Here is a 55,008-nt window from a genome sequence, read left to right as displayed (position 1 = left end):
GTGCAGGGCATCGAATCGACCCGATTCACCAGCCGCGACGTGGTGCGTCATCCGCTGGTGGCGCGCATCGTCGATGCCTACGAACAGGCCTGCGCCGATGAGCAATAAGCGGGGCGCGCCCAAGCAGGCCGCTGAGCCAGGAGCCGCGTCGCTCGCCCTTGCCGTGCACTACGCCGCCCCCGAGCCGCGCCTGCCGCGCTGGCGCCTGCGCCGCTGGGCCGGCTACGCTCTGCAAACCGCGGCGGCCGACGGCCTGACCGATTTCGCGCGCGTCGAGCTCAGCCTGCGCCTGGTTGGCCTGGCCGAAGGCCGAAGGCTCAACCGCGATTTCCGCGGGCGCGACTACGCCACCAACGTGCTCACTTTCGAATACGGCGTCGACCCCGAAGGCGCTGCGCGCGGCGACGTCGTCATCTGCGCCCCGATACTGGCGCGCGAAGCGCGCGAGCAGCGCAAGCCGTTCCTGCACCACGCCGCCCACCTGACCATTCACGGCGTGCTGCACGCGCTGGGTTACGACCACCTGAACAAACACGACGCGCAGCGCATGGAAGGCCTCGAAATCCAGGCCCTGGCACGCATCGGCATCGCCGACCCCTACATCACCGCGTAAACGCGGACACAGGCCGGTAACCGCATTCGGTTATGCTGTCGGCTCCGAAACTTGTCCATCCGGACGATGTCAGACCCATACCCTGCTGCCGACGCGAACGCGCGTCCCGCCAAAGCCTCCGGCAAGTCCCTGATCGATCGCGTGCTGTCCCTCGTGCGCCGCGAGCCCGAAGATCGCGAAGGCATCAAATCTTTCCTCGAAGCGGCCCACGAGCGCAAGCTGCTCGATGCGGAAGCCTACAGCATGATCAAGGGTGCCCTGGCGGTGTCCGAGCGCACCGTGGCCGACATCATGGTGCCGCGCCCACGTATGGACCTGCTCGATGTCGCGCAGTCCCTGCCGCAGCTGCTGGCTACCATCATCGAGACCGGCCACTCGCGCTTTCCCGTCTACGAAGACGACCGCGACAACATTCTAGGCATCCTGCTGGCCAAGGAGTTGCTGCGCTGCATGCTCGAGCCCGACCTGGACATACGCGCGCTGCTGCGCCCGGCCATGTTCATCCCCGAGTCCAAGCGCCTGAACGTGCTGCTGCATGATTTCCAGCAGGGCAGCATCCACCAGGCCATCGTCATCGACGAGCACGGCGGCATCTCGGGCTTGGTCACCATGGAAGACGTGCTCGAGGAAATCGTCGGCGACATCGAAGACGAATTCGACGAGGACGATGAAGAGTCCATCTTCCCCGAGGGCGAGAACCAGTGGCGCCTGATGGCCTCGACGCAGATCGACCATTTCAACGAGGTTTTTCGCACCAGGCTGCCCGACGACGATTACGACAGCGTCGGCGGCTGGCTGGGCGGCCAGCTCGGCCGCATCCCCAAGCGCGGCGACAGCGCCACCTACGGCGACCTGCGCCTCGAGGTCATCCGGGCCGACGCGCGCCGCGCGCTATGGCTGCGCGCACGCCGCTTGCCGCCGACCCGCTCCGCCCCAGCCGATAACGCCATCGCATGAACACCGCGTCGCGCCGGGGCATCGGCCTGAGTCTGCTGCTGACGCTTGCGGCTGCGGCGCAGGCGCTGACCTTCGCCCCCGGGCCCTTGCCCGACGGCGCGCTGGCCCTGGTACAGGTGCTGACGTTGGCCGTGCTCGCCCGAGCCACTCTGCGCAGCGCCGGCCCGCGCCAGGCCCTGCTGCGCGGCTGGTGGTACGCCACCGTTTACTTCAGCATCGGCTTGTACTGGCTGTACGTCAGCATGCACGACTACGGCGACCTGTCCGCGCCGCTGGCTGCCGGCGGCGTGCTGATACTGTCGGCCTTTCTCGCGCTCTTTCCCGGAGCAGCTTGCGCGCTGGCGCGCAGGCTGCTCGCCGACCCGACACAGGCGCCTTGGCGCGCCATGCTGATCTGGGCCGCCGCCTGGACCCTCTTCGAATGGCTGCGGGCCACTGTGCTCACTGGCTTTCCGTGGCTGAATATCGGCTATGCCCAGGTCGACAGCCCCATTGCGGGCTGGGCGCCGATACTGGGCGTGCACGGCATGGCCTTCGTCGCCGCCGCCGCGGCGGCGGCCCTGGCCGGACTCTGGCCCTCCCGCGGGTCGGGCCGGCCCACGCGCGGCGCCCTCATCGCCCTGGCCCTGGCCTTGGTCCTGGCGCTGCTGGGCTGGCCGCTGCGCCACATTGCCTGGTCGCAGCCGGTAGGCCGCCCCCTGAATGCGCGGCTGGTCCAGGGCAACGTCCCCCAGTCGGACAAATTCAATCCCGCCCTGATACGGCAGGGGCTGCAGCGGCATTTCGAGCTGGCCGGACTGCCGCCCGCCCACGGCGAACCCGCGCCGGATGTGATCATCCTGCCCGAAACCGTGCTGCCGGTCTTCCAGGACCAGCTCCCGCCGCAAGTCTGGAACGGCTGGCGGGACGTGGCGGCGCGCCAGCATGCCGCCATCATCATGGGCGTGCCGCTGCACACCATCGAAGCCTCGGGCCGCGCGCGCTACACCAACAGCGCCATCGGCCTGAACGCCGATACGCCGCTCGATGCCCTGCTGCGTGGCCGCACCGAGCAGCGCTACGACAAGCGCCACCTGGTGCCCTGGGGCGAATACGTGCCGCCGGGCTTTCACTGGTTCATCCGGATGCTGAATATTCCGCTGGGCGATTTCGACCGCGGAGCGGAGCGCCAGAAGCCCTTTGCGATCGCCGGCCAGGAACTGGCCTTGAACATCTGCTACGAAGACCTGTTCGGCCCCGCGCTGCTGCCCGCCCTGCAGCCCATGGACGGCGAGCCGGGCGCCACCGTGCTCGTGAACATCAGCAACTTGGGCTGGTTCGGCGATACCTGGGCCCTGCGCCAGCACTTGCAGATAGGCCGCGTGCGCACGCTAGAGACGGCGCGGCCCATGATCACCGCCACCAACACCGGCATCACCGCGGCCATCGACGCGCACGGCCGCGTGGTTTCGAGGCTGGCGCCGCACACGATCGGCGTGCTGGCCGTCACCGTGCAGGGCATGCGAGGCCTGACACCCTACGCACGGCTCGGCGACCTGCCGATCGTACTTATCGTCGCCGCGATTCTGCTCGCCGCCGCGGCATGCGCGTGGCGGCGGCAACGCTCAGCCCCTTGACGGCCGCGTTTGCAGCGCCTGCGCGTGGGGCGCCGCGAGGCGCGGCGTTCCGGTCGAAACCAGGTCGGCCCACCTGGCTTGCACGCCAAAAAAAACTCGTGCATAATCTCGTTTCTTCGCCAACGGCAAAAACCGAAACGAAGCCGCGGGGTCGAAAAATCCGGCGCGCAACGTAGGCACCGGGGGTATAGCTCAGCTGGGAGAGCGCTTGCATGGCATGCAAGAGGTCAGCGGTTCGATCCCGCTTACCTCCACCAGTCGAAAGCGAAGAGCGTAGTAAAGTGCTGGTACGTCCGTGTCCCTATCGTCTAGAGGCCTAGGACATCACCCTTTCACGGTGAGTACCGGGGTTCGAATCCCCGTGGGGACGCCAATCGATATCGCCAATTTCGATTGATCTGCCAGCATCCACTGCATAGTGACGCAATACCGCTGCGGAGCGGTAGTTCAGTTGGTTAGAATACCGGCCTGTCACGCCGGGGGTCGCGGGTTCGAGTCCCGTCCGCTCCGCCAAAAGCTTTGCTGCACTACCCAAGCTTAAGCCCCGAGAAATCGGGGCTTTTTGCTTTTCTGCGTCGGAATAACGCCCGTGCGCGGAGGCGATGGCATTACCCCGCGCAAGAGCCATTCTACCTGGGGAGTGTGCTAAATCTGTGCTGACCTTACAGCACCCTGCCCTTCATCAGGCCCGGCTCCCTCTAACCCGCCACGCCGCCCGAGCGATCACGGCCACAGCCGCCCACACCGCCGTGCCTTGCGCGAAGTCGATCAGGTACGCATCGAACTCGGCGTAATCCCGGCTGTTGGGCATGTAGAAGGCGGCGGACACGATCATGCCGAATAGTAGGCAAACACGCATACAGCCTCCTTGAGGTTAGGAGGCGGACGGTATCATCACGGGTTGAAGCAGGGCTTTCGCTTCGTCTGATAATGCACGCGCAGGCCAGAGAATAGGCTTTAGGCTGCTAGCACCCGCCTGAGGGTCGGACTTACGTGATGGATGAAGGTGGAACCGTCCAGCGTTCTTACGGCCTTTACGTGCCCATAAATCTCCAGGAAATAAATTGCATGGTCCACCAATGAATGGGGTTGGCCGGTTGCTGCTGCGATTTCGGCTGCTTGAGTAAGGCCGTTGTTCACAATGCGTAGACTCACCTGAGCCACTAGGTCTTGCTCTGCACTCCCGAGCACCATAGACACGCCATGGTGCTCAATGCGGGCGTGGTACGGCCCTGGCCCTAAGTGCCTCAGCAACTCGATATAGCCTTGATGCGCGAGGACTTCCAAACTGTCTGACACCAGAGGCTCGTCCAGTTCGTATTCGGCTGCGGCGGCCAAAATCGCTGACGGCGAAACGTATTCCCTTCCTTGAGTTAGAAATGTGTCGAACAGCACCTTCAGCACAAAGCGGTCGGCAGTAGTAAGACCTCCAATATCGGGCAGCGCAGCGCTTTTGACGTAGCTCGGGGTCGCACCGATGGGAGGCTTTGTGGTGTGTCCAAAAACCGCATCTACAACTCTACTGAGACAGCCGCTGAAGTCGCTCACGTCCTTCACGGACTCCCATACAAGCGATCGGAGGGCTTGCGGGACTTCGCAGCCGTCCAAGACGATAGGGATGATCTTGGTCCCTTTCTCGATACGCTTAACGACGGCGGCATTGAGTTCCTCTCGGACCCAGGGCTTCGCCACGCTGGCATTAGAGAGAATGATCAGAACTGCCGAAGCATCTTTCAGTCCCTCTTCAAAGATTTTATCGACCAGACTATCGCCAGGAAGCATCTCCCATCTGTCCACCCATGCGTCTATCCCTCGCTCCAGAAGCGCAGTAGCGAAGGGAATAACGAAGCGCTGTTTGTCTTCGCTAGCGTGGCTGACAAAGACTTTAGGTGCGGCAGAAGTGGTTTGCATGATCGCCTTGCCCCTTACTCATCTGTGGCTGTCACAAGCAGCTTCCACGTGTGCGGCTTCCTCTCGCAGTTTGCGCATGGTGGAAGGGTCTCGCACTCCCGATTGATCACATCCTCATAGCCACATGCTTGGCACTTGTAGATTCCAGGACTGGACGGCCTCGTCCCCGGTTTCCGCTCAACCTTATATTTGTCCGGCTTATCAGTTTTGCGGACTGCCTTTTCATTCTCATAGAACGCCATAAAACCTCCTAAAGAGCGGGCACAAGCAAGAGGGCATCTCTCGCTCCTTTATGCGGGTAATCGGGCTTTAAGGACAGTTCTAGCTCAATACCCATGGGGGTTATTGTGTTCCTGTAGAAAATGATTCGCACCCTTTTCTTCATCACAATATATGGGCCTGTTGGCGAAAGGACACACAATAGAAGGTATATGAAGCCCTATATTGCGATAAGGGGCGGACCAAATTTTGATGTAGTCATCCGTGGGGTTCGCCCCCGCGCCGCGCCCTGGCTTTCCCCCGTGGCGGCCCTCCCGAGAACGCGGCAGCGTCGGGGAGAGGGCAGCCTGCCCGATCACCATCCCAGCAACATGCACACCAGCGCCTTGACGTGCTGATAGGCGTCCTGCGCTACGCACTGGCCCAGCCATCCGAGCACTACCCACACTGCTGCCTCTACCTTGCCCACGGCCATCTCCCGTTAAGTTGACAGGCGGATTGTCCCGGCATGCGGTGGGCGGTTCCTCTTGTGGGTTCTGCGCCTCATCGTGCTTGTGTGGCCCCCGCTGTCCGAATTACGGGCCACGATACGAGCGGCAGAGCGAGATGCGCGTACAGGCTCATTAAGGTATACCTGTGTGATCCATGCAACGGATGGCGCGTAGCTGGCTCAACAGGGTTGACTGTATGTGAGCCATGCGGCATTATTGATCCACATACCCTATTGATCCATGAGGACTAGCATGAGCCAGCAACCCCGCAAGCTGTACTACGGTCGCATCAGCACCACGGACGGACAGAGCAGCGCAAGCCAGCACGAGGATGCCAAGGCGCATGGCGTAGGCCCCAAGGACGTGTTCATAGACGAAGGCGTGTCGGGCTATCACGTCGCGCAGCTGGATCGTCCGCAATGGGCCAAGGTCGAGCATGACCTACGACACGGCGGGACGTTGATCGTCCGCTGGCTGGATCGGATCAGCCGGAACTACGACGAGCTGCATACGACCATGCAGCGCCTCATGAAGGCAGGGGTACGGGTCGAATGCACCCTGAACGGCATGGTTTTCGATGGTGCTGCGACTGACGCCATAGCCAAGGCCACGCGGGACGCCGTGCTGGCGTTCATGGCCGCTCAGGGTGAGGCCGACTACCTCAATCGGCGCGAAATGCAGGCCCGTGGGATCGCTCTTGCTAAGGAGCGAGGGGGATACATCGGGCGGGAGCGTGAGCATTCCTATGAGGACATTCGCAACTGGCGGGCTGAACACAAGGCATCAATTAGCCAGACCGCTGAACATTTTGGTATCGGGGCCGCTACGGTTAAGCGGGCGATGGTCGGGGGGGCAATCGTCCGGCACGAGGACATGTTCCTAGACTTTATCCAGAAGCACGGGGTAGGGAAAAATGACCACGTGGCGTCTTCCCCTAAGTCCTACGTGAGTTACTTGCGCGCCGTAGCGCGGCTGTTGGGTCAGGACATCACGCCAGCACTGCTGTGTGCCGTGGCTGATGTAGACCGCATCGCTTCCCAACTAGAAGGACAGCGAGAAGCTAAAACCATCAGTAACTACAAGTCAGCCATGAACCAATACGCGGAGATGGTTAAAGAGTACGGCCTGTCAGCATGACAGCGACCCGCCATCAACGGCCTGTCTGGAGTGATCCGGGCGGGCCTTTTGTTTTCTGTCGCCTAGACGACATACCCCACGGGCAATTACGTCCTGCTAATTGACACAACACGCGCCGCCCTTGGCTCGTGCCGTCGCACCTTCAAGGAGGCATGCCCAGCCACGGGGCCGAAGGCTGACCAAGCACCAGCGCACGCTATCCCGCAATGATCCGGCCTACGGCGAAGCCCTGCGCCAGCGTGTAGCCGATCCTGCCCGCTGGGATGCCTTCATGGCTGGCGAGTCCTGGTACATCGGCAAGGTCTGTCAGCGATGCAGCAGCCAGCGCAGGCGTGTCCGTTGCTGCGGCTGCTATGACTGCCTGCTGTCCCGTGGCGTCAAAGCCTGGGGCTTGATGCAGCAGGGGATCATGCCACCGGCCCAGCGTTCCCGCGACAGCTACCTGGATCGCCTGGAGCGTGCAAAGCGTGAGAAGTCCGGCGAGTACACCGAGTTCATCTCCGGCGCGTTCACAGCGCGTTCCTACCCCACTGGGCGGCTATCCCTGGCCTGCCCTACCCACCACATCAACAACCCCGATCTAGCCAGCCTGGACAGCTCTACGGTCTTCGCCTTGGCGGAGAGATTCCCGGACGTTCAGGAGGTATTGCGCTGGGCCGGGTGGATTGATTGAAGGCAGTCTATGACCGCCGCAACCTAACAAGGAGACACATGCCGAGCAAATACGAAATGGAATACATCGCGCCCTGCAACGGGACGACATCCATCACATCCGCTTGCTACCAATGCCAGCAAGAACGCCCTGCGCGAGTTCGGGCCGCTTTCCTCTCGAAAGAGATGCACGACGCAGTAGAGGCTGCCAGCCGAGAGGCCCCAGCCCACACACGCAGCGGCCCGGCTATCGCAATCCCATAGAAGGCCCGCCCCATCGGGTGAGCCGCTTTAACAACAATCAAGGAGAACACACATGCAAGACTCAAACGAACTGCACGGCGTCCGCGCCGCTGGAATGCTGACAGACGGGCAAGTGGCCCAAGCTGATTACCACCTGCGGGGTGCTGTTGCCCGCGCTGCCAGTGTCGGCGCACACGGCGCTACGCGCACGGTTGCTACATCGTTCGCCATCGTGGACGAGAACGCGCCGCCCTCGCAGCGATACAACCGCGTGACCATCAACCACGCTCATGCCCAGGTGCAGGACACGGCAAGCACGCGCCGTACTGCTGCAAGTCGAGGAGGACGAAGGCTAGAGGTAGCGCCATCACTAGCCGGGCGGGCGTATCCGTCCCGGCGTACCTCCATGACATCAACGCGGCAACTTGCCGCCCTACAAGCCACATACACGCCACGCATCCATGAAGACTCACGAACATTGCACCGCCCGCAGCAAATCCTCCAACTCGACCACGCACCCCGCCATTACCGTCTACATCAGTGAGAGCCGATGGGACACGGCGGGCGGAGTAAACGGGCCGCTGCCCTGCGTAGTCGGCCTTGTTAACGAGGGGTTCCGCATCGTCGTCGCTGAAGTGCTGACCTTTGCGGCTGGCACGCCCGCGCAGTGCCGCACGTATCGCTTTACCTGCTGCCCGCCCACCGCACGGCGGTATCTGTGGGTACGGCGGCTTCAGTGCCTCGCAGAGCGCCTATGCTGCGGGTCTATGGAAGTAGACGAGGAGAACAGGGAGGTAGGCCAGATCGGCGGCATGCTGGAGATTGCGTAGCGCGTACTGGCCTGATATATAAACCGCTCAACTCTCGCGGAGGAAATACAAAAATGAAGAAGTCATTGCTTTGTGGCTTGTTGCTGCTTGCCGGTTGTACCTCTATCAACGTCAAACCCCTTGCCCTTGATACCGGCGCAGCGCCTAAGCATGTCTGCATCCAATACAACCCGGCTGTTGCCGTTAACGACTTCCTCAGCGTGGTAACGGCGGGCTTCGAGCGGCATGGCATAAAGGCCGACGTGTACAAGGACAACACGCCGCCAGACTGCCAATACACCATGACTTACACCGCGACCCGCAACTGGGACATCGTTCCCTACATGAACCACGCCGAGCTGCACATCTTCAAGGATGGGAAGCAAGTAGCCGAGGCCGAGTACACACACCACGGCGGGTTTGCGCTGACCAAGTACGCCAGCAACGAGGAAAAGATGACCCCAGTGATTGACGAGCTGCTGGCGGGGATCAAGTAGACGGCCACTCGCCCGCTGATTCTCGTGCTTCAGGCCGCACCTTCGGGTGCGGTTTCAGCTTTTATGCCTGATCGTTTGAGCCAGTGATGCCAGTGGGTACGAGAGCCGCCGTAGTCGTCGCCAGGCACGCCCGATTCGTGACCCGTGATTGCGCTGTACCGTTCTATGTCCGGTACTGCACTGGAATAATATGGGCTGAGCGCATATAACCGCTGCAACTCGTACACCGAGGTAAAAATGAGAATATGGGTAATCGCTCTGCCGCTGCTTCTAAGTGCATGCGTAACAGGCCAAGTCGTACCAGTGGGGAAAGATAGCTACTCGCTGAGTGCCAGTCGCTGCGGCATCTGTGAGCCAGTGCAGGGATATGTCATCGAACACGCCAGCGCGTACTGCGAATCCATCAACAAACATTTGGTGATCCGCTCCATCAACGCGGATAGCAGGCAGCCCATGTTCCCTGGCAGCGCCACAATCTTCTTTTCGTGTTTGAACGCCGATGATCCGCAGTACCAAGCCCCGCAGATGCGCAAAGACAATGGCGTGACCACCATCCAAGTTCAATGAGTGGAATTGCCATGAACCTGCGGCCAAGCTGATCGACCGCTGGCAATGGATCGGAGCGACAGTTTGCCGCCCGAAGAAGACCGCCACCTAACCCAGCTTGTCCACCAAGCTGCCCACGTCGAGGTGCGTGTACCTGTTGAGCATCGCCAGGGACTTGTGCCCTGTGATCCGGGACACCTCAATCACGTTAAGCCCGCGCTCAAACAGGCGGCTCGTGGCCTCGTGGCGCAGGTCATGGAATCGCAGATCAGGAAAACCCAGGCGGCGGCATGCCCGTAAGAACGCCTGAGTAAGGCACCGCCCCGTGATCTTGAACAGCGGGCCACTATGCCCCTCCGGCAGGGCCTCTATCCACTCGGACAGCAGAGCGTGCGCCCGTGTCGATAGCGGTATGGTCCGAGGCTCCCCGTTCTTGGTCTTAGGCAGCAGAACGGTACGCTTGTCCAGGCGCACATGATGCGGCTGTATCCCCAGCATCTCCCCTCGTCGCATCGCGGTTTCAACAGCCAGCGGGACTATTACCTTCAGCTCGACCGAGGCCGTGTCCTCGATAATGGCCTGGACCTCATGCTCCGGGACACGCCGCTGGCGTCCTTCCGGCAGCTTAGGCCGTCGCGTGCTGGGGATGCCCCTGGGCAGCACAAGGCCCCACTCCTCGACTGCGATCACGTAAGCCCGGTGCAAAAGGTTCAACTCATGCACAACCGTCTGCGGGGCGCGTACGCGGCATCTGGCAAGCTGATACTCCCGGAGGTGGGTAGGCGTAAGGTTGGCCGCGCCGTAGCCTCCTAGCGCCCTCTTGAGCGTCCCAGCCCGCTGTCCGTCATCCGACCCGGACGCCTTGTGTGCGGCCTCCTCCTTCACGTAGCGGTCTAGCAGTTGTGCCACCGTCATATCCTGGGTAGCTTTGTCCGGGGCCGCGAACAACCCCCGGTGCATGTCGGCCTCGACCTGGACGCCCCAGGCGACTGCCTCGGCCCGGCTCGGAAACGACTGGGTTTGTGTGGGGAAGCCTTTACGGCGGACTTGGCACTTCCAGGATGTGCCCTGCTTGCTTACCGTTGCCATACGATTCCTCGAAGAATCGCCACCGCAGTGTGCTAAAAATGGGCTATCCAGGGGTGCAGTTGGTTGGAGGAGCGCGGCCTGCAAGGCTGTGCGACGATTGGAAGCCGCGCCTGTCACGCCGGGGGTCGCGGGTTCGAGTCCCGTCCGCTCCGCCAAAGCTTTGCTGCATCACCAAGCTCAAGCCCCGAGAAATCGGGGCTTTTTGCTTTTGTGCGCCGCGCTGATGCAGCGTATGAACGCGACGGCATTCCCTGTGCGAAGAGGAAACTAGACCACAACGGTCACGTTGGGCCACTGCTCGGCATACCGCTTGGCGTGTATCCGACGGTGGTATTGATCAAGACGGGCGCGCGTCGGATTATGGCGAACGGTCATTGAAAACAGATCGTCCAGCCCCCAGGGCGCCACGATGTCGAGCCAGCCGTTGGCCTCAAGCCGGACAGCCACGCAGCTTGCATATTCCGGCCAGGTGGCGATTGCCTCCTCGACGCTCGACAAAGGCGCAACGGCGAAACCGAAATGGCGTTCGTACCAAAGATGCACGCCCGCCTGATTGACGACCTCCCAAGGCGCATCGGGTTCGATCCGCCGCAGCCTGGCAAGGTACGCGGACTGGGAAGCGACGGAGAGATCGGTTCCGTCGAAATAGGCAACGTCGACATCACCACGCATCGTCCATTGTGAACGGCCATGCAGCGCATCCCAAACCAGGGAGCGCACCGCTCCGGCACCCACGCAACCCTGCGGCAAGGCGGCTGCGCGCAAGGCACGCAGAATCGCCATGAAAGACGCGTTGGCCGCCAGGATGCGGCGCAAATCCCGAGAATGGTCCGTCGGCATCTATGAGAATGGTTTTTTGAATTTGATCCACGACGAGTGTATACAACACGGACAGCCGCGGAGAATGCATGCCTTCGAAATCCACGTCCAACGGTCTGGCATTCCGGCCCGCAGACCCGCGCGATTGCGCCCATCTCGTTCTTTTCGCGGACATGGCCACACGCCGATTGACCTCGTACCTGTGGGGGAAAATGGCCGCGCCCGGTCAATCGGCGTTCGAGGTCGGACGCAACGTCATCCGCAACGACCAGACCCACTTCACCCATTTGCGCAATTGGCGCGTTGCCGAGGACGGCGACAAAATGGTCGGTGCCGTAAACGGCTATATCATTCCGCAACCATCCTGCTTTGCGGTAACGGCTGACCAAGCCCTTGCGCCATTGAATGAATTGAAGGCCATGGCCGCCGGAACCTGGTACATTTCGGCGATTGCCGTCTACCCAGAACATCAGGGCAATGGCCACGGGAAGTCATTGCTGGCGCACGCGCAGCGTCTCGCGCAGGCAGCGGGCAGCAAGCATCTGACACTCATGGTCGGCAGTTTCAACACGCAGGCCCATGATCTCTATCGGAAAACCGGATTCAGGGAATGGGACAGGCGGGCCTTCACCGCATTTCCCGGTTCGGATGAACCCGGGCAATGGATCCTGATGGTCAAGGATTTGGCATAGGGACCGCCCGGGCGGCTGGACAGTCCCGCCGGCTCCGGCCAGGGTCTCGCGCATCGCTTCAGACTCAATTAAATTATTTATAGAAATATACTTATTACTATTTATAATTTAAGATCATCCCGATTGCCCCGCCGTTGCAGGCGCTTCCTTGCAAACGATCCCCGGCGCGGCCATGCCGCTGGCCGCACCATGGCAGCCACAGGATTGGATCTACGATCTACACACGCGCCTGAATGCGCCCGGCAGGTAAACCCCTCGTTCATTCCAGGAGCTAGATCATGAACTCGAGACTGCGCCGCGGCTCAAGCCTCATTGCATTGACTGCAGGGCTGCTTGCCGCCGCGCTGAACCTGGCGCGCGCCCTGCCGGCTCACGCCGACGGCCTGCCTCCCATCTTAAATACCCTCAAATCGCAGGGCGTATCCGTGATTGCCCCCCTGCCTGCGCCGCCCAATATGTCGGGCTGGGCAGCCCGGGTGGGTGGCCGCCCAGTGGCGCTGTACGTCACGCAGGACGGCAAATACGTCGTCGCTGGCACGCTTTTGGACCAGGACGGCCGCGACCTGACCCACCATGCCCTGTTGACCGCGACCGACGGCGCAATCTCGCCTACGTTCTGGCAAGCGCTGGACCACGCCAACTGGATCGCCGATGGCAAGGCACAGGCACCGCGCATCGTCTATGTGTTCACCGACCCCAACTGCCCGTATTGCTCCAAGTTCTGGGCTGACGCCCGGCCTTGGGTCCAGGCGGGCAAAGTCCAGCTTCGACACGTCATCGTCGGCATCCTGACCCCTTCCAGCCCTGGCAAGGCGGCCACCATACTGAACGCCGCCGATCCAGCCCAGGCCCTGCGCGACTACGAAGCACGTCAGACCGCGCATGTCGACCAGGAAATGGCGCAAGGCCATCCGCGCGCGCTCGAAGACCCCGGGCTAAAGCCGCTCGACCCCATTCCCGCCCCCATCAAAGCCAAGCTCAATGCCAACCTCGTGCTGATGCAGGCGTTGTCGATGCAAGCCACGCCGGGGTTCGTGTGGCGTGACGCCAAGGGACTCGTGCACGCACGCACCGGCATGCCTGCGAGCCTGATGCAGGACGTCATGGGCCCGAAACCGGACTCGGCGGACGCGGCGGCGACAAAAGACTAGACATCGCCGTGGGTGCAGCCAACGCCGACGCGCGTTCGGATGCCGATACCGTGAAAGATTTTTGGCAGATGAATGGAATAAATCTTCACCCTGCGCTGTTCACTCCAATGAACCCACCCAACGGAGGCCATATGGTTCGCAAACTCACTCTTTCTATTCTGGGCGCCGCCGCCCTGACGATCGCCGGCCATGCGCTGGCCGCTCCCGGCATGACCAGCCATGGCGTGCTGGTCGGCGCCAAGGGCATGACCCTCTACACCTTCGACAAGGACACCGCCAACAGCGACAAGAGCGTCTGCAACGGCAAATGCGCCGTCGCCTGGCCGCCTTTCATGGCGCCGGCCGGCGCCAAGGCCGAGGGCCCCTGGTCCGTGGTCACCCGCGACGACGGCAGCAAGCAATGGGCCTACAAAGGCAGGCCCGTGTATTACTGGGTCAAGGATAAAGCCGCCGGCGACAAGACCGGCGACGGCGTGGCGGGTGTCTGGCACATCATAAAACCCTAAAGCTGCAATGCCGTCCGCCGAGGGCGTGGAGCAGATTCTCGCCCACATCCCGGCGCTGCGCCGCTATGCCCGCCTGCTGGCGGGCGACGCGGCCGGCGCCGACGACCTCGTGCAGGACACGCTGGAGCGCGCCTGCGTCAAATGGTCGCTTTGGAAGCCGGGTAGTGCGCTGCGCGCCTGGCTGATGACCCTGATGCACAACCTCTACCTGAACCGCGTGCGCAGCCAGGGCCGCGACGACAATCACGATATCCTGGACGAAGCCTCGTCGCCGTACTACGAGCCGCTGGCCCTGGCTCCCGACCTGATGGACCTGGAGCGCGCGCTGGCGCGGCTCTCGCCCACGCTGCGCACCGTGCTGCTTCTGGTGAGCGTGGAGGAGTACACCTACGCCGAAGCCGCGCAGATCCTGCAGATCCCCATCGGCACGGTGATGTCCCGGCTGCACCGGGCCCGCGAGGCGCTGCGATTATCCCTGAGCGGCGCGGCCGATGCCGCCACGCCGCCCTCCCTGCATCTTGTGAAACGATGAACGAGACCGATGCCCCGATCAGCGATGACGCGCTGCACGCCTTCGTCGACGGCCAGCTCGATGCCGCACAAGTCGCTGCCGTGCTGCGACACCTGCAGCGGCACCCGGACGCCGCGGTGCGCGTAGCGCATTGGCACGCCCAGCGCATGGCGCTGCGCCGCCTGCATCGCGCCGCCGAGCCGGGCGCCACGCCCGCCGCGCTCACGCAGATCGTCACACAGCGGCGCCGGTCCCACGGGAACCCCTGGGCCCAGGCCGCCGCCGCGGTGCTGCTGCTCGCGACAGGCGCGGCCGGCATGCAGGGCTGGCGGCAGGCCGCGCGTGCGCCGGCCGCTCTGGCCGCCTCGGCGCCGCAGTTCGTGCAGGATGCGACGATCGCGTATGCGGTCTATGCCCCCGAGGTACGTCACCCGGTGGAAGTGCCGGCGCAGCAAGAGACCCATCTGGTCCAATGGCTCAGCCACCGCCTGGGCCGGCCGCTGGCCGCGCCCGATCTGCAAGGCCAGGGCTTTCATCTGCTGGGCGGCCGGCTCCTGCCGGGGGAACCGGCCAAAGGCGAACTGACCGCTGCCGACGACGCAACCCTGCAGGGCAACCCTGCTGCGCGCGCGCAGTTCATGTACGAAGACGCGCACGGCCGCCGCGTCACGCTCTACGTGGCAGTCTTCCCGCCCGATATCGCGCCGCGCGAGACTGCATTCCGTTCGGTCAAGTCCGCCGGCGGCACGGCCTTCTACTGGGTCGACCACGGCTACGGCTACGCCCTGAACGGCGACCTGCCGGCGGTGCAGCTGCAGCAGCTGGCCAGCACGGTGTACGACCAGCTGTTCCCGCGTTAGGGTGCCTCACGCAATGACGGCAGCAAACGCGCCTGAGTCGCCCTGGAAAGATTTGGAATAGATTCCGGTCAATACACTCACGTTCACATACAACCCTTTTCCAGGGCAAGGCTTACTCTGGCCTCAGGGAATATTCCCGACTTCGGAGACCCCGAAAACATGAACAAGAAAACCCTCCCCCTGCTAGCCTCGGCGCTCGCCCTGGCAGGTGCCCTGTCCGGTTGTATTGTTGCTACCGAGCCCGTCGCGGTGGTGCCTGCCGGCGTCACCTATGTCACACCCGTCGGCATGGCGCCGGGTGCCGGCTATTCCTGGCGTTACTACCCCCAACGCGGATGGGGATGGTGGCATCCGCGCCACGGCTGGCACGGCGGCTGGCACCGCCGCTAGGCATAACACCTAGGCCGCTTGAGAGTCCGCACGCAAGCGGCGTCGGTACCATAGCGTCCAGAGCATCAGGACGCCGTAGATCGCGTAGCTGACGAAAGGCGACACGACCAGAACGCGCTCGACGCTCAAGTGCCATACGAGCCAAAAGCGCAGCAGCATTTCCAATGTAAGCCCTGCTCCCCATGCGGCCGTCATCAGACGCAGGCTTTGGCGCAGGGCGGGACGCTCGGCCCAAGCCGCCTCGAGGCGCGCGATGCCGTCCTGCGTCTGGCGGGCCACGGTGGCGCGCGCCAGGTAGAAGATCAGCGGGCGAGGCAATGCCAGCGACAGCAGGAACGCCACGCCGAATAGGCCGGATGCGAACGATTCGCGGATCAGCAGCGCGCGCGTGCCGCCGCCCAGCATCATCGCGACAATCGACAGCACAATGCCGGCCAGCACGAACAAGCTCAGGAAATCGAGGCGACGCAGACGGATGAATTCGACAATGGACCAGGCGATGGGCGGGACTGCGGACGCGTAAAGCGCGCCAGTCTCACCATAGTGCGGCTGCGCCCAGCGATAGACGAGCCACGGCAACAGAAAGTTGACAGCGAGTTCGGCGAGAGTCCCGGGTTTGATTTTCATGAGAGATGAATATCCGTTCTCCGGGATTTTCGCCGGTTTCTCCGTACGGGTTCAAGCTGTGCGGAGAAACAGGCGAAGACAGGTCGGCCCCACGGCCGACCCGAGTTCAGTCGGCCGAGATGTGGGCGGCGGCGGCCACCTTCTTCCATTTGACCAGTTCGGTCTTGACCAGATGCTCGAGCTTCTGGGGCGTACCGCCGCTGGCCGTAGTGCCTTGCGCGCTGAACTGGCGCGCCACCTCGGGATCGTTCAAGGCATCGTTCAGCACCTTGTTCAGGCGGGCAACGACGGCAGCAGGCGTATTCGCGGGCGCGAAGAGGCCATACCATTCCTCCACGGAGACGTCGATGCCCAACTCCTTGAGCGTAGGCAATTGACTGAACAACGGCGAACGCTTGTCGCTCAGAACCGCCAGGCCCTTCACGCTGCCCGACCGAACCTGAGGCGCCCCGGTGAACATGCTGGGAAACATGACCTGCGTGGTGCCGGCGATCGTGTCGATCATGGCCGGTCCGGCTCCCTTGTAGGGCACGCCTTCCATCTTCGCTCCTGTCGACAGCTTGAACAGCTCTCCTGCCATTTGCGGTGCAGTGCCGGTACCTGCCGACGCATAGTTCAGATGCACGCCGGGCTTCTTCGAATAGGCGATAAGGTCCGCGACGGATTTGACCGGCACCTTGTCATTGACCACCATGAGCACCGGCGACGTGGCGACCTCGCCTATGGGTGCAAAATCCGTGACCGGGTTGTAGGGCACCTTGCGTATCGCAGGGTTGATGGCATGCGTGCCGATATAGCCGAACAGAATCGTGTAGCCGTCGGGCTTGGAGCGCGCCACATAGCCGCAGGCGATCGCGCCGTTGGCGCCGGGCTTGTTTTCCACCACGATGCTCTGACCCAGTTCCTGGCCCATTTTCTTGGCCAGGATCCGCGACATCGCATCGTTGCCGCCGCCCGGGGCGGTGGGCACGATGATGGTCAGGGGCCGATCGGGAAACGCCGCATGCGCGGTCCCCATAGCCATACCCGCCACACACGCCGATGCCAGCACTGCGGTCCATTTGAATTTCATCTCCTGCTCCTTTTTTTGGGGTTTCATAAAAATCAGGACGGTATGTATACCGTTCCTTGCATGATCTTTCTCGCGGTACGCACGACGCCGGCCCTGGATATGCGCGGCAGCCCGCCGGGCGTGTCGATTTCGATCGATATATCAAGACGGCCCGCGGGATGAAGCACCGATACACAGCCGTGGGAAAAGGGCGTGCCGTCGCCTAGCGCGCTCGACACGGTACCGGGCAGAACGAAGCTGGCCGCCACGCCGATCGCGCCCGTCACCGCGTGCGCCCGATGGCAGTTGTGCGGCGTGAAGTAACGCGAACGCACGGCCAGCCCGCCGCCTGCCGGACTGACCAGCACCGGCTTGGGCACGACGCTGTCTGCGACATCCCCCAGGCCCATGCGCCTGCCGGCCTCCAGGCGCAGCATCTCCAGGCGGCGCAGCAACGCCGCGTTGCCGTCCAGTTCCGGGGGACTCTCTGCTCCGGTCAGCCCCAGCGATGCGGCATTCACAATCATCAGCGGCATGGCCGAATCCAGACAGGTGGCTTCGATGCCGTCGATGATGTCGATGCGAGATCCGGTAGGAAAAAGCTTGCCGGTCAGGCTGCCCTGCGCTCCCTGGAAGTTGAGTATCACTGGCGCCGCGGCGCCCGGTACGCCGTCTATGCGGGTGTCGCCGTCGTACGTGACCTTGCCTTGCGGCGTTTGCACCAGCGCCTCGATCACCGAACCGGTATTGACATTGAAGATCTTGACGACGGTTTCGTCGCCGCGCGCCTGCACGAACCCGTGCTCCAGCGCGAACGGCCCCACGGCAGCGAGCATGTTGCCGCAATTGGGCCGGGTGTCCACCCGCTCGCGATCGACCGAGACCTGCGCGAAGAGGTAGTCCACATCGCAGTCGGGGCGGCTCGAGGGCGAGACGATCGCCACTTTGCTGCTCAGGGAGTTTCCTCCGCCCAAGCCGTTTATCTGCAGCTCATGGGGAGACCCCATAATCGCGACGAGCAGACGATCGCGCTCGGCGGGGTCGGACGGCAGCGCATCGGCGCAAAAGAACGGCCCGCGCGAGGTCCCTCCGCGCATCAGCATGCAAGGTATTTCATTTTTCATGCGGCCATGATGCAATTGGCCGAAAAATAAGTGAATTGCAACTTTCTCAAGGACTATTGCATGTCACGCATCAATTTCGATTTGCAGGAACTGCAGGCCTTCGTCGCGGTGGCCGATCGGCTTTCTTTCCGCGCGGCGGCCGAAGACCTGCATATATCGCCGCCGGCGTTGAGCCGTCGCATCGAGAAACTGGAATCCATTCTGGGCGTGAAACTGCTTGAACGCAGCACCCGCCACGTGGCCCTGACCCATGTCGGGCGCAGTTTTCTTGACCACTCCCGAACCGCGCTCGACGAACTGGAAGGCGCCATGCTCGGAATCGCCGATATGGCATCCCATCGCCGAGGCACGATCACCGTCGCGTGCGTACCTTCCGCGGCCTATTACTTCCTGCCCACGGTCATTGCGCGCTTTAGCAGGCACTATCCTCATATCCGGGTGCACATTCTGGATGAAAGCGCGAACACCGTACTCAACGCCGTGACGGGTAGACAGGCGGATTTCGGCATCAACTTCATCGGCACCCAGGACCCCGACCTGGACTTCGAGCCCATATTCTCCGAACGTTTCGTGCTGGCGGTGCGCTCCGATCACCGACTGGCGGCGCGGCGCAAGGTGCGCTGGGAAGAACTATGCGACGAATGCTTTATGACCGTGGGCAAATCCAGCGGCAATCGCGTGCTCATCGATTCGGCCCTGGCGAAGATCGAGCGGCGACCGGCCGGGTTCTTCGAGGTCGCTCACATCTCCTCATTGCTCGGCATGGTCGAGGCCGGCCTCGGCGTGGCCGCCGTGCCCAGGCTGGCGCTGCCGCGCAAGAAGCACTCGACGCTGCGCGCCATACCCTTGGTGGACCCCGAAGTCTCGCGCACTTTGGGGCTGCTCAGCCGCAAGAACCATCCTTTGTCGCCCACCGCGAAAGTCTTCTACGACTTGATCAAGAAAGAGCCTGATCGCATCTGACATGCGGCGCGGACCTGCGCAGACCGCACACAGCATGCCGCACCCGCCCAGCTGGATTTACAAAAAAACACATAAATCCGCATGCCGCGGCCTCATGCAAAATCGCGGCACGATACAGACCCAAGACACTAAAAGGCATTCTTTATCTGCCAAATAAGGGAAAACGACCGACATAAAGCCCCAACGAGCGCCATTGCGCATTGCATCGGGCATCCTTACGATCGCGGCAACTGAGTCCTGGCAAGCCGCAAACCGGCCCGGCCCATGGACCCGACACCTTCTTCTGGAACCGCTTCGCATGTCCCTGCCCCACGTCAGCCCCGGTTTTTTCTACCTGATTTGCAGCGTGTGCTGCAGCGTGATCGTCTCCGTACTGCTGAAATTCATGCGCGGTGCCGGCGTGGATCTGCGCCAGGCGATCTTTAGCAACTACATCGTGGCCGCCGTACTGTGCTGGCTCATCTACGTGCCTTCGCCCGTGCGCGAACTCGAGCACATCCATGCCTGGCCGCTAATGCTGACGCTGGCCGTGCTGCTGCCCGCCGTGTTCATCGCACTGGGCCAGTCAGTGCGGTATGCCGGCATCGTGCGCAGCGAGGTGGCACAGAGGCTTTCGCTCTTCATCCCGCTGCTGGCGGCCTTCGCGCTCTTTGGCCAAGCGCTGACGCAGCGCCGAGGTCTGGCCATACTGGCCGCCTGTGCCGCGCTGGGCTGCCTGCTCAACCGACCGGGCACTTCCGGCAAGGGCGAGGGCGGCGCGGGCCAGGGCTGGGTGTGGCCGCTCTCGGTGTGGGTGGGCTACGGCGTGATCGACATACTCTTTAAGCGCCTATCGCAGACAGGCACCGCCTTCACCGCCGGGCTGCTGGGCATCTTCGTGCTGGCGGCGGTACTGATGCTGCTTTACCTACTTTTCGCCCGCGCGCAGTGGCAAATGCGAACCCTCGCCATGGGACTGACGCTGGGTGCAATGAACTTCGCAAACATCTACACGTACATCAAGGCGCACCAGAGCCTGCCGCACAACCCGGCACTGGTGTTCGCGTCCATGAACCTGGGCGTCATTGCCCTGGGCACGCTGATCGGCGCCATGGCCTTTCGCGAACCGCTTAGCCGCCTGAACCTGCTGGGGCTGATTCTGGCGCTGGCAGCGATCGCGGCGATGATGCCCTCGATATAGCCCCGGCCATTCCGATGCCCGCCCGCCGGGCCGGTCCCTTCCTGCTTTTCGGCTTCGCACCATGAACCACACCGCATCTGGCCAGGCCGGCGCCTGGCAGGTCAAGGACCTGCTCGCCCTCTACGAACTGCCTTTGCCCGAGCTGCTGTATCAGGCACGGACGGTGCATCGCGAACACTTCCCCGACGACACCATCCAGCTCTCCACGCTGCTGTCGATCAAGACCGGCGGCTGCCCCGAAGACTGCGCCTATTGTCCGCAGTCGGCGCGATACGAGACGGGTGTCCAGGCCGAAAGCCTGATGCCCCTGGACCAGGTGCTGGCCGCTGCCCGGGCCGCCAAGGATAAGGGCGCACAGCGCTTTTGCATGGGCGCGGCCTGGCGCAGTCCCAAACCGCACCACCTGGACGCGGTGGCCGAAATGGTGGCGGGAGTCAAGGCCCTGGGCCTGGAAACCTGCGTCACGCTGGGCATGCTGCGCGAGGGCCAGGCCGAGCAACTGCGATCGGCCGGCCTGGACTACTACAACCACAACCTGGACACCTCGCCCGAGTTCTACGGCAACGTCATCTCCACCCGCACCTACCAGGACCGGCTCGACACCCTGGAGCGGGTGCGCCAGGCCGGCATCTCGGTCTGCTGCGGCGGCATCGTCGGCATGGGCGAATCGCGCCGGCAGCGCGCCGGCCTGATCGCCCAGCTGGCCAATCTGGATCCCTATCCGGAATCGGTGCCCATCAACAACCTGGTGCGGGTCCAGGGAACGCCACTGGCGCAGGCCCAGGCGCTGGATCCGTTCGAGTTCATCCGCACCCTCGCGGTGGCGCGCATTGCCATGCCGCGCGCCATGGTGCGCCTGTCCGCCGGCCGCGAAACGCTGAGCGACTCCGAACAGGCGCTGTGCTTCATGGCTGGCGCCAACTCGATTTTCTACGGTGAGGCGCTGCTTACGACCGCCAATCCGCAGGCCCAGGCCGACCAGCGGCTGCTGGCGCGCCTGGGCCTGCGTGCGCAGACGTACAACGTCTAGGGCTGAGGCTCGGCAATGTTTGCTGTGGGCGTTTCAGACCCGGCGCCAGGCCCGATTCTGCGCGCGGCGATCACTGCCAACAAGGCCGCACAGCCCGACACGAACACGTAATAGCTGGCCGGTTCGGTATGCGCCATGAGGGCGCCGGCCACCAACGGGCCCACGCAGGCTCCGACGCCATAGGCCATATACAGGACGGCGCTCACGCCCACCCGGCGTTCGGGATCGATGCGATCGTTGGCCAGCGCCACGCCCAGGGGATAAAGGCTGGACTGCAGCGGCCCCTGCACGCAGGCGATCAGTATCAACAGCCAGAACGGCGGCACGAACCAGCCCCACAACAACACGGGCAGCACGGCCAGCAGCATGGCATTGCAACGAACCAGCCGTTCACGGCCAAACCGGTCCGACAGCCAGCCCATGGGCCATTGCGACAGCAGCGAGCAGCCGACCGCCACCGACATGAAAACAGCCGCCTGGGCGGGCGTACACCCTTGCTTGACGGCGTAGACCGCCGCCAGTCCGTAGAAAGAGCCCTGCTCCAGCCCCGAAACAACCAGGACGAAAAGCGCCGACGGCACGCGCTTGAAGTAATAGGGCAGGTCCAGCGGCGCCGGCCGGGGCGTGGAGGGATGCCCGGCATTGACCACCGCAAGCGGCACCAGGGATAGCGCGCACAACATGGCCGCGATGATCAGAGGCTGCTCGTCGAGCCGGGTATAACGCGTCAGCGTCAGTTGGCCCAACATGGTGCCCAGGCTGGACACCACCATGTACGCCGCGAACACGCGGCCGCGCTGCTGGTTGGTGGCCTTCTCGTTGAACCAGCTTTCGATGACCACCAGCGCCGTCACGATCATGATGCCGAAGGCGATGCGCAGGCCCAGCCACAAGGGCAGCCAGCTGGACAGATCCAGCGCCAGCACCAGGCAGGTGCCCACGGCCGCGCAGACCGCGAAGGCACGAATGTGCCCCACCCGGCTGATCAGCCTGTGACCCATGCGCCCGCCCAGCACCACGCCCAGGTAATAGCCCGCCATCAGCGCGCCGATCCAGGTTTCGCTGACCGACTGCTGGGCCAGAAACAGGCCTATGTACATGGCCAGCATTCCGGTGCTCGCGAGCAACATCAGGCTGGTCAGATAAAGCGGGGTGAAGACGGCGAGGGTGGCGAACATGATACCGGTCTGGCGCACGCGGCAATGGAAGTAATGGATAGGCCCGGCTGCAAAAGCAAACCGCCCGCGCGGCCTATGCTACGCGGGCGGCATTGCTGCGCAAGTCAAACAAGATCAAGCCTGCGACAGCAGCGTGTCCGCGTCGCTGACCTCGAACTTGCCGGCGGCTTCGACGTTGAGGGTCTTGACCACGCCGTTCTCGACCAGGGCCGAATAGCGCTGCGAGCGCACGCCCATGCCGCGTTCTGTCAGGTCCATGTCCAGGCCCAGCGCGCGGGTCCAGACGGCGCCGCCATCGGCCATCATGCGCACCTTGCCTGCGGTCTTCTGATCACGTCCCCAGGCCCCCATGACGAAGGCGTCGTTGACGGACACGCACCAGATCTCGTCCACACCCTTGGCGCGCAGCGCCTCGGCCTTGGCGACGTAGCCGGGCAGGTGCTTGGCCGAACAGGTGGGCGTAAAGGCGCCGGGAACGGCGAAGATGGCGATCTTCTTGCCCTTGACCAAGTCGGCCACCTGGAACGCATTGGGACCGACGGCGCAGGCGCCCGCTTCGGTGTCGAAAAATTCGGTCAGGGTGCCGTTGGGCAGGCTGTCGCCGACGTTGATGGTCATGCTTTTCTCCAATGTGAAATCACCAGGCAGCCAATGCTGCGCCAATGCGTCATCATAGATCGGCGCGGACGGGGCTGCATAACCGGATTCAATTCAATCCGTGACTGGCGAACCAGTCCATGGCGCGCCGCCACGCCAGTTCGGCGTCGGCTTTGTTGTAGCTGGGGCGATAGTCGGCATGAAAGCCGTGACCGGCATCGGGGTAGACATCGATGCGGCAGGCCTTGTCCATGGCCGTGCCCTCGGCCAGCGATTCGCGCATCTTGTCGATGTCGTTCATGGAAATGCCGGCGTCCTTGCCACCATAGGCGCCCAGCACCGGCACCTGCACCTTATTTACCTGGCTGAGCACTGAGGCGGGCTGCAGCGCGGTGGGCGCACCGCCCAGAGGCCCGTAGAAAACGGCGGCGGCCTTCAGCTTCGGGTTGTGCATGGCATACAGCCACGCCTGGCGCCCGCCCCAGCAGAATCCGATGACGCCCATCTTCGCGGCCGAGCCGCCCTGGGTCAGCGCCCATTTAGCCGTCGCGTCCAGATCGCCGGCCACCTGCGCATCGGAAGCCTTGTCCACCACCTCGGCCCGCAGTGTGGCCATGTCGGTGTACTTGGCCGGATCGCCATAGCGGGCGAACAGCTCGGGCGCCACGGCCAGGTAGCCCAAGTGGGCCAGGCGGCGGCAGACATCCTGGATGTACTCGTGCACGCCGAAGATTTCCTCGACCACCAGGATGACCGGCAGGTTCCTCTTGCCGGCCGGAGCCGCCCGATAGGCCGGCATCCGCCCGTCGCCCGCGGGAATCTGCACCATGCCCGCGGTCAGGCCGGTCGCGCTGGTGTGTATGGCCGTCTGCGCCGCGGCGTGGCCGGCAGCCAGCGTGAAACCCGCGCCCACACCGGTGGCGATGAAACCGCGACGCGACAGCCGCAAGGGCGGCAGCAGACTGTCGAACTGGGAATCCTTGAAGTCCTGCATGGCGATGCTCCTGGGTGTCGATCCGCGCCGATATCGGCCTGGGCGCGGGCCGTGTCAATGCAAGGCGAAATCGACGCGAGTCGCCGCGCCGCCGCCCTCGATACCGTCGGCATCGAGCTTGGGCGCAACGACGAAGACGCGATCGGCCAGCGCCGGAGCCGTATCCAGCAGTTGCTCGTACACGACCTGGGCGCGCGCGTCGGCGAGCTGGCGCAGGCTTTTCTTGTCCAAAGGCGCGGCCTTGAGCAATAGGGCATTCATCTGGTCGGGCGGCAGGGATTTGGCCATGCCGATGAAGTTGCGCGGCTTGTCCTTGATGTTGGTGTGGTCGTAGACCTTTTCCAGATACTTGGCGCGATCGGCGTCGGTCAGCACGATACGGTCGGGATCGGGAATCTTGCCGTGCACGGCCATGTCCTTGGCCTTGAGCTTGCGCATCTGGTCGTCCACCCAACCCTGGCGGTCGGCCTGAGGATCGGCCCGGCCGATGATGTCCATCTGCAGCGCGGGCCGGTCCGTCAGCGCCTTGACCAGCGTGGCGATACTGGATTTTCCCTTGTCCTCGAGCGCGGCGCTGCCCGGCGCGAAATCGATGTGCGACAGGTCCTGGCTGTCGCCGCCGAAAGCGGCGGCCAGCAACTTGAAGGGCGAGGTCACCGCCTTGACCAGCGTGTTCACAATCACGCGCACGATGATGCCGCCCACCGAGAACTGCGGGTCATCCAGCGAACCTGAGATCGGCAAGTCGACATCGATATTGCCGTTTGAGTCCTTGAGCAGCGCCACGGCCAGCAGCACCGGCAGTTTGAGCGCGTCGGGGCTGTTGGACGGTTTGCCGAACGTGAGCTGGTTGAGCCGCACCTTGTTGGTCGCCTGCAGGGTACGGTTCTTGATCTGGTAGTGCAGGTCGACCGACAGCTTGCCGCGCTGGATGGCGTAGCCCACATACTTGGACGAATAGGTGGTGAACTTGGGCAGATCGACGCCCTTGGCCAAGGCCTTGATATCCAGCGCCAGGTACTTGGAGAACGGCTGTACCGTACCCGATATCGACAGGGGCGCCGTGCCGTACACGCGGCCGGTGATACTGACCCTGGCCGGCGCCGGCTTGGCCGATGACACGGTCGAGAGCGATCCATCGATCGACGACAGCTCGGCGCGGTAATTGGGGCGCACGAAATGGTCGTTGAAAGTCATGCGGCCGCGCTTGAGCGTGACGCTGTCTATCGAAATATCCGGCGCCATGCCGGCGGGTTCGGCATGGCGCGCGTGCGCCGCCTGGGCCTTGGTCTGCGGCTTGCGCTCGGCCTGGCCGCGGGTCTGCGTATCCTGCGTGATGGAGCCGGCGGCCGTGCCCTTCTCCACCATCAAGTCCATGACGTTCAGACGCGCGTGGCTATCGAGCAGGATGTTGCCGTAAAAATCCTCCAGCAGAATGTCGCCCAGCCCCAGGCCAAGCTTGCCGCCCGTCATCGAGATGTGCATCGCGCTCAGGCCCAGATGCTTCCAGTTGAGGAATTCGGCCCGGTTGACACGGTCTTCGAGGTCCAGGTCGTTGACATCCACGCCCCCTTTCCAGTCCACGCTCATAGGCGCGCTACCCTGCGCCGCCGCGAACTCGACGTTGCCGCGCGCGCCCACGTAGACGCTGCGCACTGTGGCATTCAGGCTGGAGGCGATGAAGGGCGCCAGCGACGCCGCATCGAACTTGGCCAGATCGACCGAGGCCTTGAACGACAGGGGCTTGGCCACCAACGAGCCCGTGAGCGCCAGCGTACCCTGCTTCTGGATGCCATCGGCCCGCAGGGTGAAGTGCGCCGGCGTGGCGTCCAGGGCCAGGCGGTCCGCCGCCAGCGACAAGGACCCGAGGGACAGATCCACCGCGGGCTTGACGCCCTCGTCGCGCGCGGCGATGCCACGCAAGCCCAGCTTTACGCCACGCGCCTGGATTCGCGGACCATCCACCTCGATCCTGCTTTCGAGATCCAGCCTCCCGTGCTGCACGGCGATGGGCGCAACACGGCGCACCGCCGCCGCGAAAGGCGCCAGAGCCAGGTTGCCCAGCTGCAGCTGGGCCTTCACCGACAGCGGTTGCAGTACCACGGGCGCCCTGGCCCGCAGCCAGCTGCCGTCCTGGTTGTTGTCCATGTTCAGCCATACGTGCATGGGCTGACCCGCAACCTGCGGCACGGCGATGTTCTCAACCTCGGCGGACAAACCGCTCAGCGGATAGTCCAGACCCATCGCATCGTCGCGCAGGTCGATTTCGCCGTCCTTGAGCCTGGCGTCGCCAACGGAGATTTTCCAGGCGGAGGGTTCGGCAGAAGCGGGCGCGGCGCCCTCGGTCGCCTTGCCCGCCGGCGCTGCCGGAACATGGTCACGGGTCCTGGCCGGGGTCGGCTGGGCCGCAGGCCCGGACTCAGCGCGCAAGGCGGCGAAACCGTCGGCCACCCGCTGCCAGTTGAGCTGGCGCGCATCGCGATGCACTTGCACGCGAGGCTCCGACAAGGTCACCGATCCGATCGAAGCCTTCTTCGCATCCAGATCCACCGCAACCCGCTCGAACCGCAAATCCCCCCAGGACAGCAGCGGCGCGCCCGAGGCTTCGCTCACATCGAGTTGGCGCAGACCCAGGTCGCCCTGCACGCGGATGCGCGGCGCCGCACCGGCCGGCTGCTCGAAACGCACCTGCAGATTGGAGTCGAGCAAGGCATGGTTGATCTTGATGGGCAGCGGCCGCGCCATGGGCCAGAAGTCGGTCCACTTCTCCAGCGCCAACCCGGAAAACACCACATTGAGCGTGGATGCGGGCACCTTGTCGAAGGGCCGCGCGGTGCCGGTCAGATCAAGGGGGCTGCCGTTGATGCGCAGGTGCACCTTGGGCTGCACGTTGATATGCGTGGCGTAGCCGAACGAGGAAAGAAAAGGCACGCCCAGCGTGATCTGGTCTATCACCTGCTTGCGGCCGGTGACGCGGTCGTCCAGGCTGACAACGCCGCCGGTCAACGACATATTGTTCAGGGAAAAGCGCGGCAGCCCCGTGCTGGCCGGCTTGGGCTGACCCGGCTTGACGGCCGACATCCTGGCCAAGCGGTCGACGATGTCGGAAAAATTGAAATGCGTGGGGTCCTGCCGCACCAGCCTGAGCCTGGGCTGATCGATATGGATCATGTCGACCACCGGCGCGAACATCACGAGGGAACGCCAGGCCCCGCTCAGGTCAATTTCGCCGACTTGCAGAAGCGGCGCCTCATGGGGGCGTCCTACGGTGAGTTCGTGCGCACGCAGCGTCAGCGTGAAGGGGTTGAAGCTGATCTTGCCCACCGCCACCTGGCGGCCCAGCATCCGGGAAACATCTTGGGTCAGCGCATTGCGCACCAGCTTGGGCACCTGCCAGGCGGCCACCCCGGCCAGCAACAGCAGCGCCAGCGCGATGCCCAGCAGGATCTTGCCCGTTCGTCGGTTGAGTTTCAGAACCGGCATCCGCAACTGCATCTCACGCACTCCCACCAGATTTTGCACCCCGTTCGCGCTCCGGGGATGTCGCCGCCATGCAGCCCATGGCTTTGGTGCCGATTATCGCCGGCCGGCTCCGTGCTCGTCTATCATAGGTGTCAGCCCCATATCCTCTTGTTTTTATTCATGAGCTCCCCTCTCCCCGCCCTGAGCCACCTGGACGATTCCGGCCAGATCCGCATGGTCGATGTCGGCGCCAAAACCGACACTGAAAGGGTGGCCGTCGCCAGCGGCCGGGTGCGCATGAACGCCCAGGCCTATGGTCTGCTCACGGCGCCCGGACAAGGCAAGGGCGAGGTTCTGAACACGGCTCGGGTGGCCGCCGTGCTGGCCGCCAAGCGCTGCGCCGACCTGATACCCCTGTGTCACAGCCTGCCGCTGGCCTTCGTGGGCGTGGACTTCAGCCTGCTTGAAGACAAGCACGCCATCGAAGTGCGCGCCACCTGCCGCACCCAATACAAGACCGGCGTCGAAATGGAAGCCATGACGGCCTGCAGCGTCGCGGCGCTGACCATCTACGACATGTGCAAGGCCGCCGACAAGGGCATCGTCATCGAAGACATCCGCCTGGAATACAAGGCGGGCGGCAAGAGCGGGCAGTGGCGCAGACAGCCATGAACAGCGCCCTCAATCTGCTTTATTTCGCCCGTGTGGCGGAGCTGGTGGGCAAGCGTGCGGAGGCCTGGCCCCTGGCCGCCGAAACCACTGGCGAGATCCTGCTGGCCGAGCTGCGCGCGCGCTATCCCCGCCTGGCCCAGGCTCAGCGCCTGCGCCTGGCCATCAACCAGGAACACGCCGCACCCGCGGCGCGCGTGCGGCCTGGCGACGAAGTCGCGGTGTTCGAACCCGTGACCGGCGGCTGAAAAACCGGAGCCGAACCATGATCATCGTCCAGGAAGCTGATTTCGACGGCGCGGCGCTGGCAAGTGCCTTGCGTGAGAACGTAGGCGGCCAGGCCGGCGCGATCGTCACCTTCACCGGCTATGTGCGCGACTATGCGCCCGACGAACCGACGCAGACGCTGACGCTCGAGCACTATCCCGGCATGTGCGAGCGCGAGCTCGAAGACATCGCCGCCACAGCGCGACAGCGCTGGAGTCTGGCCGGCACGATCATCGTCCACCGCGTCGGCACCCTGCATCGCCAAGCGCAGATCGTATTCGTGGCGGCGGCCAGCGCGCATCGCGGCGACGCCTTTCGCGGCTGCGAATACATGATCGACGCCCTCAAGACTCGAGCGCCCTTCTGGAAGCGTGAAACTTTGACCTCGGGAAAGCAGTTCTGGGTCGAACAGCGCCAGACCGACGAACGCCGCACCGAGTCCTGAAACAACGAAGAAAACCTCAAGGAACGCCATGAGCAGCCACACCGATGAAGCCATTTCGCTTGCCTGCGCCATTCTCACGGTGAGCGACCGGCGCACCGCGGGCGACGACACCTCGGGCAACCTGCTGGCCGAGCACGTGGCCCGGGCAGGCCATGTATGCGCCAGGCGCGAGATCGTGCGCGACGACATCTACCAGATCCGCCGCGTGACCAGCGACTGGATCGCCGACCCGCAGGTCCAGGTCATCCTCGCCACGGGAGGCACCGGCTTCTCGCACAAGGACTCCATACCCGAGGCCCTCATGCCCTTGTTCGACAAGGTAATCGACGGCTTCGGCGAGCTGTTCCGCCAGCTGTCGTTCGAAGAGATCGGCAGCGCCACGATCCAGTCGCGCGCGTTGGCGGGCTACGCCAACAATACCGTGATCTTCTGCATGCCGGGTTCCAACCACGCCTGCGAAATGGCCTGGACCCAAATCATCCGCGAACAGCTCGACAGCCGCCACAAACCCTGCAATTTCGCCACCCACCTGAACCGCGCCCGTTCCGCGGCCTGACACACCCACCTGCTTGCGATCCATGCTCGAATTCGACGAGGCCCAATCCCGGCTTACCGAAGCCGCTCCCGTCCCCACGCGCACCGAAACCGTTCCCCTGGTCCAGGCCGTGGGCCGCGTGCTTGCAACCGACCTTGCCGCCACGGTTGACCTGCCGCCTGCCGATAACAGCGCCATGGATGGCTACGCCATCCGCCAGGCCGACTACCAACCCGGCGCCAGCATGCCCATCCAGCAGCGTTGCTACGCGGGCGAGCAGCCTGAGCCGCTCGTCGCCGGCCAGGCCACGCGCCTGTTCACGGGCAGCCTGATTCCGCAAGGCGCCGACACCGTAGTCATGCAGGAAAACACGCGCGAAACCGGGGGCATGGTCGAGATTACCGAAGCGCCGCAGATCGGTCAGCACGTGCGCAAACTGGGCGAGGACGTGCGCCGCGGCACGCCGCTATTGACAGCCGGCACACTGCTTCAGGCCGCGCACATCGCGCTCCTGGCTTCGCAGGGTCTGGACAAAATCGAGGTCTATCCGCGCCTGCGCGTCGGCATCCTGACCACCGGCGACGAACTGGCCGTGCCCGGCCAGGCACGCGCGGCCGGGCACGTCTACAACTCCAACGGCCCCATGTTGACTGCCCTGGCGCAAGGCCTGGGCGCGCAGGTGACCCAGGTAAGGCATGCGCGCGATGATACCGCCGACCTGCAAGCCGCCTTGCGCGCCCTGCAGGCCGATTGCGATCTCATCATCAGTGTGGGCGGCGTGTCGGTAGGCGACCACGATCTGGTCAAGCCGGCCATCGAGTCGCTGGGCGGCGAACTGGCGCTCTGGAAAGTGCGCATGAAACCGGGCAAACCCGTGGCCATGGCCCGGCTTGGCGACAAATTGATCGTCTGCCTTCCAGGAAACCCCGTGTCGGCCTATGCGGTGTTCACGGTGCTGGTATCGCCCATGATTCGCCGCATGCAGGGCCGCGCGCGCATATATCCGCCGGTGCTGCGCGCCGCGCTGCGCACGGAAAAAACCCGCCAGGACAGCCGCGAGGAATTCATTCGCGTGCAATACCATCCTCTGGCGCACGGCCATGCCGACGTGGCACCCTACAGCAACCAAAGTTCGGGCGCGATCAGCTCACTGCCCTGGTGCGACGGCTTGGCGCGCCTGCCGGCCGGCATCCCCGTTCACGACGGGGATATCGTGAGCTACTACGACCTGAAGCACTGGCTGGCCTGACTGCCGCAGGCGCCGTGCAGGCGCCTAGCGTTCATTCCTTGACGTGGAACACCAGCGTCGCCACGCGCGACAGGCTCAGCACCTTGACCGTGACGCTGCCCAGCAGCAGCCGCGAAAGGCCGTTGCGGCCATGGCTGCCGATGAAGATCAGATCGCAGTGTTCGTCCGCCGCGGCCTGCACAATGCCATCGGCCACGTTGAAGTTGGACACGGAGCGCGTGGTGACTTTCACATCCGCGGTCTCGGCGCGGTCGCTGATGTGCTTGAGATACTTCGCGCTCTGCTCGGCCGCGGCCTTCTCGTAGTCCTCGTCGGTGATGGCGTAGGCTGCCGCCATGCCGTCAAAGCCGATGGTGGCCGCGAAGGGCTGCGTGACGTGCAGCGCAACGACCTCCGCCCCGACCGATCGCGCGAAGATGATTCCGGCATTGGCGGCCTGGCACGACAGCGGAGAACCATCGGTAGGAAGCAGAATTTTCTTGAACATGGTCTCGCTCCTTCTTGAGAGTAACGTTTCCATGCTACTGGAAAAAAACGGCTGCCGTCATGACCTATGTCAAATCCGCCCGATGCGAACGCGGCAGCGAGCGGCTTTAGCCCAGCTGCTGGGCATTGGCGTAGAGATTGGTGCAGCGCGTGCCGGTACGGCAATAGGCCAGAACGGGGCCAGGCAGCGTGCGCAGCAGCTCGGCAAAACGGGTCACGTCGTCCATGGTCATGGCGCCGCTGACCACGGGCAGGTATTGAACCTGCAACCCAAGCGCCTGGGCCGCGCGCGTCACGTCGGCCGCGGTGGGCTGGTCGGCGCCCCCTTCGTGGTCGGGCCGATTGATGATGACGCTCTTATACCCGGCCGCGGCGACATCGGCCATGTCTTCGGGTGCAAGCTGGGGGGCGACGGCGAAAGTGGGGGAAAGCGGGCGGATGGCTACGGACATGATGGGCTTCCTGAAAAAGCGATCGGACTAGGGGAAAAGTATATGCTGGCCTGCGCGCGCATAGGCTAGCTGCGGGCGGCTAGCTGCGGGCGGCTAGCTGCGGGCGGCCATGCCTGCGTGCTCGCGCTGCAGGACCGCCAGATCGCGCCAGGCCTTGGCGTCGTCCACCATGGACACCGCAAAACGCAGCAGCGTAGAGGGCGTTTGCGAAGGCGAAAATAAGGTCCCCGGCACCAGCAGCATGCCGCGCCCGGCCGCCTCGCGCGCCACGGCCTCGGAATCGCGGCCGCAATCGGCCAGGATGAAGATGCCGGCATAAGGTTCGTGCGGCATGGCAAAACCCAGCTTGATCAATGCCTTGACACAGCGCTCGCGCGCCTCGTCCACACGCTGACGCACGCGTTCGACGTGGCGACGGTACTGCCCTTGCATCAACACGCGGTGCACGACGCGCTCGCCCACTTCGCCGGACGTGAGTCCGGCAAGCAGCTTCAAATCCGTGAGCTGCTGCACAATATCGGGATCGGCCGCCACATAGCCCACCCGCAGGCTGGCAGCCAGCATCTTGGAAAAACCACCCACCATGATGACGCGCTTGAACCGGTCGAGCTCGCCCAGCGTGATGGCGCGGCCAGGGTGCAGCTCGCCATAAGTGACATCCTCGACCACCCGGAAGTCGTGGCGCTCGGCCACGCGCAGGACGTCGTAGGCCGCGCCCGCCGACAAGGTGTGCCCCGTTGGGTTGTGCACGGCGCTATTGATGATGAAAAGCTTGGGCTTGTGCTGGGCGGCCGCCTTCTCCAGCCAGGCGATATCGGGGCCTTGCGGGCCGCGCGGCACGCCGATCAGGCGCGCGCCCATCGAGGCCAGGCGGCCGAAGATCACGAACCACCCCGGATCTTCGACCAGTACGGTGTCGCCCGGCTGCACGAAATGGCGCACCACCAGATCCAGTCCGTGCGTGACCCCATTCGTGGTAAGCAGGTTGCGCTCGGGATGCACGAGCAGTCCCCGCTCCTGCAGCAGGGCGGCGATCTGCTGGCGCAGTGGCTCGTAGCCCTGAGGATGGCCGTATGCCAGCAGGTTCGCGCGCGCCGAACGGCCGACAGCGCGCACGGCGGCGGCCACCATTTCAGGGTCGAGCCAGTCGGTCGGAAGCAGGCCCATGCTGCTCGGCGTGCCGGACGACAAACCGGAGCCGAACAGGCTGCGCAGCAGCCAGGCATGGTCGATGCGCGCGGGCGCCTGCGGAACGGCAGCCGCGGGTTGAAGCGCCTGGCGCGACCGCGCCTTGACGAAAAAGCCGGCGCCGCGGCGCGATTGCAGCAAGCCACGCGCCACCAGGCGGTCGTAGGCCTCGACCACCGTGAAGCGGCTCACGCCTGCCTGCTGGGCCATCTTGCGTATCGAAGGCAGGCGCGTGCCGGGGCGTAGACCCTGGTCGTCGATGCGGCGGGCCAGATCGTCGGTCAGTTGGCTGACCAATGTTGCATCGGCCTCGCGCACCGGCTGCCAACCGGCCGCGGGCATGGCGGCGTGAACTGTCATGGTTTTTTTACCGGGCCAGTTATCAACACGAGCCCACGAAGTGTATCGGTACTGTACCGTTAACTATGCATACAGTGGCAGAAATCCAGGCACCAGGCAAGTCCTCCGAACCATCCCTCCAAGCACCGCGCCATGTACCCCGCCATACTCTCCCTGCCGCTGATCTCACCCGCACTGCTCGGCCCGCTCCTGCTGTTCATCCTGGTCAGTTCGATCACACCCGGACCGAACAATGCCATGCTGGCGTCCTCGGGCCTGACATTCGGCATGCAGCGAACCGTGCCGCACCTGCTGGGGGTGAGCCTGGGCTTTTCGCTCATGGTGCTGCTGGTGGGCCTGGGACTGGGCGCCGTGTTTGTGCACGAACCCATGGTGTATCAGGTGCTCAAATACCTGGGCGCCGCCTATCTGCTGTACCTGGCCTGGAAGATCGCCAATTCCAGCTCCGTGCAGGAAGGCCTGTCCCGCGCCCGTCCCATCCGCTTCATGCAGGCCGTGATGTTCCAGTGGATCAACCCCAAGGCCTGGGTCATGGCGGTGGGCATCGTCGCCACCTATACGCCACAGCAAGGCTTTTTCGGCAATCTGCTGATCGCCACCCTGGCCTGCGTCATCATCAACCTGCCCTGCGTAGGCCTGTGGGTTCTGTTTGGCAGTACCCTGCGCCGCTGGCTGCACAAGCCCGGCATCGTGCGCGGTTTCAATGTCGCGATGGCCTTGCTGCTGGTGGCTTCGCTCTATCCGGTGGCGCTGGAACTGGCGGGCCGCTGAGCAGCGCGGCCCCGGCGGCCGGGTCAGAGCGACATCAGGGCATACACCGCGTAGGGGGTGACCAGAACATTGAATATGCCAGCCATCACCATGACCAGGCCGGCGACCGCGCCTTCCTCGTCAGCCAATTCCCGGGCTTTGGCGGTACCGGCGCCTTGCGCCCCCATGCCGAACAGCGCGCCGCGCGCCAGGGACGAGCGCAGCGGCAGCCAAGCGCGCAGCCACTGACCGATGCTGGCGCCCAGCACGCCGGTGATGATCACGAAAACAGCCGTCAGGTCGGGCACGCCGCCCACATGGGACGACACGTCCATGGCAAAAGGCGTACCCACCGAGCGCGGCAGCAGGCTCAGGCGCAACCCTGTGGGCAGGCCCAGCAATCCGCCCAACAACCAGGCGCTCGAGCTGGCGATCACGCTGCCCACCACGATACCCGCCGCCAGCAGGGGCCAGTAGCGCTGGATCAGGACCCGCTGCTCGTACAGCGGCAGCGCGAAAGCCACCAGCACCGGGCCCAGCATCAGCATTAACCAGTGCGAACCCAGCATGTAGTCGCTGTAGCCCACGTGCAGATACACCGCCAGCCCGAGCAGCAGCGCCGGCGCCATGATCAGGGTGGACGTCCAGAAGCAGGGGCGGCGGCTGTACAGCCAGCGCGCCAGGGCATAGACCAGCACCGTCGCCGCCGGCCAAAAATAGAGGTCAACTTGCGCAGGCATGGTCAGGCCGCCTGCTGGTTCATCCAGCGATAGCCCAGATCGATGGTCAGCGCGGTACTCACCATGACCATGGCCGTACCCGCAACGATGGTCGCCAATACCTTGAAACCCAGCATGCCCAGGAATTCATGGTGGTTAAGCAGGGACATCACCGAAGGCACGAAGAAAAGCAGCATCTCGCCCAGCAGCCAATTGGCGCCGCGGCGCACGGCCTGCACCTGCAGCTTGCCGCTGGCCAGCAAGCCCAGCACGAGCAACAAGCCGACAACCCCTCCCGGAACTGGCAGGTCCAGAAGCGCGGTGATTTTCTGTCCGGCCAGCGAAAACAGGATCAGCAGGCCTATCTGCAGCAATTTGCTGTGGCGCAGCAAATTACGCAAAACAATGGGACGGAAATAGGTCATGGCGGACTCCTGGATAGCCCCCGCGGGGCTTGACTCCATTTGTACGCTCCTCTTTCATATAGATAAAATGAATTATTTGAATAAAAATTATGCTTATATGGAATAGTTTAAAACGCCCAGCCCCGTTTTATACTGCGCCGCAGCATGGAGTCTCGATTTATGGAATTGCGTACCCTGCGCGCCCTGGTGGAAGTCGTCCGCCAGGGCGGCTTCTCCCAGGCGGCCCGTGTGGTTTTCGCCACACAACCCACTGTCAGCAAGGCGGTCAAGCAGTTGGAAGACGAACTGCAAATGATCCTGCTGGATCGCCAGTCCCAGCCTCCCAAGCTCACCCAGGCCGGAGAAGTCGTATATCGCCGCGCGCTGACCATGTTGGCCGAACGCGACGACCTGAAGACCGAACTCGATGAAATCCGCGGACTCAAGCGTGGCGTCCTGCGCCTGGGCTTACCGCCTTTGGGCAGCAGGTCCCTGTTCGCCCCGCTCTTTGCCCGCTTTCGCAGCCGTTACCCCACCATCGAGATCAGCCTGATCGAACACGGCAGCCGGCGCCTGGAGGAGATGATCATGGCCGGCGAGCTGGAACTGGCCGCCTCCCTCACACCCGTGCCCGCAGCCTTCGAGTGGCAGGCCGTCGCGTGCGAGCCCCTGGTGGCCCTGCTGCCGCCCAACCATCCGCATGCCGATGCGATGCATGTAAACCTATGGCAACTGCGGCAATCGCCCTTCATTCTTTTCGACGAAGGCTTCGCACTGAATCGCCTGCTGGAGGACGCCTGGAGACAAGCCGGAATCACCCCCACCGTAGCCGCGCGCAGTGGCCAGATCGATTTCATCATTGCATTGGTGGCCGCGGGCCTGGGCGTGGCCTTCCTGCCCCGACTGGAATTGCAGGCACGCTCGATCAGCGGCATCAACTGCGTACCGCTGGTCGAACCGGCAACCGACTGGGAGTTGTGCCTGATCTGGCGCCGCGGAGGCTATCTGTCGCACGCGGCCCAGGCCTGGCTGGCCCTGGCGCGGGAACTGCGCCCTAACGCGCTGGCAAGGGCGTGATCCGGCTCTGCCGCTCGATCCGCAGGCCCCGGGCCTGCAGCCAGCCCGGCATATCCTCGCCCGACAAAACCTCGAACTCGGCGGCGCGCTGGCGCATGAGCGCATCGCCCTCGGCTGGCGCGGCCGCGCGGGCGGGGTGACACATCATCAGGTCGCCGTCCCGGGCCGCATCGAGCCAGCGGCGCAACAGCCGCGCATAATGCGCCGCCCCGCCGCTCAGGCCATAGACGCCCAGGAACCGGTCGTTGCTGCGCCAGCCGCGCTCGCGCACGGTCCGCCGCAAAGCGCCGGCACCCAGGGCGCCGATGACCTGCGCCTTGAACGCATTGGCCAGGCCCACGCCCGGCTGGGACCTCGGCAGGGTGCAGCGCAGCCAGGGCATGCGGGCGCCGTAGCGGCGCTGAAGGATCTCGATCACCCGGGGCAGCACGCCAGGCAGTTGATGCACGTGCTGATGTCCGTCCAGATAGGCCGGCGACGAGCCATAAACGCGTTCGAAGGCATCGAGCTGGCGTTGCAGCCGGGCATCCACCCAAGCCGGCGCAAGGCGTCCCAGATACGCCCGGACGATCAGCGTCCTCAAGGCAACGACGGAATCCTGCCCGCCCACGCCCTCGGTCAGGTCGAAATGCAGTCCCGCATCGACATCCATGCCGCGCAAAGCCCCGACCTGCTCGGGGAAGGACGGGCCCAGCGACATGCAGCTCACAGCGCCCAGGCGGCCGGCCCGCGCCAGATCCAGAATGCCTGCGTCGACGGCGCGATTCATGCCAAAATCATCGGCGCAAATGACTACGCGGCGCAGCACCCCTTGCCCGTTTTTCTGATTTTCCACGCTTCGATGCATCCGCTGTTAAAACAACTTTTCTGGTTCGTCGCCGTCGGCTGCTCCGCGGCGGCCACGCACTGGAGCACGGCCGTCCTGCTCGTCAAATTCGGCGGCCTGACGCCCGTGCTGGCCAACGTCGGCGGCTGGTTGGTGTCTTTCTGGGTGTCCTTCTCGGGCCACTATCTTCTGACCTTCCGGCACATCAGGGCCGCATTGCTGCCGACGGCTCTGCGCTTCTTTCTGGTCTCGGCCGTGGGCTTTCTCATCAACGAGGCCACCTATGCGTGGCTGCTGCATGCGACCAGGCTGCCCTACTACGTCCTGCTGGCGGCCGTGCTGCTGGGCATGGCCGCCCTGACCTTCATCGCTAGCCGGCTGTGGGCGTTTCGCCACAAACCCGCTGCTTAAATGCCGCATCGGCATCGAGCAGCCACAATATATTTTTCTTGTCCGATGCTACAGGCTTGACACCCGTCAGCAGCGGATTGCCGGTCTGGTCGCCGCCGTCGCCCCAGACCCAATAGCGCGCGCCGTCCGGCCCCGCGCACATGCGCCGCTTCCACTCCTGCTGCGAAACCAGCACCTGGACGGTAGGATCGAACTCCGAAGCGTCGAGCAGTTCTTTGCGCCAGCTGTCGATGCGCGCAATACTCGGGTCGTCCCAGTTGTCGACGATCCAGGCCGGCCGGGTATAGCGCGCATAGAACTGCAGGTCGAAGGCGTAGGAATGCAGCATGACCAGCGTATCGCCCGGCTTCTCGTGCTTGCGCATGACCTCGCCCAGAGGCCTGGAACTGCGCTCCAGTGTGCTGATCGCCGCGATGACCAGCGTAATCAGGCACAACACCACCGCCGCGACGCAGGTGATCGAGGCCCGGCGGCCGTAGCGCGCCGATGCCGCACCGTCGCGCTCGACCGCTTCGCGCACCAGCTCGGCCAGCAGGAAGGCCAGCGGCGGCAGGGCAGGCAGGACGTAGCCCACCAGCTTGGAGGCAGGAATCGAGAAGAACACCAGTACCACCAGGCCCCAGATGGCCATGAGCCGGCGTATGCCCTTGGGGTCGCGTTCGGCCTTCCAGAAAGGCTTGCGGAACAGGCCCAGCCCCCATAGCGTCCAGGGCAGCGCGGTGACGATCAGCACCGGCACGTAGAACAGCCAGGGTTCCTGGTTGTTGAACCCCGAGTCAAGGAAACGCTCGAAATGCTGGTAAACGAAAAAATAGTGGAAAAAACCCGGGTAGCGCACCTGCATCATCCAGCACCAGGGCACGGCGACCACGGCGAAAGCCAGCAGCGTTGCCGGACGCAGCAGCGCGAGCATGCCCTTGCCGTCGCGCCGCATGAGCAACCAGAAGAACAGCACGCCCCCCGGCAGCACCGGGCCGATCAGTCCCTTGGCCAGGAAAGCCAGGCCGGCCAACGCCCCCATGAGCGCCGACATGGCACGCCAGGGACGGCCACTGTCGCGCCGCAGGATCGTCTCGGCACCCGCCAGCACCGTGGCCGAAATCAAGCCGGCCACCAGCATGTCCATGTTGGCGAACTGCGCCGCGCCGAAGAACAGCGGCATGGTGGCCATGACGAGCAAGGTGACCCGCGCCGTCGCCACGCCGTAGTTGCGGCGCACGAAAGCGTAGGTCGCAAATAGCGCCAGCCATGCGCCCAGCACCGACGGCAGGCGCACGGCCCACTCGTTCATGCCGAACACGTGCATGCATATCGCGTCCAGCCAGTAGAACAGGGGCGGTTTGTGAAAATACGGCATGCCGTCCAGCAGCGGCGTGGAGATGTCGCCGTGGCGCAGCATGTCCCAGGCCACACCGGTGTAGCGGCCTTCGTCGGGCAGCGTCAGCAGCCGTACCCAGTTCAGGAAAATCAGCCAGAAGGCGGCCAGGCCCAGCAGCACAGCATCGCCGGAGAAGAGACGGCGCGGTTGCGCGGAAATATTCGTAGGACTCATGGGATCAGGGATTCAGTTCTGGCTAGGCGCATCGGAACCGGATGCGCCGGACGAGGGTTCGCGGCGCGGGCGCGCCTGGCCCAGGCGACGCCCGGTAATGAAGAGCGGCCGCCCCTTGACCTCGTCGAAAATGCGCGCCACGTATTCGCCCATCACGCCCAAGGAAAGCAGGTTGACGCCGGAGAAAAAAAGCAGTGCCGTCACGATGGTCGTCCAGCCCGAAGTCTGATTGCCATAGAGCAGGTAATGCGCCACCAAGACCACGCCGTAGATGATGGACGCCACGGCAAAGATCGCGCCCACCAGACCCAGAAAGCGCAGCGGCCAAGTGGTGAACGCCGTGATGCCGTCGGTGGCCAGGCTGAACAAGCGCCAGAAGTTGAAGCTGCTGATTCCGTGCAGGCGCGCTTTGGGCATGTAGGGCATGGCCTCGGAACGAAAGCCCACCCAGGCATACAAGCCTTTCATGAAGCGCGTACGCTCGTGCAGATTGATCAGCGCATCGACCACCTTGCGATCCATCAGGCGAAAATCGCCCGCGTGGGGCGGCACCCGCACGCGCCGCGTACTGCCCAGCAGGCGGTAGAAAATTTTCGTGCCGACCCGCTTGATCCAGCCCTCGTCGGTGCGATCGCTGCGCACGGCATAGACCATATCCACGCCCGCCTGCCAGCGCTGCAGCATGGGGGGAATCAGCTCCAGCGGATGCTGCATGTCGGCATCCAGGCTGATCGCCACGTCGCCGGTGACTTCCTCCAGGCCCGCGGCCAGTGCCGCCTCTTTGCCGAAATTGCGTGACAGTTGCACATAGCGCACCCCGGGAGTCTTGGCCCATTGGGCCATGAGATCCGGGGTGGCGTCGGTACTGCCGTCGTCGACGACGATGATCTCCCAGCCGTCGCACCACTGCTCCAGCAGGGCACTCAGCCGAGGCAGCAGCACTTTGAGGTTCTCCGATTCGTTCAGGCCGGGGACCACACAGCTGACCAGACCGCGCACGGGCGGGCGGCCATCGACCGAGCGGGGTGGGGCCGGCGGATCGAAATCGGCGGCGCGCTGATCGAGAGGAGACGAAGTCAAGATTTCACCGAAAAGCTGACAAGGCTGCGAAGTATGCACCAACAGCGTTTAACTGTGGCTGTGTTGATCCAGATCGGCGCATATTACCCGCCCCGTATTTTCTTTCGTTTGCCTGCCGCTAGGTTACCGTGAAAAGCCGTGTGGAAAATCCGCCTCACCCGTCCCCCCTGAGAAGCCGCAAATATTTGAAATTACAATAGAATGGCAGGCTTTGCACCCGCAATTTTCGTGCGGATTTATTTTATACGCCGACGTCCCGCATGCAGACAAATTCCGACCTATCGCCATCCTTGGCGCCTCCTCCGGCGGAGTCGTCCTCAGCGCCTGTCGCCACAACGCGGCGCGGCCGGCTGGCCGCCATGTTTTCCCTCGATGCGCCTTCGCTACAGCCCCTGCTGTTGCTGATCCTGAGCCTGAATCTACTGTTCTGGGTCGCATTTCCCAGCCTGCTCCTGAGCGGCCCGGATGCGGACAACATGGAGGAGTTGGTCTGGGGCAATGTATTTCAGTGGGGCTATTACAAGCATCCGCCCCTGCCCTCCTGGGTGCATTACGCCTTGATGTCCGTCTTCGGCCGTCATATCTGGATCACTTTCCTGGCTGCCCAGCTAAGCGTCGCGCTGGCCCTGTATTTCATATGGCGTCTGGGCTGCGAAATCACGTCCCAGCGAAACGCGCTACTGGCCGTGGTGCTGATGATGCCCATCGCCTACTTCACTACGCGCGGCGTCATGTCCAACCACAACACCCTACAACTGTGGTCGGTGGCGGGATCGATCTGGATGCTCTACCGCGCCTGGCGCTACCAGCAGTTGCACGACTGGGTCCTGCTGGGCATGTTTTCGGGCTTTGCCACGCTGACCAAATACAGCATGGCCGTGTGGTTCCTGATCTTCATCGTGCACCTGGTGCGTAGCGGCAGCCTGCGCGATGCCCGCACCTGGAAAGGCATTCTGGCGGGCACGGCACTGCTGGTCGTGATGGTGCTGCCGCATGCCATGTGGCTCTATCACATGAAGTACGTGCTGCACGACCGGGCCAATCCGCTGGACTACGCCGCCGACTCGGCGGACATCATCAGCCGCGCCGACAACCTGCTGGCCATCTGGTATGTGCTCACCACGACCCTGGCGCGCCTGGCCCCGATGCTGCTCGCCATGCTGGTCGTCGGCGGCCTGATGCGGCGCGCACGCCGCAGGCAGGCCATGCCGGTCCAGGCAGCGAGCGGCAGCATCGCCACCCACCTGCGTCCCGAAGACCGCCGCTTCATCCTGCTGCTGGCCCTGGCCCCCTTTGCACTGACGTGCGCGGTGTCCATCCTCATCGGCACGCGCATGATCGCCGACTGGACCACCACCTATTTCCTCATGACCGGCCTGCTGGTGTTCTGGCTCTACCCGGAAAACAGTGATCGGCGGCTGCTCAAGACCGCCCTGATCACGGTCCTGGTGATCCAGTTCCTGACCGCGGCCGGCTATGGCGTGGGCCGCGGCCCCCTGGCCAGCATCCTGGGCAAGCCCGGCCGCTCGAATTTTCCCAGCCATGCCGTGGCCCGGGCTGCCAGGCAAGCGTGGTACACCCATGTCCATGCCCCGCTGCGCTTCATCACGTCCGATACCTGGCTGGGCGGCAACATCGCCATCCATGCCGGGCGGCAGGCGCAAGTGCTGATCAACGGCGACTTGCACGACTCGCCCTGGGTCAAATCCGAGCAATTGAAAGCGTGCGGTATGCTGGTCGCCATCAATGCGAGCCCGGATACGCCTGACGTAGTCATGCCCAAGGTTGCCGCCGCGATGAAAGAAGCCAAATGGACGGGCACCATCAGCGTGCCCGCCACCTTGGACCCGAAGGGTCCGCAAGTGATCGTCAAATGGGGTGTGGTGCCGCCGGTCGGGGGATGCATCCCTTCGGCGCACCCTCACCCTGACTGGAAGCCGTGATTTTCCAGACATGCGAAAAACGGGCGCCGCGGCGCCCGTTTTTCATGCTCGCGCAACGGCTGCAGGCAATTACCCCGCCGCCCGCTCGCGCGCCAGATGCGCGATGGCCGCCTGCACCGCGCCTTCGCCATGGGGCAGCCCGAGCTCCTTGAGCGCCAGATCGAGCGTGGCCAGGCAGCCCAGAATCATGGGCTCATTGATGCTGCCCATGTGGCCGATGCGAAAGGCCGACCCGCCCAGCTTGCCCAGGCCGCCGGCAATCATCAGGCCCAGCTTTTCGCGGGCGTAGGTGCGCAAGCGATCCGGATCGATGCCTGCCGCCGTGCGCACCGTCGTCACCGTCACGGCGCGCTCGGACGCGGCGGACACGTTGAACGTCAGCGCGCCGGCCTGGCTCCAGGCCTGCACGGCCTGGTGTACCGCACCGGACAACATGCGCTGCGAACGGAAGATCGCCTCCAGGCCGCGCTGCTTGATCAGATCCAGCGCCGCGCGCAGCGCGAACATGTGGTGCTCGGGCATGGTGCCGCAGAACTTGGTGTAGTACTCATCGCCGATGCGGGTATTCCAGTCCCAATAGCGCTGGAAACGGGGAGTGGCCTGCGCGATCTGCACCGCCTTGTCGTTGGCCGCCACGATGGCCAGGCCGGGCGGGCACATCAGCGCCTTCTGCGACGCGGTGATGGCCACGTCCACGCCCCAGGCATCCATCTCGAACGGCATGGCGCCCAACGACGCCACGGCATCGGCCACCAGTAGCGCGGGATGACCTGCCGCATCCATCGCGCGGCGCACCGCCTGAACGTCGCAGCTCAGGCTGGTAGCGGTGTCCACCTGCACGGCCAACACGGCCTTGATGCGGCGATCGGTGTCGCGGCGCAGGTGTTCCTCGATTCGCGCCGGGTCTATGCCCCGGCGCCAATCGCCTTCGATGGTCTGCGTCTTGATGCCGAGCGCGCGGGCATGGTCCGCCCATTCGTGGGCGAAGTGGCCGACGATCGGCACCAGCACCGTGTCCCCCTGCGCACAGATGTTGCCCAACACCGCTTCCCAGCTGCCATGCCCGTTGCCTGCATAGATAAAGACATGGCCCTGGGTGCGAAAAAGGTCCTTCAGGTCCTCGAAGCAGGATTTGGCGATTTCCTTGAGCCTGTCATCGACGAGGTCCAGCGGCTGCCGGTTCATGGCATTGAGCACCACCTGGGGAATATGGGTGGGACCAGGGGCGTGCAGAAATTCGCGGCCTATCATGTACGGATATCGAAAAGAGAAGGTTTTAACGAGGCCGGGGCGCAATCACGCACACCCGACATCCGCTGATGCTGCCCGAGAACGGTTGCGCAGGCAAATCGGCGAGTCGGGCGCGCCGGTCTCAGTCCCCGGCTTGCCCGGAGGCGAGGTTGCCGCGCACCACACTCAGCAGCCGCAGCAAAGTCTTGCGTTCCGTGTCGCTCAGGCCCTGCATGGCCAGGGCGGTGATCTCGTCGCCCAGGGCCAGGGCCGGCCCTAACGCATCCTCGACCTTGTCGGTCGCCTGCACCATGAAGGCCCGGCGGTCGTTGGGCGCGGGAACGCGCTGCACCCAACCCGCCTCCTGCATGCGATCCAGCATGCGCGCCACGGTCATGGGTGTGACATCCAGCGTTTCGGCCAGCTTGGCCTGGCTCATCGGACCCAGCGTGGAGAGATACAGCGCCACGCGGCATTGGGCGCGGCTAAGCACCAACCGCTGGCGTCCGCGCCGATCGAACTGAATGGCCTGCAGGCGGGCAATGTCGGAAACCAGAAAACCGAAGCGCTCTTCGTAGGAATGGGGCATAGGACAGGTATTTAATAAGCTTGCTTATTATAAGTCGCCACATATTATAATTCCGTGCTGGTTCGCCACGCCGCCCCCTCCCTCTGCAGTACTGCCTCAATGTCCGCCGCCGACGCCCCAACCCCGATCAACCGCAGCATGATCACAATATCGATCATGCTGGCCACTCTGATCCAGACCCTGGACAGTACCATCGCCAACGTCGCCCTGCCGCACATGCAGGGAGCGCTGTCGGCCTCGCAGGACGAGATCACCTGGGTGCTCACCTCCTACATCGTGGCGGCGGCGATCGCCACCCCGCTCACCGGCTGGCTGGCCGCGCGCTACGGCACTACCCAGCTGCTGTGCGCCTCGATCGCCGGGTTCACCATCGCTTCCGTGCTGTGCGGCATTTCCGACTCGTTGGCGCAGATCGTCGCGGCGCGGCTGCTGCAGGGCCTGTTCGGCGCCTCGCTGGTGCCGCTGTCGCAATCGATCCTGCTCAACATCAACCCCCCGAAAAAACAGCCGCAGGCCATGGCCATCTGGGGCGTGGGGGTGATGGTGGGCCCCATTCTCGGCCCCACGCTGGGCGGCTGGCTGACCGACAGCTACAACTGGCGCTGGGTGTTCTTCATCAATCTGCCCATCGGCCTGCTGGCCCTGCTCGGCGTCATGACCTACATGCCGCGCATCAAGGCCGCGGGAAAAAGCACGCTGGATCTCTTCGGATTCATCACCTTGTCATTCGCCATCGGCGCGCTGCAGGCCCTGCTTGACCGCGGCCAGCAGAAGGACTGGTTCAACTCGACCGAGATCCGCATCGAGGCCGCCGTGGCCGTAATCAGTTTCACGTTCTTTCTCATCCACACCGCCACCGCGGGCGAGCGCTCCTTCTTTCGCATCGAACTGCTCAAAGACCGCAACTTCGTCACCGGCAGCTGCTTTATCTTCGTCATCGGCGCCATTCTGTACGCCACGCGCGCCCTGCTGCCGCCCATGCTGGAAGACCTGATGGGCTACCCCGTTGCCACCACGGGCCTGGTCACCGCCCCCAGCGGCATCGGCACCATGGTCGCCATGTTGGTGGTCGGCAAACTCGTCGGGCGCCTGGACGTGCGCGGCCTGCTGCTCATCGGCCTGCTGGTCGCAGGCTATTCGCTCTACCAGATGATGGGCTACACCCTGGTGCTGTCCGAGAGCGATATCGTCTGGCCCGGGGTGATACAGGGCGTGGGACTGGGCCTGGTATTCGTGCCGCTCTCGGCCGTGAGCTTTGCCACGCTCAAGCCCGAGCTGCGCGCCTACGGCACCTCCATCTACAGCTTGATGCGCAACATCGGCAGCAGCATCGGCATCTCCGTGGTGCAGTCCGTGGTCACGCGCAACAGCCAGATTGCGCATGCCTCCCTGACCGAGCATGTGACCCAGCGCGAAAGCGGCGGCTGGATGCAGTACTTCGACCTGGCCACCGAGGCAGGACGCGCAGGCGTGAACCGCCTCATCGACCAGCAATCGACGATGATCGGCTATGCCGACGCCTTCAAGCTCATGTTCATCGCAACGCTGTGCATCCTGCCCCTGCTCCTGCTCATCCGCAGTCACGGCGAGAACGCCGGCAAGGATGCCGCAGCGCATGCCGTGATGGATTAGGGCCTGTTAACACTTAAAGGACGCATTCATCGGTTCGTGTTCGAATTGAACACGCCCTTTTACGCCGCCGCACCATGTCGCGGCAAGGTCGATGAGCGCGCCTGTAAAAAATCAAACGGGCGCCGGCCTCAGGCCGACGCCTGCATGGCATCCGCGTCCAGACTTTAAACCGCGCGCCCCTGGGGCGACAGACCTACCAGCCAGCGCATGCCCGCGCTGCGCCGCACCGGCGCCATGCGGGCGACCAGACCGTCCAGTCCGCATACCTGTCCGGCGTGCCTGACCATCAGCCACACGATTACCGCGGCGATGATCAGGTGTTCGTCGACGATCACATAGTTGGCGTTGTCGATGTACGGGAAGTTCATGTGCGCGGTCCAGTAGAGCAGCATGATCAGAATGGCGAAAGGACCGCTGGCGCGTACAAGAAATCCGGTAATCAGCGACAGGCCGATCAGCAGATGGCCGTACTCCACCAGGAAGGAGATGACCGGCAACAGCGGGGAACGCGCCAATGCGCCATAAATGGGATGGAAGGTCTTGGTCGCCGAAAGAAAGGCGCCGACATAGGCGCTGTTGCCGTAGTGGTGAATCGCCGCCCACAGGAATATCCAACCGACCATCACGCGCAAGACCACAATGACGGCACGCTCCGTCGGACCACTTGATTCTGACTTAGACATATCTGATCTCCGTTTATGGGTTGTATTGAGTCAATCGATTTTCTGCAGCCTGAACAAGGCTTTATGCCGCTATTGGGCGCCCATCGGGGAAATTATTGTTTGACGCACATCAAAGAATCGCGCCAGAAGCGGCATGCCTTCAAGCCGTGCGCTGCGATATGCTTGGCGGGCTGACGGCCCGTGTCACACCGGCTTTAAAGAACAAGCATGCCTTAACCTTCGCAGATCACGTCTGGCCATGACAACCGCCACAGAACTTCCCGCTCAAGCCGAACAGCCGCCGACGCCCACCGACCGCAAGGCGGGACTCGCGTCGGACGAGGCGCGGCGGCGTCTTGCCCAGTTCGGCGCAAATGCCATCGAAGATATTCGCACGCCGCCATGGCGCCAGTTTCTGGGCAAACTGTGGGGACCCGTACCCTGGATGCTCGAAGCGGTGATCGTATTGCAAGTGATGCTGCATCGCGGCCAGGAAGCGTTGGTCATCCTGTTTCTGCTCGCCTTCAATGCCGTTGTCGCATTCATGCAGGAGCGGCGTGCGCAGGACGCGCTGGCTTTGCTGCGGCGGCAGCTGCAGGTCGTCGCGCGGGTTCTGCGCGAGGCCGGCTGGAGCCGCCTTCCGGCCTCGCAACTGGTCCCCGGGGATGTGGTGCATGTGCGCGCGGGCGACATCGTACCGGCCGATCTCGTATTGTTCGATGGCGCGGTCGCGCTGGATCAGTCGGCACTGACCGGCGAATCCCTCGCCGTCGACGCCGGCCCCGGAATGCCCGCCTACACCGGGTCGGTGGTACAGCAGGGCGAGGCCAGCGGCGAGGTGACAGCCACCGGTTCACACACCTACTTCGGCCGAACCGCGGAACTCGTGCGCACGTCCAACGCGCCCGGCCATATGCAGCGCACGATCTTCGCGATCGTCAAACGCCTCGTTGCATTCGATCTATTGCTGGTCGTGCTGATCGTCCTGTATGGCATGACGCATGGCCTGCCCTTGGCCGACACGGCCGTATTCGCGCTGCTGCTGCTCGTCGCATCGGTGCCCGTCGCCCTGCCGGCCACCTACACGCTCGCCACCGCCATCGCCAGCACCCAGCTGGCCAAAAGGGGCGTGCTGGTCACAAGGCTGCCGGCGGTCGAGGAGGCCGCGGCGATGGACACGCTGCTTTCGGACAAGACCGGCACCTTGACGCAAAACACGCTGTCCGTCGCGGGGGTCAAGGTGCTGGCGGACGTGGACGATGACGCCGTCCTGCGCGCAGCCGCGCTGGCAAGCGACGCTTCGTCGCAGGATCCGCTCGATCTTGCGATTCTTGCGGCCTACGGAACGCACGCGCAGGCGCCTCCCATACCCACGCGCACCGATTTTCAGCCCTTCGATCCGGCGACGCGGTTCAGCTCGGGCACCTACATCGCCGAAGCAGGCCCGTGGCAGGCGCTCAAAGGCGCGACCAGCGCCGTACTCGAACAGTGCGATGCCGATTCGGCGCAGCGCGACGCCGCCCGGCAAGCCCAGCAGGCACTCGCCGCAGGGGGATCGCGTGTGCTCGCGGTCGCGGCGGGTCCGGTGGGCCGGATCCGGCTCATCGGCCTGATCGAACTTGCCGACCCGCCGCGCGAGGACGCGGCCGCACTCATCGCAAGCCTCGGCCAGCTGGGCGTCAGGGTGTGTATGGCCACCGGCGATGCGCTGGAGACCGCGCGCGCAATCGGGCAACGGCTCGGTCTGGGCACGCGGGTCTGCGTGCCGCATGGAGACGATCTCCTGCAGCCGGAGAAATGCGACATCTTTGCCCGCGTGCTGCCCGAAGAAAAGCACGCCATCGTAAGCGCGCTGCAGCGGGCAGGACACGTCACGGGCATGACGGGTGACGGCGTCAACGACGCGCCGGCGCTGCGCCAGGCGGAACTTGGCATCGCCGTGGCCAGCGCTACCGATGTGGCCAAGGCCGCCGCGGGCGTCGTTCTGACGGATCCGGGCCTGAACGGCGTGCTTGCCGTGGTGGGTACGGGACGCGAAGTGCATCGCCGCATGCTCACCTACACCCTCAACAAAATCGTCAAGACACTGGAGATCGTCGTCTTTCTCACGCTCGGCCTTTGGTTCTCCAATGATTTCGTGATCTCGCCGCGCCTGATCGTGCTGCTGCTGTTCGCCAATGATTTCGTGACGATGAGCATCGCCGCCGACCGCGTACGTCCGGCAGCCCGGCCGCAGCGCTGGCAAGTTCGGCAGTTGATCGGGGCCGCGACGGTGCTGGCGGCGGCTTCGCTCGCCTTTACGCTGTCGCTTTACGGCGTAGCGCGCGCGCATCTGGGCCTGACTGCCGGCCAGATGCAGACCCTGGTGTTTCTGCTGCTGGTATTCACCACGCAAGCCAATATCTATGTGCTGCGCAACGATGGACGCATGTGGGCGTTCGCCCCGGGCACATTCATGGCCTGGGCCAGCGCCGCGGACATTGTGGCGGTAAGCCTGCTGGCCGTGACCGGAACGCTGATGGCGGCGGTCCCTCCAGCGCTGGTCGGCGCCCTGGCCTGCGCCGTCATCGTGTTCGCGCTCCTGCTTGACCAGATCAAGGGCGTCGTATTCCGGCGTTTCATGCTGAGTGCGGCGTAGCGCCGGAGGCACGATTAAAGAGCATGCTGGTGTTGCGCCATCATCGGCGACTGAACCGCCCCGGGTTTTGCGGAGGCTCCAACTCTTGAGAGAACGGAGCCATGAGCAAGAACAACGCGAACAAATTTTCCCCGGAAGTGCGTGAACGAGCGGTGCGCCTGGTACAGGAGCACCGTGCGGACTACCCATCGCTGTGGCTGGCGGTCGAGTCGATCGCGCCGAAGATTGGCTGTTCAGGGTCTATCAGCAATTTTGTGTTCAGGGCATAACTTGTCTTCAAGGAGAGGATATGCCCTGAACACAAAATTACTGATAGACCCTCGCCAGGAATGTTCTTGTTATTCGCATGCATGCATATCCAATCATTACCGACGCCCCTGGCCGTTCACAGGTAGAAAGGCCATCGCATCCGCCGCCGGCGCATTGGCGATAACACTAGGATCGTCCTGATAAGCACGCCAGGCCGACCACCAGTTCTCCCACTGCGCTGCCATGCCCATCCCCCTGGCCAGCCGTTTCAATCTCGGCAGGCTCAGGCGATCAGCTTCGATATCGAGCGGTGGCAGGCTCAGGGTCGATCGGTGTGAGTGACCAAGGTAGATCCAATCGAGCAAGGCTTTTTCCGGTGTGGCTCGGCGATAGTTGAAACGCAAGTCGAAGACGTCTTCCTGCTTTCCCACGGCCTCATCCATCAATTCGGTACGCAGCGCAAAAAACCGAAAACGGCCAATTCCTGGCACATCCCGAATCGCAAGGCTTGGCGTTGTCCAGCTCGACTCGGTTGGAATGATGCACGTGTAGGTGTCGCCGTAATTATTCATCACACCGGCCTGCTCGAGCACCCAGGACAGAGACAACACGGCACCGCGCCGAATCCAATGCGCCGCCTCGGCAGCGTTGTCCCGGGGGTGCCCCAGTCGATTGAGATACAGTCCTTTGGTGACGGCCTGGAGTTTGCTCCCTTCGAGCATCTCGGTAATCCAGCGCTGGACAGACGACCGCACCGGCTGCTCATCGCCGGCCAGCGCCAGGTCGAGCAACATCGCCGTCGACAAGACAAAAGGACTGTCGATCGCCATCAATCTTTTTTCAGCCTCCAGACGCCAACGTTTACTCATGATGGCCTCACTCTTGGACGTGCGCGCGGCGCGGCCGGCTCGACCGAATCGCCAGGCGCTATGTCATGCCGCCCCAGGGCTTGGCCCAGCCACTGATCCACGGTTGAGGAAATCTGCAACACGTCGTCTTCCCACTGCGCCTTCGTCATGCCAGCCGACTCGGCCGGTGGCAGGTAGGGGAAAAGCTCCGTCTGCGCCATCTCGTACGTGATCAGAGCCAGCTTTCCCAGCACGTCACGACGCAATTCACCTAGCCGTTCCTGCGACTCTTGCGCCAGGAGAGGCACCGGATTTGCGCCGTAGGCGATCAACACCTTCAGATCCGCAACGTCCCGCGGGACGTTGCGCAAATCGGCCAACACGGCCTTTACCTTGGAGGCCGCCATGGCGGATAAGGAATAGGTCTGCAGCTCAAAAGGAGAGAGCAAGTAGGCGGGCGGCGGCACGACCTTGCGCCGCTGCAGTTCCTCGGCCGCCGGCTCCTGCCGGCCCGACACTTCCGTCTCGAATCGCACGGCGATGCCATCGTGGGTTTTACCCGACATGCGCACCCGAATCGTGGTCTCCGTGTCCTTGGTCACATCGATCGCGACCTCTCGTATTCCCGCGACCTGGGCCGCAACCAGCATCCCTCGCCTCAAAAGGCCTTTGACGGCATTGGCGCTCATATTCGCGGCGCGATCAAAATCGATGTCCTTGGTCAGACGCATGCTTCCAAAGGCTACACGCATGGCCATACCGCCCTTGACGACCAGGCGCGCACCTGCCTCCTGGCTGATCGCTCGCAAGAGCGCCACCTGGCATCGGTCGATGATGTGTTTCTCGTTGGAGAAACCCACGTCGCGGGGGGAATAAAGGGTAGTAGTGTCCATGAGTCGTATTTTAGGACATAGCCACTATGAAAACAAGATTTCCCCCATGTGCACTGATCCGCCATCAACTCAGCCAGATGTATGCGGGTCAGGCATCGATTTGTGTCCCAGACGATTGAGAGTCATCGCATTGGGACTATTTTCAACTCCGCCACTTTTCCGCCGAATGGCGCATAAGCGAAGGTTTCGACAGCAACCGGAAAAGAAAAAGACCTTAGGGCTTTCACCGTAAGGTCTTGATCTGTCGGGCTTTTCACGCACCGAGCTACTTTGTGGATGCTGGTGGGCGGTACTGGTTTCGAACCAGTGACCCCTGCCGTGTGAAGGCAGTGCTCTACCACTGAGCTAACCGCCCGACAAAGAAGCGAAATTCTAACATGCCAAGCCCATGATGGCAAAAACCGCCTAGACTATTGCCCCGCCCTCGGGCGCCAGCGGCTCATAAGCCCGCCACACCGCCTTGCCGCCCGCTTTGTCCAGTTCCTTCAGGTACGCCGCGTGGGCGGCCAGTTCCTCGGGGTCGGCCGCGACGACCGGAAGCACCGAAGCGTCGAAGGCGCCCAGCGCCATGGTGTCCCGGTCCGGGCCGGCCCCGGTATTGTCGGTCTCGATCAGCAGCGCATCCTGGCCGCGCGTCATGGCCAGCCAGACTTCGGCCAGCAGTTCCGAATCGAGCAAAGCGCCGTGCAGGGTGCGGTGCGCGTTGGAAATGCCGAAGCGGTCGCACAGGGCATCGAGCGAGTTGCGCTTGCCCGGGAACATGGCGCGCGCATGCTGCAGCGAATCGGTGATGGACGCGCAATATTGCGCGATCTCCCCGCGCCCGATGCGATCGAGTTCGGCGTTGAAGAATTTCACGTCGAACGAGGCGTTGTGCGCGATCAGTTCCGCGTCCTGGATGAAAGCGAGGAACTCGTCGACTACCTCGGCAAAGCGCGGCTTGTCGGCCAGGAATTCGCTCGTCAGCCCGTGCACGGCCAGCGCGCCCTCTTCGCTGTTGCGATCGGGGTTCAGATAGAGGTGCAGGTTCTTGCCGGTCAGGGCGCGATTGACGAGTTCGACGCAGCCGATTTCGATGATGCGGTTGCCGTCCTCGGGCTTGAGACCCGTGGTTTCGGTGTCGAAGACAATCTGGCGCATGCGTGGCCTTTGCTGAAAAACGAGATGGCCCAGTTTACCCGGCGCGCCGGCGCGTGCTTTCCACGCCCATATTAGCCAGGGCGTCGGCGCGCTCGTTGCCCGGATCGCCGGCGTGCCCCTTGACCCAGCGCCACGACACGCGATGGCGGCCCACTTGCTCGTCCAGCGCCCGCCACAACTCGGCGTTCTTTACCGGCTTTTTGTCGGACGTGATCCAGCCGCGCCGCTTCCAGTTGGTCAGCCACTCGGTCATGCCCTTCATCACATATTGCGAGTCGGTGTGCACAACCACCGTGCAGGAGCGCTTGAGCGCGCCCAGGCCCTCGATGACTGCCAGCAGTTCCATGCGGTTGTTGGTGGTCTGCGCCTCGCCACCGTGCATTTCCTTCTGATGCCCGCCCGCGCGCATCAGCACGCCCCAGCCGCCAGGGCCGGGATTGCCTTTGCAGGCGCCGTCGGTCCACATCTCGACCTGATCCGTGTCCTGCGTTTCGAATGACTGCCTATCCACTGCTCGTGCCACCTATAAACGGGCCATGCCCGACGATTCAAGCCTTGTCGCGATGCATGACGACCGAGGCCGCATGCGCGCGCTGGCGCTTTTTCTTCCAGACCGGCCCGATCAGGCGCATGCCCGCCACGCGCTTGGTGGCCGACATCACGTAGACCGCGCCGCCCATCGCCCACCAGCGCCGCCCCTGAGTCTCCAGGAAATTCCAGCGCTGCAGCCACAGCTCGGTGCGGCACGGCGGCGCATAACAACCCAGGCGTGTGAGATCCACATCGAAGGACATGAGCTTGAGCCAGTCCTTCATACGCAGCGGCGATACCTGCGACGACACGGGTCGAGGCAGCCAGGCCTCCATGCCGGGCATGAGATTGCGCGCGCCCCACAAGCTCCAAGGGTTGAAGCCGGAAATCACCACGCGGCCTTCGGGCATCAGCACGCGCTCTACCTCGCGCAGCACTTGGTGCGGCGAGTCGGTGCATTCGAAGACATGCGGCAATACCAGCAGGTCTATGCTCTGCGACTCGAAAGGCAGGGCCTCGGGCAGGGCCGCCACGCCGTTGCTCCAGATTGCCGCCAACTGGGCGGCGGCAATCTCGGCGCCCACCACGGCCTTGAACGGCATGCGGTTGGCGCGCAGCAGGTCGATTCCGGGCAAGCCCACCTGCCAGGCCTGAAAGCCGAACACATCGGCCACCATCTCGTCGAAATGCGCGCGCTCCCAGGCCAGGACGTATTGCCCCGGTGGCGTCTGGAACCATTCGGCCAGCTCTACAATTGTCGGCATCTCTCCAGCCACGTCCATCCTCGCCATGAAATCTGCCATTGCATCCCCGCAGGGCGCCGAACTGCTGCCCTTGACCGCCTTCGACGACAACTATATCTGGGCCGTCATACGCGACGGCCAGGCTGCCGTAGTCGACCCCGGCCAAGCCGGTCCGGTGCTGCAGTGCTTGCGGCAACGGGGACTGGAACTGCGCGCCATTCTACTCACTCACCATCATGGCGACCATGTGGGGGGGGTCATGGAGCTGACCGGCGCGACAGGCGCCGTCGTGTACGGCCCGGCCCGGGAGAACCTGCCGCACTGCGATGTGCGCCTGACCGAAGGCGACCGCGTCGTCCTGCCCGAGCTGTCTCTGGCCATGGAGGTGATCGATGTGCCCGGACACACCGCCGGGCACATCGCTTATTACGGTCAAATCGACCAGGGAAAACCCGTGCTGTTCTGCGGGGATACCCTGTTCATGGCAGGTTGCGGACGACTTTTTGAGGGAACGGCCGAACAAATGCACCAATCTCTGGCAAAATTGTGCGTCTTGCCAGAAGGCACGCAGGTCTGTTGCGCACACGAATACACCTTGTCCAACCTGCGCTGGGCCCTGGCAGTCGAGCCCGACAACCGCGCCATGCATCAGGCGCAAGAGCAGGCCCGGCGTCAACGCGAAAGTCATCTGCCCACGCTGCCTTCGAGCATCGGCCAGGAATTGCAGATCAATCCTTTCCTGCGTACTCGCCACCCTTCGGTGATCCAGGCTGCTTCCACCTGGATTGGAAGCCCTTTGCAGTCGTCGGTCGATGTATTTGCCGCCTTGCGGCGGTGGAAGAACGAATTCAAGTAAACCCATGAGACTGATCCGAACCCTGATCCTTTTGTTGCTCGTTTTTTTAGCCGGTTGTGCCGGCATCAACCGACAGGCGGATCAGGGCGCGAACGTCCAGGAAGCACGCGAGACATCCCGCACCATCGACCTTACCCATCCGCCCTCTGACGTGTGGGAGCGCATCCGCCGCGGTTTTGCCATTCCCAACCTGAACAACGACCTGTCCAGGCAATGGACGCAGTACTACGCCTCCCATCCCGAGGCCGTCCAGCGCATGGCCCAGCGCGCCAGTAAATACCTATATTTCATCGTCGACGAAATCAACCGCCGCGGTCTGCCCACCGAGCTGGCCCTGCTGCCTTTCGTCGAAAGCGCCTACAAGACGACGGCGCAGTCCTCCGCCCAGGCCTCGGGCCTATGGCAGTTCGTGCCGTCCACCGGCGAACGCTACAACCTCAAGCAGGATTGGTGGCGCGACGAGCGCCTGGACCCCATCGCTTCCACCAATGCCGCGCTCGACTACCTGTCCGAACTCTTCGACATGCAGGGCGACTGGTACCTGGCGCTGGCCTCGTACAACTGGGGCGAGAACGCCGTGCAGCGCGCCATCGCCCACAATCAGAGCCTGGGCCTGCCCACCGACTACCAGTCCCTGGATCTGCCGGCAGAAACGCGCAACTACGTGCCC

The 55,008-nt window shown here is 63.8% G+C and carries 57 protein-coding genes, 4 tRNA genes and 2 pseudogenes (2 of these 63 only partly in view); 35 read left to right on the top strand and 28 right to left on the bottom strand.

Annotated elements, in window-relative coordinates; translation table 11 throughout:
- From H143_RS0110805 to H143_RS0110775, 7 genes are all read left to right on the top strand, one after another.
- On the top strand, positions 1-108 hold the 3' portion of the coding sequence (locus H143_RS0110805) for a PhoH family protein (protein ID WP_026349934.1). Its footprint begins 957 nt before the window's first position; the window shows 108 of its 1,065 coding nt (coding positions 958-1,065); its start codon lies off the left edge, out of view; its stop codon occupies positions 106-108.
- A complete protein-coding gene (gene ybeY, locus H143_RS0110800; protein ID WP_019938260.1) occupies positions 98-613 on the top strand; it encodes an rRNA maturation RNase YbeY in 516 nt (171 codons plus the stop codon). The genes H143_RS0110805 and ybeY overlap by 11 nt, the downstream gene beginning before the upstream one ends.
- Positions 614-679: 66 nt before the next feature.
- A complete protein-coding gene (locus H143_RS0110795) occupies positions 680-1,570 on the top strand; it encodes an HlyC/CorC family transporter (RefSeq protein ID WP_019938259.1) in 891 nt (296 codons plus the stop codon).
- Entirely contained in the window at positions 1,567-3,186 is a 1,620-nt protein-coding gene (gene lnt, locus H143_RS0110790; protein WP_019938258.1) for an apolipoprotein N-acyltransferase, read from the top strand. The genes H143_RS0110795 and lnt overlap by 4 nt, the downstream gene beginning before the upstream one ends.
- Before the next feature lie 181 nt (positions 3,187-3,367).
- Positions 3,368-3,443: transfer RNA gene (locus H143_RS0110785), tRNA-Ala, on the top strand.
- Between the two features lie 40 nt (positions 3,444-3,483).
- Positions 3,484-3,559, top strand: a tRNA-Glu gene (locus tag H143_RS0110780).
- Between the two features lie 63 nt (positions 3,560-3,622).
- Positions 3,623-3,699 (top strand) — tRNA-Asp (locus H143_RS0110775).
- Between the two features lie 169 nt (positions 3,700-3,868).
- Here H143_RS0110775 and H143_RS22455 read toward each other — a convergent pair.
- Positions 3,869-4,045 carry a hypothetical protein gene (locus H143_RS22455; protein WP_019938257.1) on the bottom strand — a complete coding sequence of 59 codons (177 nt, stop codon included), beginning with the start codon at positions 4,043-4,045 and terminating at the stop codon, positions 3,869-3,871.
- Between the two features lie 98 nt (positions 4,046-4,143).
- On the bottom strand, positions 4,144-5,097 hold the full coding sequence (locus H143_RS0110765) for a TIR domain-containing protein (protein ID WP_019938256.1): 954 nt from the start codon (positions 5,095-5,097) through the stop codon (positions 4,144-4,146).
- 962 nt (positions 5,098-6,059) lie between these two features.
- Between H143_RS0110765 and H143_RS20450 the strand changes: the two are divergent.
- From H143_RS20450 to H143_RS22450, 5 genes and pseudogenes are all read left to right on the top strand, one after another.
- Positions 6,060-6,647: pseudogene (locus tag H143_RS20450) on the top strand (recombinase family protein); the annotation flags it as partial.
- Between the two features lie 418 nt (positions 6,648-7,065).
- Complete coding sequence (locus tag H143_RS0110750; RefSeq protein WP_155803375.1) at positions 7,066-7,617, top strand: hypothetical protein; 552 nt, start codon at positions 7,066-7,068, stop codon at positions 7,615-7,617.
- 682 nt (positions 7,618-8,299) lie between these two features.
- The gene (locus H143_RS0110745; RefSeq protein WP_019938252.1) at positions 8,300-8,668 is read left to right on the top strand and encodes a hypothetical protein; all 369 of its coding nucleotides are present in this window, start codon (positions 8,300-8,302) and stop codon (positions 8,666-8,668) included.
- Positions 8,669-8,721: 53 nt separating this feature from the next.
- Complete coding sequence (locus H143_RS0110740) at positions 8,722-9,144, top strand: Sbal_3080 family lipoprotein (protein WP_019938251.1); 423 nt, start codon at positions 8,722-8,724, stop codon at positions 9,142-9,144.
- Positions 9,145-9,381: 237 nt separating this feature from the next.
- The gene (locus tag H143_RS22450; RefSeq protein ID WP_155803374.1) at positions 9,382-9,711 is read left to right on the top strand and encodes a hypothetical protein; all 330 of its coding nucleotides are present in this window, start codon (positions 9,382-9,384) and stop codon (positions 9,709-9,711) included.
- 87 nt (positions 9,712-9,798) lie between these two features.
- Here the strand turns inward: H143_RS22450 and H143_RS0110730 are convergent, their stop codons facing one another.
- Positions 9,799-10,605 carry a site-specific integrase gene (locus H143_RS0110730; RefSeq protein ID WP_369751166.1) on the bottom strand — a complete coding sequence of 269 codons (807 nt, stop codon included), beginning with the start codon at positions 10,603-10,605 and terminating at the stop codon, positions 9,799-9,801.
- A 441-nt stretch (positions 10,606-11,046) separates the two neighbouring features.
- The gene (locus H143_RS0110725) at positions 11,047-11,595 is read right to left on the bottom strand and encodes a nucleotidyltransferase family protein (protein ID WP_231378497.1); all 549 of its coding nucleotides are present in this window, start codon (positions 11,593-11,595) and stop codon (positions 11,047-11,049) included.
- A gap of 92 nt (positions 11,596-11,687) precedes the next feature.
- Here H143_RS0110725 and H143_RS0110720 point away from each other — a divergent pair, with 92 nt between their 5' ends.
- The 6 genes from H143_RS0110720 to H143_RS0110695 all read left to right on the top strand — a co-directional run bounded on the left by H143_RS0110720 (position 11,688) and on the right by H143_RS0110695 (position 15,708).
- A complete protein-coding gene (locus tag H143_RS0110720; protein WP_019938247.1) occupies positions 11,688-12,290 on the top strand; it encodes a GNAT family N-acetyltransferase in 603 nt (200 codons plus the stop codon).
- A gap of 278 nt (positions 12,291-12,568) precedes the next feature.
- Positions 12,569-13,441, top strand: coding sequence for a thiol:disulfide interchange protein DsbG (gene dsbG, locus H143_RS0110715; protein ID WP_019938246.1), 873 nt, complete (start codon positions 12,569-12,571; stop codon positions 13,439-13,441).
- A 131-nt stretch (positions 13,442-13,572) separates the two neighbouring features.
- Complete coding sequence (locus H143_RS0110710) at positions 13,573-13,947, top strand: hypothetical protein (RefSeq protein WP_019938245.1); 375 nt, start codon at positions 13,573-13,575, stop codon at positions 13,945-13,947.
- Positions 13,948-13,954: 7 nt separating this feature from the next.
- Positions 13,955-14,479, top strand: a complete 525-nt coding sequence (locus tag H143_RS0110705; RefSeq protein WP_019938244.1) for an RNA polymerase sigma factor — start codon at positions 13,955-13,957, stop codon at positions 14,477-14,479.
- Complete coding sequence (locus H143_RS0110700) at positions 14,476-15,318, top strand: anti-sigma factor (protein WP_019938243.1); 843 nt, start codon at positions 14,476-14,478, stop codon at positions 15,316-15,318. The genes H143_RS0110705 and H143_RS0110700 overlap by 4 nt, the downstream gene beginning before the upstream one ends.
- A gap of 159 nt (positions 15,319-15,477) precedes the next feature.
- Positions 15,478-15,708, top strand: a complete 231-nt coding sequence (locus H143_RS0110695) for a hypothetical protein (protein WP_019938242.1) — start codon at positions 15,478-15,480, stop codon at positions 15,706-15,708.
- A gap of 9 nt (positions 15,709-15,717) precedes the next feature.
- On the opposite strand, the gene H143_RS0110690 is transcribed toward H143_RS0110695, so the two are convergent.
- The 3 genes from H143_RS0110690 to H143_RS0110680 all read right to left on the bottom strand — a co-directional run bounded on the left by H143_RS0110690 (position 15,718) and on the right by H143_RS0110680 (position 18,489).
- Positions 15,718-16,335, bottom strand: a complete 618-nt coding sequence (locus H143_RS0110690) for a VC0807 family protein (RefSeq protein ID WP_019938241.1) — start codon at positions 16,333-16,335, stop codon at positions 15,718-15,720.
- Positions 16,336-16,441: 106 nt separating this feature from the next.
- Positions 16,442-17,407, bottom strand: coding sequence for a tripartite tricarboxylate transporter substrate binding protein (locus H143_RS0110685; protein WP_019938240.1), 966 nt, complete (start codon positions 17,405-17,407; stop codon positions 16,442-16,444).
- 32 nt (positions 17,408-17,439) lie between these two features.
- Positions 17,440-18,489 carry a 4-oxalomesaconate tautomerase gene (locus H143_RS0110680; protein WP_019938239.1) on the bottom strand — a complete coding sequence of 350 codons (1,050 nt, stop codon included), beginning with the start codon at positions 18,487-18,489 and terminating at the stop codon, positions 17,440-17,442.
- An 81-nt stretch (positions 18,490-18,570) separates the two neighbouring features.
- On the opposite strand from H143_RS0110680, the gene H143_RS0110675 reads away from it, so the two are divergent.
- The 3 genes from H143_RS0110675 to bioB all read left to right on the top strand — a co-directional run bounded on the left by H143_RS0110675 (position 18,571) and on the right by bioB (position 21,683).
- Positions 18,571-19,473: a LysR family transcriptional regulator gene (locus H143_RS0110675; protein WP_026349928.1), complete on the top strand. Its 903-nt coding sequence runs from the start codon at positions 18,571-18,573 to the stop codon at positions 19,471-19,473.
- A gap of 298 nt (positions 19,474-19,771) precedes the next feature.
- Positions 19,772-20,653 (top strand): hypothetical protein, encoded by an 882-nt coding sequence (locus tag H143_RS0110670; protein ID WP_019938237.1) that lies wholly within the window; start codon positions 19,772-19,774, stop codon positions 20,651-20,653.
- Positions 20,654-20,714: 61 nt separating this feature from the next.
- Entirely contained in the window at positions 20,715-21,683 is a 969-nt protein-coding gene (gene bioB, locus H143_RS0110665) for a biotin synthase BioB (protein ID WP_019938236.1), read from the top strand.
- On the opposite strand, the gene H143_RS0110660 is transcribed toward bioB, so the two are convergent.
- The 4 genes from H143_RS0110660 to H143_RS0110645 form a co-directional block, all read right to left on the bottom strand.
- Positions 21,680-22,861 (bottom strand): MFS transporter, encoded by a 1,182-nt coding sequence (locus H143_RS0110660; protein ID WP_026349926.1) that lies wholly within the window; start codon positions 22,859-22,861, stop codon positions 21,680-21,682. The genes bioB and H143_RS0110660 overlap by 4 nt on opposite strands.
- Before the next feature lie 114 nt (positions 22,862-22,975).
- Entirely contained in the window at positions 22,976-23,479 is a 504-nt protein-coding gene (locus H143_RS0110655) for a peroxiredoxin (protein WP_019938234.1), read from the bottom strand.
- Between the two features lie 88 nt (positions 23,480-23,567).
- On the bottom strand, positions 23,568-24,452 hold the full coding sequence (locus H143_RS0110650; RefSeq protein WP_019938233.1) for a dienelactone hydrolase family protein: 885 nt from the start codon (positions 24,450-24,452) through the stop codon (positions 23,568-23,570).
- Between the two features lie 54 nt (positions 24,453-24,506).
- A complete protein-coding gene (locus H143_RS0110645; RefSeq protein WP_019938232.1) occupies positions 24,507-27,947 on the bottom strand; it encodes a DUF748 domain-containing protein in 3,441 nt (1,146 codons plus the stop codon).
- A gap of 147 nt (positions 27,948-28,094) precedes the next feature.
- Here H143_RS0110645 and moaC point away from each other — a divergent pair, with 147 nt between their 5' ends.
- The 5 genes from moaC to glp are packed head-to-tail and all read left to right on the top strand — an operon-like array spanning position 28,095 to position 31,079.
- Positions 28,095-28,586, top strand: coding sequence for a cyclic pyranopterin monophosphate synthase MoaC (moaC, locus tag H143_RS0110640; RefSeq protein WP_019938231.1), 492 nt, complete (start codon positions 28,095-28,097; stop codon positions 28,584-28,586).
- Positions 28,583-28,831, top strand: a complete 249-nt coding sequence (locus tag H143_RS0110635; protein ID WP_019938230.1) for a MoaD/ThiS family protein — start codon at positions 28,583-28,585, stop codon at positions 28,829-28,831. The genes moaC and H143_RS0110635 overlap by 4 nt, the downstream gene beginning before the upstream one ends.
- Positions 28,832-28,848: 17 nt before the next feature.
- Entirely contained in the window at positions 28,849-29,295 is a 447-nt protein-coding gene (locus tag H143_RS0110630; protein WP_019938229.1) for a molybdenum cofactor biosynthesis protein MoaE, read from the top strand.
- 28 nt (positions 29,296-29,323) lie between these two features.
- Positions 29,324-29,851 (top strand): molybdenum cofactor biosynthesis protein B, encoded by a 528-nt coding sequence (gene moaB, locus H143_RS0110625; protein WP_019938228.1) that lies wholly within the window; start codon positions 29,324-29,326, stop codon positions 29,849-29,851.
- A 22-nt stretch (positions 29,852-29,873) separates the two neighbouring features.
- A complete protein-coding gene (gene glp / locus H143_RS0110620; RefSeq protein ID WP_019938227.1) occupies positions 29,874-31,079 on the top strand; it encodes a gephyrin-like molybdotransferase Glp in 1,206 nt (401 codons plus the stop codon).
- Positions 31,080-31,110: 31 nt separating this feature from the next.
- Here glp and H143_RS0110615 read toward each other — a convergent pair whose 3' ends face one another.
- From H143_RS0110615 to H143_RS0110605, 3 genes are all read right to left on the bottom strand, one after another.
- Positions 31,111-31,566 carry a universal stress protein gene (locus H143_RS0110615; RefSeq protein ID WP_019938226.1) on the bottom strand — a complete coding sequence of 152 codons (456 nt, stop codon included), beginning with the start codon at positions 31,564-31,566 and terminating at the stop codon, positions 31,111-31,113.
- 106 nt (positions 31,567-31,672) lie between these two features.
- Positions 31,673-32,017, bottom strand: coding sequence for a TIGR01244 family sulfur transferase (locus tag H143_RS0110610; RefSeq protein WP_019938225.1), 345 nt, complete (start codon positions 32,015-32,017; stop codon positions 31,673-31,675).
- Between the two features lie 93 nt (positions 32,018-32,110).
- Entirely contained in the window at positions 32,111-33,565 is a 1,455-nt protein-coding gene (locus H143_RS0110605) for a PLP-dependent aminotransferase family protein (RefSeq protein WP_019938224.1), read from the bottom strand.
- A gap of 132 nt (positions 33,566-33,697) precedes the next feature.
- Between H143_RS0110605 and H143_RS0110600 the strand changes: the two genes are divergently transcribed.
- On the top strand, positions 33,698-34,336 hold the full coding sequence (locus H143_RS0110600) for a LysE family translocator (RefSeq protein WP_019938223.1): 639 nt from the start codon (positions 33,698-33,700) through the stop codon (positions 34,334-34,336).
- Between the two features lie 23 nt (positions 34,337-34,359).
- Here H143_RS0110600 and H143_RS0110595 read toward each other — a convergent pair whose 3' ends face one another.
- A complete protein-coding gene (locus tag H143_RS0110595; protein ID WP_019938222.1) occupies positions 34,360-35,055 on the bottom strand; it encodes an LrgB family protein in 696 nt (231 codons plus the stop codon).
- A gap of 2 nt (positions 35,056-35,057) precedes the next feature.
- A complete protein-coding gene (locus H143_RS0110590; RefSeq protein ID WP_231378496.1) occupies positions 35,058-35,498 on the bottom strand; it encodes a CidA/LrgA family protein in 441 nt (146 codons plus the stop codon).
- Positions 35,499-35,618: 120 nt separating this feature from the next.
- Between H143_RS0110590 and H143_RS0110585 the strand changes: the two genes are divergently transcribed.
- Entirely contained in the window at positions 35,619-36,515 is an 897-nt protein-coding gene (locus H143_RS0110585; protein ID WP_019938220.1) for a LysR family transcriptional regulator, read from the top strand.
- Here H143_RS0110585 and H143_RS0110580 read toward each other — a convergent pair.
- A complete protein-coding gene (locus H143_RS0110580; protein ID WP_231378495.1) occupies positions 36,493-37,284 on the bottom strand; it encodes a ChbG/HpnK family deacetylase in 792 nt (263 codons plus the stop codon). The two genes, H143_RS0110585 and H143_RS0110580, sit on opposite strands and share 23 nt — an antisense overlap.
- Before the next feature lie 72 nt (positions 37,285-37,356).
- Between H143_RS0110580 and H143_RS20445 the strand changes: the two genes are divergently transcribed.
- Positions 37,357-37,752, top strand: coding sequence for a GtrA family protein (locus tag H143_RS20445; protein ID WP_026349924.1), 396 nt, complete (start codon positions 37,357-37,359; stop codon positions 37,750-37,752).
- Here H143_RS20445 and H143_RS0110570 read toward each other — a convergent pair.
- The gene (locus H143_RS0110570; RefSeq protein WP_019938217.1) at positions 37,712-39,304 is read right to left on the bottom strand and encodes a glycosyltransferase family 39 protein; all 1,593 of its coding nucleotides are present in this window, start codon (positions 39,302-39,304) and stop codon (positions 37,712-37,714) included. The two genes, H143_RS20445 and H143_RS0110570, sit on opposite strands and share 41 nt — an antisense overlap.
- 12 nt (positions 39,305-39,316) lie before the next feature.
- Positions 39,317-40,303 carry a glycosyltransferase family 2 protein gene (locus H143_RS0110565; RefSeq protein ID WP_369751165.1) on the bottom strand — a complete coding sequence of 329 codons (987 nt, stop codon included), beginning with the start codon at positions 40,301-40,303 and terminating at the stop codon, positions 39,317-39,319.
- 440 nt (positions 40,304-40,743) lie between these two features.
- On the opposite strand from H143_RS0110565, the gene H143_RS20440 reads away from it, so the two are divergent.
- Entirely contained in the window at positions 40,744-42,327 is a 1,584-nt protein-coding gene (locus H143_RS20440) for a glycosyltransferase family 39 protein (RefSeq protein WP_019938215.1), read from the top strand.
- Positions 42,328-42,396: 69 nt separating this feature from the next.
- Here the strand turns inward: H143_RS20440 and H143_RS0110555 are convergent, their stop codons facing one another.
- Together H143_RS0110555 and H143_RS0110550 are read right to left on the bottom strand one after the other, a co-directional pair.
- Positions 42,397-43,578 (bottom strand): alanine--glyoxylate aminotransferase family protein, encoded by a 1,182-nt coding sequence (locus H143_RS0110555; RefSeq protein ID WP_019938214.1) that lies wholly within the window; start codon positions 43,576-43,578, stop codon positions 42,397-42,399.
- 121 nt (positions 43,579-43,699) lie between these two features.
- Positions 43,700-44,146 carry a MarR family winged helix-turn-helix transcriptional regulator gene (locus tag H143_RS0110550; protein WP_019938213.1) on the bottom strand — a complete coding sequence of 149 codons (447 nt, stop codon included), beginning with the start codon at positions 44,144-44,146 and terminating at the stop codon, positions 43,700-43,702.
- A gap of 156 nt (positions 44,147-44,302) precedes the next feature.
- Between H143_RS0110550 and H143_RS0110540 the strand changes: the two genes are divergently transcribed.
- Positions 44,303-45,778 (top strand): DHA2 family efflux MFS transporter permease subunit, encoded by a 1,476-nt coding sequence (locus H143_RS0110540; RefSeq protein WP_019938211.1) that lies wholly within the window; start codon positions 44,303-44,305, stop codon positions 45,776-45,778.
- Between the two features lie 164 nt (positions 45,779-45,942).
- On the opposite strand, the gene H143_RS0110535 is transcribed toward H143_RS0110540, so the two are convergent.
- Positions 45,943-46,461: a DoxX family protein gene (locus tag H143_RS0110535; protein WP_026349923.1), complete on the bottom strand. Its 519-nt coding sequence runs from the start codon at positions 46,459-46,461 to the stop codon at positions 45,943-45,945.
- A gap of 238 nt (positions 46,462-46,699) precedes the next feature.
- Here H143_RS0110535 and H143_RS0110530 point away from each other — a divergent pair, with 238 nt between their 5' ends.
- On the top strand, positions 46,700-49,078 hold the full coding sequence (locus H143_RS0110530; RefSeq protein ID WP_019938209.1) for a plasma-membrane proton-efflux P-type ATPase: 2,379 nt from the start codon (positions 46,700-46,702) through the stop codon (positions 49,076-49,078).
- Positions 49,079-49,179: 101 nt separating this feature from the next.
- A pseudogene (locus H143_RS22445) lies at positions 49,180-49,314 on the top strand (IS3 family transposase); the annotation flags it as partial.
- A gap of 129 nt (positions 49,315-49,443) precedes the next feature.
- Here the strand turns inward: H143_RS22445 and H143_RS0110520 are convergent.
- The 6 genes from H143_RS0110520 to H143_RS0110495 form a co-directional block, all read right to left on the bottom strand.
- Complete coding sequence (locus H143_RS0110520) at positions 49,444-50,196, bottom strand: hypothetical protein (RefSeq protein ID WP_155803372.1); 753 nt, start codon at positions 50,194-50,196, stop codon at positions 49,444-49,446.
- Complete coding sequence (locus H143_RS0110515) at positions 50,193-51,068, bottom strand: nucleotidyl transferase AbiEii/AbiGii toxin family protein (RefSeq protein WP_019938207.1); 876 nt, start codon at positions 51,066-51,068, stop codon at positions 50,193-50,195. The genes H143_RS0110520 and H143_RS0110515 overlap by 4 nt, the downstream gene beginning before the upstream one ends.
- A 280-nt stretch (positions 51,069-51,348) precedes the next feature.
- Positions 51,349-51,423, bottom strand: a tRNA-Val gene (locus H143_RS0110510).
- 50 nt (positions 51,424-51,473) lie between these two features.
- Positions 51,474-52,208, bottom strand: a complete 735-nt coding sequence (dnaQ, locus tag H143_RS0110505) for a DNA polymerase III subunit epsilon (protein WP_019938206.1) — start codon at positions 52,206-52,208, stop codon at positions 51,474-51,476.
- A gap of 34 nt (positions 52,209-52,242) precedes the next feature.
- Positions 52,243-52,674: a ribonuclease HI gene (gene rnhA, locus H143_RS0110500; protein ID WP_051094479.1), complete on the bottom strand. Its 432-nt coding sequence runs from the start codon at positions 52,672-52,674 to the stop codon at positions 52,243-52,245.
- Between the two features lie 82 nt (positions 52,675-52,756).
- Positions 52,757-53,515 carry a class I SAM-dependent methyltransferase gene (locus H143_RS0110495; RefSeq protein ID WP_026349922.1) on the bottom strand — a complete coding sequence of 253 codons (759 nt, stop codon included), beginning with the start codon at positions 53,513-53,515 and terminating at the stop codon, positions 52,757-52,759.
- A gap of 13 nt (positions 53,516-53,528) precedes the next feature.
- Between H143_RS0110495 and gloB the strand changes: the two genes are divergently transcribed.
- Together gloB and H143_RS20435 are read left to right on the top strand one after the other, a co-directional pair.
- On the top strand, positions 53,529-54,338 hold the full coding sequence (gene gloB / locus H143_RS0110490) for a hydroxyacylglutathione hydrolase (RefSeq protein ID WP_019938203.1): 810 nt from the start codon (positions 53,529-53,531) through the stop codon (positions 54,336-54,338).
- A 4-nt stretch (positions 54,339-54,342) separates the two neighbouring features.
- A protein-coding gene (locus H143_RS20435; protein WP_019938202.1) for a transglycosylase SLT domain-containing protein crosses the window boundary here: on the top strand, positions 54,343-55,008 show its start. 795 nt of this gene lie beyond the right edge of the window; 666 of the gene's 1,461 nt are visible here — the first part of the coding sequence; the start codon lies at positions 54,343-54,345; its stop codon lies beyond the right edge, outside the window.

This window comes from Bordetella sp. FB-8 (assembly GCF_000382185.1).
Taxonomy (GTDB): Bacteria; Pseudomonadota; Gammaproteobacteria; order Burkholderiales; family Burkholderiaceae_B; genus Bordetella.
The sequence above is the reverse complement of the archived record's forward strand: the minus strand, read 5'-3'. Positions and strand labels throughout refer to the sequence as shown.

What these genes read in the sequence shown, in the direction of transcription:
- ybeY (WP_019938260.1), top strand. Translation starts at nt 98, where the DNA reads ATGAGCAATAAGCGGGGCGCGCCCAAGCAGGCCGCTGAGCCAGGAGCC.
- H143_RS0110795 (WP_019938259.1), top strand. Translation starts at nt 680, where the DNA reads ATGTCAGACCCATACCCTGCTGCCGACGCGAACGCGCGTCCCGCCAAA.
- lnt (WP_019938258.1), top strand. Translation starts at nt 1,567, where the DNA reads ATGAACACCGCGTCGCGCCGGGGCATCGGCCTGAGTCTGCTGCTGACG.
- H143_RS22455 (WP_019938257.1), bottom strand. Translation starts at nt 4,045, where the DNA reads ATGCGTGTTTGCCTACTATTCGGCATGATCGTGTCCGCCGCCTTCTAC.
- H143_RS0110765 (WP_019938256.1), bottom strand. Translation starts at nt 5,097, where the DNA reads ATGCAAACCACTTCTGCCGCACCTAAAGTCTTTGTCAGCCACGCTAGC.
- H143_RS0110745 (WP_019938252.1), top strand. Translation starts at nt 8,300, where the DNA reads ATGAAGACTCACGAACATTGCACCGCCCGCAGCAAATCCTCCAACTCG.
- H143_RS0110740 (WP_019938251.1), top strand. Translation starts at nt 8,722, where the DNA reads ATGAAGAAGTCATTGCTTTGTGGCTTGTTGCTGCTTGCCGGTTGTACC.
- H143_RS22450 (WP_155803374.1), top strand. Translation starts at nt 9,382, where the DNA reads ATGAGAATATGGGTAATCGCTCTGCCGCTGCTTCTAAGTGCATGCGTA.
- H143_RS0110730 (WP_369751166.1), bottom strand. Translation starts at nt 10,605, where the DNA reads ATGACGGTGGCACAACTGCTAGACCGCTACGTGAAGGAGGAGGCCGCA.
- H143_RS0110720 (WP_019938247.1), top strand. Translation starts at nt 11,688, where the DNA reads ATGCCTTCGAAATCCACGTCCAACGGTCTGGCATTCCGGCCCGCAGAC.
- dsbG (WP_019938246.1), top strand. Translation starts at nt 12,569, where the DNA reads ATGAACTCGAGACTGCGCCGCGGCTCAAGCCTCATTGCATTGACTGCA.
- H143_RS0110710 (WP_019938245.1), top strand. Translation starts at nt 13,573, where the DNA reads ATGGTTCGCAAACTCACTCTTTCTATTCTGGGCGCCGCCGCCCTGACG.
- H143_RS0110705 (WP_019938244.1), top strand. Translation starts at nt 13,955, where the DNA reads ATGCCGTCCGCCGAGGGCGTGGAGCAGATTCTCGCCCACATCCCGGCG.
- H143_RS0110700 (WP_019938243.1), top strand. Translation starts at nt 14,476, where the DNA reads ATGAACGAGACCGATGCCCCGATCAGCGATGACGCGCTGCACGCCTTC.
- H143_RS0110695 (WP_019938242.1), top strand. Translation starts at nt 15,478, where the DNA reads ATGAACAAGAAAACCCTCCCCCTGCTAGCCTCGGCGCTCGCCCTGGCA.
- H143_RS0110690 (WP_019938241.1), bottom strand. Translation starts at nt 16,335, where the DNA reads ATGAAAATCAAACCCGGGACTCTCGCCGAACTCGCTGTCAACTTTCTG.
- H143_RS0110685 (WP_019938240.1), bottom strand. Translation starts at nt 17,407, where the DNA reads ATGAAATTCAAATGGACCGCAGTGCTGGCATCGGCGTGTGTGGCGGGT.
- H143_RS0110680 (WP_019938239.1), bottom strand. Translation starts at nt 18,489, where the DNA reads ATGCTGATGCGCGGAGGGACCTCGCGCGGGCCGTTCTTTTGCGCCGAT.
- H143_RS0110675 (WP_026349928.1), top strand. Translation starts at nt 18,571, where the DNA reads ATGTCACGCATCAATTTCGATTTGCAGGAACTGCAGGCCTTCGTCGCG.
- H143_RS0110670 (WP_019938237.1), top strand. Translation starts at nt 19,772, where the DNA reads ATGTCCCTGCCCCACGTCAGCCCCGGTTTTTTCTACCTGATTTGCAGC.
- bioB (WP_019938236.1), top strand. Translation starts at nt 20,715, where the DNA reads ATGAACCACACCGCATCTGGCCAGGCCGGCGCCTGGCAGGTCAAGGAC.
- H143_RS0110660 (WP_026349926.1), bottom strand. Translation starts at nt 22,861, where the DNA reads ATGTTCGCCACCCTCGCCGTCTTCACCCCGCTTTATCTGACCAGCCTG.
- H143_RS0110655 (WP_019938234.1), bottom strand. Translation starts at nt 23,479, where the DNA reads ATGACCATCAACGTCGGCGACAGCCTGCCCAACGGCACCCTGACCGAA.
- H143_RS0110650 (WP_019938233.1), bottom strand. Translation starts at nt 24,452, where the DNA reads ATGCAGGACTTCAAGGATTCCCAGTTCGACAGTCTGCTGCCGCCCTTG.
- H143_RS0110645 (WP_019938232.1), bottom strand. Translation starts at nt 27,947, where the DNA reads ATGCAGTTGCGGATGCCGGTTCTGAAACTCAACCGACGAACGGGCAAG.
- moaC (WP_019938231.1), top strand. Translation starts at nt 28,095, where the DNA reads ATGAGCTCCCCTCTCCCCGCCCTGAGCCACCTGGACGATTCCGGCCAG.
- H143_RS0110635 (WP_019938230.1), top strand. Translation starts at nt 28,583, where the DNA reads ATGAACAGCGCCCTCAATCTGCTTTATTTCGCCCGTGTGGCGGAGCTG.
- H143_RS0110630 (WP_019938229.1), top strand. Translation starts at nt 28,849, where the DNA reads ATGATCATCGTCCAGGAAGCTGATTTCGACGGCGCGGCGCTGGCAAGT.
- moaB (WP_019938228.1), top strand. Translation starts at nt 29,324, where the DNA reads ATGAGCAGCCACACCGATGAAGCCATTTCGCTTGCCTGCGCCATTCTC.
- glp (WP_019938227.1), top strand. Translation starts at nt 29,874, where the DNA reads ATGCTCGAATTCGACGAGGCCCAATCCCGGCTTACCGAAGCCGCTCCC.
- H143_RS0110615 (WP_019938226.1), bottom strand. Translation starts at nt 31,566, where the DNA reads ATGTTCAAGAAAATTCTGCTTCCTACCGATGGTTCTCCGCTGTCGTGC.
- H143_RS0110610 (WP_019938225.1), bottom strand. Translation starts at nt 32,017, where the DNA reads ATGTCCGTAGCCATCCGCCCGCTTTCCCCCACTTTCGCCGTCGCCCCC.
- H143_RS0110605 (WP_019938224.1), bottom strand. Translation starts at nt 33,565, where the DNA reads ATGACAGTTCACGCCGCCATGCCCGCGGCCGGTTGGCAGCCGGTGCGC.
- H143_RS0110600 (WP_019938223.1), top strand. Translation starts at nt 33,698, where the DNA reads ATGTACCCCGCCATACTCTCCCTGCCGCTGATCTCACCCGCACTGCTC.
- H143_RS0110595 (WP_019938222.1), bottom strand. Translation starts at nt 35,055, where the DNA reads ATGCCTGCGCAAGTTGACCTCTATTTTTGGCCGGCGGCGACGGTGCTG.
- H143_RS0110590 (WP_231378496.1), bottom strand. Translation starts at nt 35,498, where the DNA reads ATGGAGTCAAGCCCCGCGGGGGCTATCCAGGAGTCCGCCATGACCTAT.
- H143_RS0110585 (WP_019938220.1), top strand. Translation starts at nt 35,619, where the DNA reads ATGGAATTGCGTACCCTGCGCGCCCTGGTGGAAGTCGTCCGCCAGGGC.
- H143_RS0110580 (WP_231378495.1), bottom strand. Translation starts at nt 37,284, where the DNA reads ATGAATCGCGCCGTCGACGCAGGCATTCTGGATCTGGCGCGGGCCGGC.
- H143_RS20445 (WP_026349924.1), top strand. Translation starts at nt 37,357, where the DNA reads ATGCATCCGCTGTTAAAACAACTTTTCTGGTTCGTCGCCGTCGGCTGC.
- H143_RS0110570 (WP_019938217.1), bottom strand. Translation starts at nt 39,304, where the DNA reads ATGAGTCCTACGAATATTTCCGCGCAACCGCGCCGTCTCTTCTCCGGC.
- H143_RS20440 (WP_019938215.1), top strand. Translation starts at nt 40,744, where the DNA reads ATGTTTTCCCTCGATGCGCCTTCGCTACAGCCCCTGCTGTTGCTGATC.
- H143_RS0110555 (WP_019938214.1), bottom strand. Translation starts at nt 43,578, where the DNA reads ATGATAGGCCGCGAATTTCTGCACGCCCCTGGTCCCACCCATATTCCC.
- H143_RS0110550 (WP_019938213.1), bottom strand. Translation starts at nt 44,146, where the DNA reads ATGCCCCATTCCTACGAAGAGCGCTTCGGTTTTCTGGTTTCCGACATT.
- H143_RS0110540 (WP_019938211.1), top strand. Translation starts at nt 44,303, where the DNA reads ATGCTGGCCACTCTGATCCAGACCCTGGACAGTACCATCGCCAACGTC.
- H143_RS0110535 (WP_026349923.1), bottom strand. Translation starts at nt 46,461, where the DNA reads ATGTCTAAGTCAGAATCAAGTGGTCCGACGGAGCGTGCCGTCATTGTG.
- H143_RS0110530 (WP_019938209.1), top strand. Translation starts at nt 46,700, where the DNA reads ATGACAACCGCCACAGAACTTCCCGCTCAAGCCGAACAGCCGCCGACG.
- H143_RS0110520 (WP_155803372.1), bottom strand. Translation starts at nt 50,196, where the DNA reads ATGAGTAAACGTTGGCGTCTGGAGGCTGAAAAAAGATTGATGGCGATC.
- H143_RS0110515 (WP_019938207.1), bottom strand. Translation starts at nt 51,068, where the DNA reads ATGGACACTACTACCCTTTATTCCCCCCGCGACGTGGGTTTCTCCAAC.
- dnaQ (WP_019938206.1), bottom strand. Translation starts at nt 52,208, where the DNA reads ATGCGCCAGATTGTCTTCGACACCGAAACCACGGGTCTCAAGCCCGAG.
- rnhA (WP_051094479.1), bottom strand. Translation starts at nt 52,674, where the DNA reads ATGTGGACCGACGGCGCCTGCAAAGGCAATCCCGGCCCTGGCGGCTGG.
- gloB (WP_019938203.1), top strand. Translation starts at nt 53,529, where the DNA reads ATGAAATCTGCCATTGCATCCCCGCAGGGCGCCGAACTGCTGCCCTTG.